General features: G+C 43.5%; 47 protein-coding genes (1 of these 47 only partly in view). 11 read left to right on the forward strand and 36 right to left on the reverse strand.

Going from position 1 to position 57,671, the window contains the following annotated elements; all coding sequences use genetic code 11:
- Nucleotides 1-43 carry the 3' end of a helix-turn-helix transcriptional regulator gene (locus tag A6049_RS00255; RefSeq protein WP_063562671.1) on the forward strand. Its footprint begins 920 nt before the window's first position, so only the last 43 of its 963 coding nucleotides appear in the window; its start codon lies off the left edge, out of view; the stop codon is at nt 41-43.
- Nucleotides 44-231: 188 nt separating this feature from the next.
- Here A6049_RS00255 and A6049_RS00260 read toward each other — a convergent pair whose 3' ends face one another.
- The gene (locus A6049_RS00260) at nt 232-1,263 is read right to left on the reverse strand and encodes a ketopantoate reductase family protein (RefSeq protein WP_063562672.1); all 1,032 of its coding nucleotides are present in this window, start codon (nt 1,261-1,263) and stop codon (nt 232-234) included.
- Nucleotides 1,264-1,307: 44 nt separating this feature from the next.
- On the reverse strand, nt 1,308-2,051 hold the full coding sequence (locus A6049_RS00265) for an acetoacetate decarboxylase (RefSeq protein WP_063562673.1): 744 nt from the start codon (nt 2,049-2,051) through the stop codon (nt 1,308-1,310).
- Nucleotides 2,052-2,212: 161 nt separating this feature from the next.
- Here A6049_RS00265 and A6049_RS00270 point away from each other — a divergent pair, with 161 nt between their 5' ends.
- Nucleotides 2,213-3,097, forward strand: a complete 885-nt coding sequence (locus A6049_RS00270) for a LysR family transcriptional regulator (RefSeq protein ID WP_063562674.1) — start codon at nt 2,213-2,215, stop codon at nt 3,095-3,097.
- Between the two features lie 57 nt (nt 3,098-3,154).
- On the opposite strand, the gene A6049_RS00275 is transcribed toward A6049_RS00270, so the two are convergent.
- Both A6049_RS00275 and A6049_RS00280 read right to left on the reverse strand, forming a co-directional pair.
- Nucleotides 3,155-3,670 carry an AAA family ATPase gene (locus A6049_RS00275; RefSeq protein WP_063562675.1) on the reverse strand — a complete coding sequence of 172 codons (516 nt, stop codon included), beginning with the start codon at nt 3,668-3,670 and terminating at the stop codon, nt 3,155-3,157.
- 81 nt (nt 3,671-3,751) lie between these two features.
- Nucleotides 3,752-4,663, reverse strand: coding sequence for a helix-turn-helix transcriptional regulator (locus A6049_RS00280; RefSeq protein WP_063562676.1), 912 nt, complete (start codon nt 4,661-4,663; stop codon nt 3,752-3,754).
- Nucleotides 4,664-4,772: 109 nt separating this feature from the next.
- Between A6049_RS00280 and A6049_RS00285 the strand changes: the two genes are divergently transcribed.
- Together A6049_RS00285 and A6049_RS00290 are read left to right on the forward strand one after the other, a co-directional pair.
- Nucleotides 4,773-5,237: a VOC family protein gene (locus A6049_RS00285; protein ID WP_063562677.1), complete on the forward strand. Its 465-nt coding sequence runs from the start codon at nt 4,773-4,775 to the stop codon at nt 5,235-5,237.
- A complete protein-coding gene (locus A6049_RS00290; RefSeq protein WP_063562678.1) occupies nt 5,227-5,808 on the forward strand; it encodes a YdeI/OmpD-associated family protein in 582 nt (193 codons plus the stop codon). The genes A6049_RS00285 and A6049_RS00290 overlap by 11 nt, the downstream gene beginning before the upstream one ends.
- Nucleotides 5,809-5,834: 26 nt before the next feature.
- Here A6049_RS00290 and A6049_RS00295 read toward each other — a convergent pair whose 3' ends face one another.
- Nucleotides 5,835-6,818, reverse strand: a complete 984-nt coding sequence (locus A6049_RS00295; protein ID WP_063562679.1) for an aldo/keto reductase — start codon at nt 6,816-6,818, stop codon at nt 5,835-5,837.
- A gap of 186 nt (nt 6,819-7,004) precedes the next feature.
- Between A6049_RS00295 and A6049_RS00300 the strand changes: the two genes are divergently transcribed.
- Nucleotides 7,005-7,886, forward strand: coding sequence for a LysR family transcriptional regulator (locus tag A6049_RS00300; protein ID WP_063562680.1), 882 nt, complete (start codon nt 7,005-7,007; stop codon nt 7,884-7,886).
- A gap of 173 nt (nt 7,887-8,059) precedes the next feature.
- Here A6049_RS00300 and A6049_RS00305 read toward each other — a convergent pair whose 3' ends face one another.
- The 5 genes from A6049_RS00305 to A6049_RS00325 form a co-directional block, all read right to left on the reverse strand.
- The gene (locus tag A6049_RS00305) at nt 8,060-9,028 is read right to left on the reverse strand and encodes a hypothetical protein (RefSeq protein ID WP_063562681.1); all 969 of its coding nucleotides are present in this window, start codon (nt 9,026-9,028) and stop codon (nt 8,060-8,062) included.
- Complete coding sequence (locus tag A6049_RS00310) at nt 9,025-9,519, reverse strand: RNA polymerase sigma factor (RefSeq protein ID WP_063562682.1); 495 nt, start codon at nt 9,517-9,519, stop codon at nt 9,025-9,027. Before A6049_RS00310 ends, A6049_RS00305 begins: the two co-directional genes overlap by 4 nt.
- 328 nt (nt 9,520-9,847) lie before the next feature.
- Complete coding sequence (locus A6049_RS00315) at nt 9,848-10,912, reverse strand: Gfo/Idh/MocA family protein (RefSeq protein ID WP_063562683.1); 1,065 nt, start codon at nt 10,910-10,912, stop codon at nt 9,848-9,850.
- A gap of 157 nt (nt 10,913-11,069) precedes the next feature.
- A complete protein-coding gene (locus A6049_RS00320) occupies nt 11,070-11,960 on the reverse strand; it encodes an AraC family transcriptional regulator (protein WP_063562684.1) in 891 nt (296 codons plus the stop codon).
- 277 nt (nt 11,961-12,237) lie between these two features.
- Nucleotides 12,238-12,918 (reverse strand): TetR/AcrR family transcriptional regulator, encoded by a 681-nt coding sequence (locus A6049_RS00325; protein WP_063562685.1) that lies wholly within the window; start codon nt 12,916-12,918, stop codon nt 12,238-12,240.
- Nucleotides 12,919-13,089: 171 nt separating this feature from the next.
- Between A6049_RS00325 and A6049_RS00330 the strand changes: the two genes are divergently transcribed.
- The gene (locus tag A6049_RS00330) at nt 13,090-14,442 is read left to right on the forward strand and encodes an MATE family efflux transporter (protein ID WP_063562686.1); all 1,353 of its coding nucleotides are present in this window, start codon (nt 13,090-13,092) and stop codon (nt 14,440-14,442) included.
- Nucleotides 14,443-14,719: 277 nt separating this feature from the next.
- On the opposite strand, the gene dnaN is transcribed toward A6049_RS00330, so the two are convergent.
- The 9 genes from dnaN to A6049_RS00375 all read right to left on the reverse strand — a co-directional run bounded on the left by dnaN (nt 14,720) and on the right by A6049_RS00375 (nt 24,699).
- The gene (gene dnaN / locus A6049_RS00335) at nt 14,720-15,853 is read right to left on the reverse strand and encodes a DNA polymerase III subunit beta (RefSeq protein ID WP_063562687.1); all 1,134 of its coding nucleotides are present in this window, start codon (nt 15,851-15,853) and stop codon (nt 14,720-14,722) included.
- 5 nt (nt 15,854-15,858) lie between these two features.
- Nucleotides 15,859-16,110, reverse strand: a complete 252-nt coding sequence (locus tag A6049_RS00340) for a ribbon-helix-helix domain-containing protein (RefSeq protein ID WP_063562688.1) — start codon at nt 16,108-16,110, stop codon at nt 15,859-15,861.
- Between the two features lie 268 nt (nt 16,111-16,378).
- A complete protein-coding gene (locus tag A6049_RS00345; protein ID WP_063562689.1) occupies nt 16,379-17,017 on the reverse strand; it encodes a sugar O-acetyltransferase in 639 nt (212 codons plus the stop codon).
- A 195-nt stretch (nt 17,018-17,212) separates the two neighbouring features.
- Nucleotides 17,213-17,434, reverse strand: a complete 222-nt coding sequence (locus tag A6049_RS00350) for a DUF896 domain-containing protein (protein WP_063562690.1) — start codon at nt 17,432-17,434, stop codon at nt 17,213-17,215.
- A gap of 66 nt (nt 17,435-17,500) precedes the next feature.
- Nucleotides 17,501-18,451 (reverse strand): LLM class oxidoreductase, encoded by a 951-nt coding sequence (locus tag A6049_RS00355; RefSeq protein ID WP_063562691.1) that lies wholly within the window; start codon nt 18,449-18,451, stop codon nt 17,501-17,503.
- Nucleotides 18,452-18,621: 170 nt separating this feature from the next.
- A complete protein-coding gene (locus A6049_RS00360) occupies nt 18,622-20,256 on the reverse strand; it encodes a type 2 periplasmic-binding domain-containing protein (protein ID WP_063562692.1) in 1,635 nt (544 codons plus the stop codon).
- Nucleotides 20,257-20,332: 76 nt separating this feature from the next.
- Nucleotides 20,333-21,229 carry a carbohydrate ABC transporter permease gene (locus A6049_RS00365; protein ID WP_063562693.1) on the reverse strand — a complete coding sequence of 299 codons (897 nt, stop codon included), beginning with the start codon at nt 21,227-21,229 and terminating at the stop codon, nt 20,333-20,335.
- 1 nt (nt 21,230) lies between these two features.
- Complete coding sequence (locus A6049_RS00370; protein ID WP_063562694.1) at nt 21,231-22,124, reverse strand: ABC transporter permease; 894 nt, start codon at nt 22,122-22,124, stop codon at nt 21,231-21,233.
- A gap of 109 nt (nt 22,125-22,233) precedes the next feature.
- Nucleotides 22,234-24,699: a beta-mannosidase gene (locus tag A6049_RS00375; protein WP_063562695.1), complete on the reverse strand. Its 2,466-nt coding sequence runs from the start codon at nt 24,697-24,699 to the stop codon at nt 22,234-22,236.
- 127 nt (nt 24,700-24,826) lie between these two features.
- Here A6049_RS00375 and A6049_RS00380 point away from each other — a divergent pair, with 127 nt between their 5' ends.
- Nucleotides 24,827-25,687, forward strand: a complete 861-nt coding sequence (locus A6049_RS00380) for an AraC family transcriptional regulator (RefSeq protein ID WP_063562696.1) — start codon at nt 24,827-24,829, stop codon at nt 25,685-25,687.
- Nucleotides 25,688-25,920: 233 nt separating this feature from the next.
- Here A6049_RS00380 and A6049_RS00385 read toward each other — a convergent pair whose 3' ends face one another.
- Together A6049_RS00385 and A6049_RS00390 are read right to left on the reverse strand one after the other, a co-directional pair.
- Nucleotides 25,921-27,384, reverse strand: coding sequence for a sensor histidine kinase (locus A6049_RS00385; RefSeq protein ID WP_063562697.1), 1,464 nt, complete (start codon nt 27,382-27,384; stop codon nt 25,921-25,923).
- Nucleotide 27,385: 1 nt separating this feature from the next.
- Nucleotides 27,386-28,102 carry a response regulator transcription factor gene (locus tag A6049_RS00390; RefSeq protein ID WP_063562698.1) on the reverse strand — a complete coding sequence of 239 codons (717 nt, stop codon included), beginning with the start codon at nt 28,100-28,102 and terminating at the stop codon, nt 27,386-27,388.
- A 161-nt stretch (nt 28,103-28,263) separates the two neighbouring features.
- Between A6049_RS00390 and A6049_RS00395 the strand changes: the two genes are divergently transcribed.
- Nucleotides 28,264-29,028 carry a hypothetical protein gene (locus tag A6049_RS00395; protein WP_063562699.1) on the forward strand — a complete coding sequence of 255 codons (765 nt, stop codon included), beginning with the start codon at nt 28,264-28,266 and terminating at the stop codon, nt 29,026-29,028.
- 202 nt (nt 29,029-29,230) lie between these two features.
- On the opposite strand, the gene A6049_RS00400 is transcribed toward A6049_RS00395, so the two are convergent.
- The 10 genes from A6049_RS00400 to A6049_RS00445 all read right to left on the reverse strand — a co-directional run bounded on the left by A6049_RS00400 (nt 29,231) and on the right by A6049_RS00445 (nt 48,673).
- Complete coding sequence (locus A6049_RS00400) at nt 29,231-31,747, reverse strand: glycoside hydrolase family 38 N-terminal domain-containing protein (protein ID WP_063562700.1); 2,517 nt, start codon at nt 31,745-31,747, stop codon at nt 29,231-29,233.
- Nucleotides 31,748-31,771: 24 nt separating this feature from the next.
- A complete protein-coding gene (locus A6049_RS00405; protein WP_063562701.1) occupies nt 31,772-32,740 on the reverse strand; it encodes an ROK family protein in 969 nt (322 codons plus the stop codon).
- On the reverse strand, nt 32,737-34,641 hold the full coding sequence (locus A6049_RS00410) for a class I mannose-6-phosphate isomerase (RefSeq protein ID WP_063562702.1): 1,905 nt from the start codon (nt 34,639-34,641) through the stop codon (nt 32,737-32,739). Before A6049_RS00410 ends, A6049_RS00405 begins: the two co-directional genes overlap by 4 nt.
- Nucleotides 34,642-34,736: 95 nt before the next feature.
- On the reverse strand, nt 34,737-35,663 hold the full coding sequence (locus tag A6049_RS00415; RefSeq protein WP_063562703.1) for an AraC family transcriptional regulator: 927 nt from the start codon (nt 35,661-35,663) through the stop codon (nt 34,737-34,739).
- A gap of 98 nt (nt 35,664-35,761) precedes the next feature.
- Nucleotides 35,762-43,009: an endo-alpha-N-acetylgalactosaminidase family protein gene (locus A6049_RS00420; RefSeq protein WP_063562704.1), complete on the reverse strand. Its 7,248-nt coding sequence runs from the start codon at nt 43,007-43,009 to the stop codon at nt 35,762-35,764.
- A gap of 35 nt (nt 43,010-43,044) precedes the next feature.
- Entirely contained in the window at nt 43,045-45,219 is a 2,175-nt protein-coding gene (gnpA, locus tag A6049_RS00425) for a 1,3-beta-galactosyl-N-acetylhexosamine phosphorylase (protein ID WP_063562705.1), read from the reverse strand.
- Nucleotides 45,220-45,233: 14 nt separating this feature from the next.
- Nucleotides 45,234-45,416, reverse strand: a complete 183-nt coding sequence (locus A6049_RS00430) for a DUF6903 family protein (protein ID WP_095205905.1) — start codon at nt 45,414-45,416, stop codon at nt 45,234-45,236.
- 6 nt (nt 45,417-45,422) lie between these two features.
- Entirely contained in the window at nt 45,423-46,316 is an 894-nt protein-coding gene (locus A6049_RS00435; protein WP_063562706.1) for a carbohydrate ABC transporter permease, read from the reverse strand.
- Nucleotides 46,317-46,327: 11 nt separating this feature from the next.
- Nucleotides 46,328-47,221: a carbohydrate ABC transporter permease gene (locus A6049_RS00440; protein ID WP_063562707.1), complete on the reverse strand. Its 894-nt coding sequence runs from the start codon at nt 47,219-47,221 to the stop codon at nt 46,328-46,330.
- A 93-nt stretch (nt 47,222-47,314) separates the two neighbouring features.
- A complete protein-coding gene (locus tag A6049_RS00445; RefSeq protein ID WP_063562708.1) occupies nt 47,315-48,673 on the reverse strand; it encodes a carbohydrate ABC transporter substrate-binding protein in 1,359 nt (452 codons plus the stop codon).
- Between the two features lie 228 nt (nt 48,674-48,901).
- Here A6049_RS00445 and A6049_RS00450 point away from each other — a divergent pair, with 228 nt between their 5' ends.
- On the forward strand, nt 48,902-49,735 hold the full coding sequence (locus A6049_RS00450) for an AraC family transcriptional regulator (protein WP_063562709.1): 834 nt from the start codon (nt 48,902-48,904) through the stop codon (nt 49,733-49,735).
- Between the two features lie 113 nt (nt 49,736-49,848).
- On the opposite strand, the gene A6049_RS00455 is transcribed toward A6049_RS00450, so the two are convergent.
- The 4 genes from A6049_RS00455 to A6049_RS00470 all read right to left on the reverse strand — a co-directional run bounded on the left by A6049_RS00455 (nt 49,849) and on the right by A6049_RS00470 (nt 53,939).
- Nucleotides 49,849-50,796, reverse strand: a complete 948-nt coding sequence (locus tag A6049_RS00455) for an ABC transporter substrate-binding protein (protein WP_063562710.1) — start codon at nt 50,794-50,796, stop codon at nt 49,849-49,851.
- Nucleotides 50,797-50,828: 32 nt separating this feature from the next.
- Nucleotides 50,829-52,136 carry an NtaA/DmoA family FMN-dependent monooxygenase gene (locus A6049_RS00460; protein WP_063562711.1) on the reverse strand — a complete coding sequence of 436 codons (1,308 nt, stop codon included), beginning with the start codon at nt 52,134-52,136 and terminating at the stop codon, nt 50,829-50,831.
- Between the two features lie 328 nt (nt 52,137-52,464).
- The gene (locus A6049_RS00465) at nt 52,465-53,436 is read right to left on the reverse strand and encodes an alpha/beta hydrolase (RefSeq protein WP_063562712.1); all 972 of its coding nucleotides are present in this window, start codon (nt 53,434-53,436) and stop codon (nt 52,465-52,467) included.
- Between the two features lie 233 nt (nt 53,437-53,669).
- The gene (locus tag A6049_RS00470; protein WP_063562713.1) at nt 53,670-53,939 is read right to left on the reverse strand and encodes a CD3324 family protein; all 270 of its coding nucleotides are present in this window, start codon (nt 53,937-53,939) and stop codon (nt 53,670-53,672) included.
- A 672-nt stretch (nt 53,940-54,611) separates the two neighbouring features.
- Here A6049_RS00470 and A6049_RS00475 point away from each other — a divergent pair.
- Nucleotides 54,612-55,724, forward strand: a complete 1,113-nt coding sequence (locus A6049_RS00475) for a helix-turn-helix domain-containing protein (protein ID WP_063562714.1) — start codon at nt 54,612-54,614, stop codon at nt 55,722-55,724.
- A gap of 15 nt (nt 55,725-55,739) precedes the next feature.
- Nucleotides 55,740-56,663: an alpha/beta hydrolase family protein gene (locus A6049_RS00480; RefSeq protein WP_063562715.1), complete on the forward strand. Its 924-nt coding sequence runs from the start codon at nt 55,740-55,742 to the stop codon at nt 56,661-56,663.
- A 17-nt stretch (nt 56,664-56,680) separates the two neighbouring features.
- Here the strand turns inward: A6049_RS00480 and A6049_RS00485 are convergent, their stop codons facing one another.
- Nucleotides 56,681-57,562: a phosphotransferase family protein gene (locus A6049_RS00485; RefSeq protein ID WP_063562716.1), complete on the reverse strand. Its 882-nt coding sequence runs from the start codon at nt 57,560-57,562 to the stop codon at nt 56,681-56,683.
- Between the last annotated feature and the right edge of the window lie 109 nt (nt 57,563-57,671).

Raw genomic sequence — 57,671 nt, forward strand, 5'->3', positions numbered from 1 at the left:
CTTAGCAGGTGTACAAAAGAGATTAAGCTTATATCGCCCGTAAGTAGTGGATAGTTAAAAACAAATAACTTTGAGCATGGCCGTGTTTTTATTATCTGCTGTTTCTACTGAGATCTACTATGGGACATTATCCCAATTGCCCTTAACTTTAAGGAAACGTTTAGCGATAAAAAAACGCATTGAGGAATTATCTCCTCAACACGTTTTCTGGCGATCTATAACTCACTCACATCATCTGTTATTGTTAAGCTCTTCAAAGAACTTAATATTAATCTCGAAATTAGGCACAGTTTGAGATTCTTCAGCTTGTTTGACTAATCTTACAACCATATCATTATAAGGTGTTGAGATTTGTTTGCCTGAAGCTGAGCGCGGAACTACTCCATTGATATAATCAATTTCGGTCTTCCGTTGCTTTTCGAGATCCTGTAGCATGCTTGCTTTTAACAGTCTGGACGACTCCATGAGAACCCGAAGTGTTTTAATTCGTTCCGGGATATCCTCTTCACTTTGTATTTCCAAAGATTCAATATCAAAGCCGCTCATCGTGGCAAATTTCACACCATTTGCGTGTCCAACTTTGATCGTTTCATTGGCAATACGGACGGCACTTACGATACTAATATCATGGTCAAGCACAACGCCATACTCCACGTTTAGTGCTGCAGATAGGCCGCTAAATGCATTGTTAATAAGCAATTTAGACCACTTCGTGCCCACCAGATTATCGGAAATATGTGTTCCACCCACAAGGTCTAGTATAGATTTGATCTGTTGAATTCTTTCGGTTGTTTCACCATTTAATTCACCAATTTGAAAAGCATACTGCTTAAAGCGGCTAAACTCTGTTGTAAGTCTTGATACTCCTGGTTCAATAAACGTAGCACCAAATTCAACAGATCCGGCAATGACCCGTTCTCGGCCAACAATGGAAGCCACCTTCTCTTCAGGGATACCGTTCTGCAAGGAAAGCACAACACTTTGGTCGTTTAAAAACGGCAACAGATCTTGAAGGACAGACTCGTTATATAGCTGTTTAGTTAAAAGCAAGATTAAATCATATGTTCCTGACATATCCTCAGGAGTAATGGCAGTCACCTTTGCCTGGAAATCCGTAGTGCCAGTAATTTGGGCCCCTGTCTGGTTTAATGCATCAACATGTGCTTGATAGACATCGATCAACTCTACATTTTGTCCGCCGGCAGCAATATATGCACCAGCGATGGTTCCTAAGGAACCTGCTCCTAAAATTGCAATTCTCATATGGAATTCCCCTACCTTTTATGTTTGATTGCTTTTAATGACGTTTATTTCTCATCAGCTAAATAATCATATATAACTTTTGGAGAAGGCAGCGAAAGCTCTGTTATGATATGGGAAGCTGAAACAACCTCAAGTACAGGCAAATCTGCCATTGGCGCAAGAGCATGAGCGAATAGCTCCAGTCTTGCAGGACCTGACCAGGCGCCCTGAATTTTAATATCCGTAATTTGGCTCCGTACCAATTCACAGATTCTTGGATATCCGTCATAATCAGGCATCTTTTTCAGCATATAATTTGGTTTAACAATCTCTTGTAGCGCCTCCGAATGATCAAGTGGAAAATGCTTATATCCCATGGTCGCGGTAGCCACTCTTAAAGAGCCATAATCCATAAGTCCAACCAATGTGTCGGAATCTACATACAAACTGGGTTTGCCCATTTTTTTAGGATAGGCACCTATTTCCCTGCCTGATGCGATTGCAGGAAAACTGTCTACGTACATTGCGTGGAGATAATCTCCTTCCTCCCCTTCAAAGTTAACAGGTATCACCTGTCCACACTCTGTATAGGAACCAAGGCCTGTTACATCCGGCATTTTCATAATCTCAAACCTTACAAGCGGAGAGGTAACTTCCAATGGCTCCGGAACGATTTTTCTTAAGCGTTCCAGATCGGTTCTATATAAAATGTTCAAGTATTCGCGATTATAGAAACGATATGGTCCCAAAGGAAATGCCCCTGCATCCAGCGGAGTTGTAAATTGCTTAACCACTTCTTCCTTTCTCATCTGAACGACACCTTCCGATCTCTAATTTCTTCATTCTGTTGTCTGATTTCTCTACCGGAATGATGATTACAAAACCCATTTTACATCTCAATTTACATTTAATCTAATACATGATAATATATAAACTCATTTATTATAATAAATATAAGAGGTGCACTATAGTGGAGCTGCTTCAGTTGAAATACTTTCAGACCGTCGCTTATACAGAACATATATCTAAGGCTGCCGAACAATTAAATATTGCTCAGCCTTCTTTAAGCCTGACGATAAAGAGACTTGAGGATGAATTGGGTACAACCTTATTTGATCGGAAAGGAAGAAATATTCAATTGAATGTATCCGGAAAAATCCTCTTGAAACATGTCAACAGGATTTTCACCGAAATTGAAAATGCAAGAATGGAAATACAAACGCAGGATAACGAAATGGCCCATACCATCAAAATATCGATTTCAAATCCCAGATTCCTATCAGGACTGATTACCAGATATATTACCCAGTGTCCGGATACCAATATACAACAGGGACTTGGAGCTAGAAATGACATCCTTGCAAGCTTAAAAAAAGGGGATATTGATTTGGGGATCGCAGGTCCACCTATAGCGGACGATGAGATTGAGAGTTGTGTCCTTATTAATGAAGATATCGTGCTGGTTTTACCTTCCACACACAAGTTTGCGACAAAATCTGAAATTTCGTTAAGCAAATTGGCCGAAGAATCTTTTATTTCCCTTGCTAATAATGAGGAATATAGCTTTTTCACAACCGAGCTTTGCAAAAAAGCAGGATTCACTCCCAAGAATATATTCGAGGTGGACTCTCATTTACTCGCGGAGATTATTAAGGTCAATCAGGGTATCTCGTTAATCCCTATCTCGGTCTGTAGAAAGTTGGATTTGAATTACGTCAGAATCGCAGATATTAATCCCACCTATCCAGTGGGGCTATCTTGGGTGAAGGATAGACATTTATCCTCCTCCACCAGAAATTTCCGGGACTTTATTATTGCATATTTTAATGATCATTATGCATTGTACAAAGTTTAAAAACTACATATTCGGAGCATTCTGTGACTTTTGCGACTTGAAATTAGTCATTGGTTTTCATCTAAAATGCAGTAAAATATCGTTCACTGATTGTTCAGCGGACTGCTCCGAACTATCCAGCCAAAATCCGATTTGAGGCGTTTCCTTCAAAAAGTCTGAATACAAATTCTCTACCGTGAAGCCAGTGTACCCCACTTTTCCTCTTGATTTTTCACGCTCTTTTACCACTTCTACCTTCGGACACAGCACAACTAACTGAACCGGGTAATCCTTTAACTGCTCCATCATATAGACTAATTCCGCGCCGTAGTAATTATCCTGCAAAACAACAGAAAAACCATTCTCATAATAGGTTTTTGCGGCATTTGCGGCTAACTGATAACGCAAATATAATTGACGGAATGCTTCTTCCGACGGTTCAGCGGACATGTCTTCGCGGCCGGATACAATCATGCGACGGAATATATCACCACGCAGATGCACGGCTTTTCCCAGCTTGGAAGCCAGCAGCTCCGACACTGTTGACTTACCAGAAGCCATTACGCCTGTAATTAAGTAGATCGCTTTTTCCATAACTAAATACCTCCTTCTTATCATAAAAAGAGACCGGCCTATACAAAGAAGAAACATTCAACAGAATTAAGATATGGGTTCTTAGACATATTTATTTATCATGGCATTTAGAAACTCTCGAAATTCTTCAACATATACTTTAGGTTCTATGATTTCCAAATCCGTTCCAAAGCTAGCTAAAAACCGGAATCCAAAGTGGTTTTGCGGCATATCTATTTCGGCTATAAGCAGTTCGGAATTGTGAGCCTCAATCCTTTTTTGACCGTATCTTTCAATAAATTGATCTTTTATTCGATGTGAGATCAATACTTTAATTGTAATTAGATTCGGTTGATAATATTGCTCTTTTTTCTGTTCAGTCATATAATCTCTAGCAATAAATGTTTTAATATCGATATTCAGATTATCCGTTCTGGACAGTTTAAACGTTCGATACTCCATTCGATCTAAACAAAACCCCTTCAAATACCAACTCATTTCACTAAAATGAAGTTGGTATGGCTCGACCCGTCTCTGTGACTTGACCCCACTTTGATCTATATAATCGAATGTAAGTAACCTTCCTTGCTCTATTGCTTCCTGACAGGTCTTTAAGATTTGGACAATTTCAGGACGACCATCCCAATTATAAAAAGACAGTTGAATTGTACCTCCCGAAATCGTTGAACCTATCATCGATTCAATCTTTTTAAGCGTTGATTCTACTTCGTCACTAAAGAGAATTTTCCCTAATCCGCCCAGTGCAGTTAGTATATTTTCTAAATCATTGCTACTTAGAAGTCGTTTGTCTATTTTGTATTCATCCATAATCCCATATCCACCGTTCACTCCATTTATAGAATAAATGGGAATGTTAGATAATCCAAGTGTTTCCATATCACGTAGAATCGTTCTTTTGGACACATTGAATAATTTTGCAAATTCGGTAGCTGATACGACATTCTTTTGCAGCAAGATCATTATGATCGATATTAATCTTTCAATTTTGTTCATGATAGTCCTCTTTAGGTAAATAAATTTCGAACATAGCTATAATAGGTGACAATCTAGCTGTCACCTATTATAGCTTACACTTCATGTATTACAAGAAGGAGGTTTTATCATGTCAGTTATTGCATATTTAAATTTTGATGGGAACACAGAACAGGTCATCGCGTTTTACTCAGAAGCTTTAAACGCAAGTAAGGTGAAAAAAGTGAAATTCAAGGATTTTTCACAAGATCCAAACTATCCATTGCCAGAAAATGAGTTGAATATGATTATGGAGTCATCGTTAGAATTCGCTGGTGGGAAAATAATGATGTCGGATGTTCTTCCTTCGATGAAGAATGTAACGGGTGAGCTGGTTAAAGGTAACAATGTAATCATTAGTATCATTATTGATGATAAACAGGCAATGAAAAACTACTTTACTAATTTGTCTGAAGGCGGCTATGTGATCATGCCATTATCAGAGATGCCTTGGTCTTCCTGCTTCGGAATGTTGGTTGATAAATTTGGTATCGTTTGGAAGTTTAATAGCGATGCTTACACATTCCTGGATAGCGTAATTTCTAATGCTACTTAATGAACTGCTTCCAGCAAAGTCAAAAAGCGAATTGAGATTTTGGTTTCAAGAACATTGCCTGACTGAAAATTCTTGCTGGGTCGTGGTGAGTATGAAATCAACACCAGGTACGTTGCTATATCTGGATGCTGTTGAAGAAGCCTTGTGTTTTGGATGGATTGATGGACAAAAAAAGAAAATTTCCGAGACTCAATTAGCTCAAAGACTATCTCCGAGAAGCAAAAAAAGTTCGTGGACTGAATTGAATAAAGAACGAGCCCGTCGCCTTGAATCGTTGGGATTAATGACAGATGAAGGTCGAAAGGCTCTCCCTGATCTCAGTTACGAATCATTTAAAATTGACCCTATTATTGAGCAGAGGTTGAAAGAGGACACGGATGTATATCAGAATTTTGCGGCATTCCCAGATCTTTATAAAAGAATTCGAATCGACACCATCCAAAGCTATAAAACTCAACCTGCGTTATTTAACAAAAGATTAGATAAGTTTATAGCAAACACCAAACAAAATAAAATGTATGGCAATTGGAATGACAATGGGCGCCTATACAACCAAAACACCTCACCTTGAATATTCAAGGTGAGGTGTTTAACCTGTTAAATGCCTGTCTTTTTCTTCTCAGATTCGGGATAGCGGTCACCCACAATTTGGATCTTGCTAATCTCATCATTAATTGTCATCAATTCTTGCTCGGTGAAGACAATATCAGATGCTGCAACATTTTCTGAGATTCTACTGACATTTGTTGTGCCTGGGATAGGTACAATAGAGGGTTTCTGAGCAAGAATCCATGCTAGTGCAATTTGCGCTGTGGTTACATTTTTCTTCTCAGCAAGCTTGTTCAGATACTGAACAACCACCTGATTTGCTTCCATCGCTTCCTTTGTAAACCGCGGAAGCTCGCCCCTGTTGTCGTTCTCCGTGAATGAAGCATTCTTGTCTAATTTCCCGGTAAGAAATCCACGACCCAAGGGACTATAGGCTACCAAACCGATCCCCAATTCATCGAGTACGGGAAAAATGTCTCTTTCCAGCTCTCGCCACCACATCGAGTATTCACTTTCCACTGCCGTCAGTGGTTCAACGTTATGCGCACGACGAATCGTTGTAGCGCTCGCCTCTGACAAACCCCAGTGGAGAATCTTACCTTCTTTTTTCAGCTTTTGCATCGTCAACGCCACATCTTCAATTGGAACCTTTGGATCAACACGGTGGATGTAGTATAAATCGATATAATCTGTTTTTAATCTTTTTAATGATCCTTCAACCGAACGAATAATGGATTCTGGACGGCTGTCCAGTTCATTTGTTGTGCTAGCAATTTTATGGCCTCCTTTCGTTGCAATCTGTACCTTATGCCGACGCCCTGTGAGCGCCTCACCAACAAGCTCCTCATTGGTGTAAGGCCCATAAACCTCCGCTGTATCAAACATCGTGATGCCAGCATGAATAGCTGAGTGTACAACGGATATCATTTCACCCCGGTCTTTTGCCGGTCCCCGATGGTAGTTCAGCCCCATACATCCAAATCCAACTTCAGAGGTTTCCAAACCGTTGACTCCCAAAATTCTTTTCTTCATCATCGTTTCCTTTCTTAACCGTATTTTTTATCAGGCTTATAAATTTGTGTAAGAGTATCTACTCCTATGGTAATTTCCAAAGTGAAAGATTTCTAATACCTATGATGAATGTTTTATCATGCCTAATATGTATCGTATAATAATCTGTAAGTTATCCATTAGTGGACTTATGGAAGGATGATTAGAATGGATATTCGTGTTTTGAAGTATTTTTTAACTGTGGCTAACGTAGGCAATATAACAAAAGCAGCAGAAATCCTTCACATTACACAACCAACACTAAGCCGACAGCTTATGGATCTTGAAGAAGAGCTGGGTACTCGTTTGTTTATACGGGGCAAGAGGCAAATTACGCTGACCGATAGCGGGCTACTTTTTCAACAACGGGTAAAAGAAATTATTTCCCTTCTAGATAAGACAGAAAGAGATCTGGCAGAACAAAAAGATTTGATTGGTGGCGTTGTTTCTATTGGATGTGTTGAGTCCACCGTTTCTAGAGCGTTGCCAGAATTATTAGAGGAATTCTCCAATCGGCACCCTAGGGTACAGTATGAATTGTACAGCGCAGATGGAGATGACATTAGAGAGAAACTTGACCGAGGTAATATCGATATCGGTATATTTTTGGAACCAATTGAAGCTGCAAAGTATGAATATATTCGATTACCTTATGAGGAAAAGTGGGGGATTCTGATGAGACGTGATGATCCTCTTGCTCAGAAAACATCTATTGGTATTGAAGATATTCTTGCTTTACCCTTAATTCCGCCCCGACGCACAATTGTACAAAATGAGATTGCAAGCTGGCTTGGTGTAGAGAATGATAGCCTGTCAATTTTTGCATCACATAATTTACTGACGAATGCTATGCTGTTGGTAGAACGGAAACTTGGATATGCCATTTGTGTGAGTGGATCTTATACGATCCGGGAAAGTAGTCGTACTTGTTTTGTTCCATTTGAACCTGAACGGACCAGTAGTCATGTACTCGCTTGGAAAAAGAATAAAATATTCAGTTCAGCTACTGCACACTTTATTCAGTTTATAAAAGATACCTATCAAACTTAATCTCCATGATTATTTAAATAACCCAAAGCCCACGTACTGCTCCAACTTGAGCAATACGTGGGCTTTTACGATCTTAATTCATCTGAACAGTTAGGTGACCTTCTCCGGTATTTTTGGATTCAGCATCAAGTCATCTCCCTAATCCTAAATGTTCATCAATCGCTAGCTTCGCCTTACTTGCCCAGGCTGTTCCAGAACGCTTGGAAGGCACCTTTCTCGATTTCGAAGAATACCGGTACATTGCCGTAACGCACCAGACCTTCCCCAAACAGAACTAATTGGACCTGCGTCTTATCTTCGAGCGTCAGGTAGATGATCTTGCGATTTTCCTGCCCGTAAAAGCGCTCCTCCAGTTCAGGGCTTGTTGCTATCGGTTTAGCCGCGTAAAGCGCTGAGATAAAGCTGTTAAGCGATTTGTCCGCTGCGAGCGGCTGCAGCTGCTGCAAGCCGTTGTTCCAGCTGGCGAAGGTCTCCCACTGCGCCGAAGTGACGTTGCCTTCGAGATGAAGCTTGCCGATAAGGTCTTCGCCGCTGCCGATAGTGATGCCGTTGCTCTGGTCAAACAGTTGGGCATATACCTGACCATCGATCTCGGTGTAAGACATGATACGGAAATTCGTGTCGTAGCCGTTGACCGCATAGATGTCCGCTTCTCCAATGTTGGAGGAAAGCTCCGTGTACTCACCCTTGTCGCTCAGCTCATGAATGCCCCCTGTTGTAGTACCGAGCTTCTCGCCTCGCAGGGCAAGCGCATCCGTACCGTCAAGCGATGTAGCAGACTGTGTATAGACGTTGCCCTGATAAACCACCAGTTGAAGCATATCGGCCTTCACGCCGTTCTTTGAATCCGGCAGCTCTGTCTTCGGAATCACCACAGGGTCGAATGATGCGCCCGGAGTGACCTGTGCCACCTGCGTCGCTGGCGCGGCCGGTCCGCTCACTTGCTGCCATATGCTTGGCGCCGCGAGTCCAACACTGGCAGCAATGACGACGCTCGCTGCAATATATAGAGGTTTTCGCTGGCGCTTTTGTTCATGGCGTTGTGTGTTCAAGGTTTGCTCTATCCGTTTTTTCATTTGGTCATTTGTTTTCATATGGTCCACCGCTTTCTTATAATTTCGTTTGAATTGTTCCTCGTTCATTGGGGTTCTTCTCCTTCCAGCTCCAGTTTTAAAAGCTGTCTTCCCCGCTTCAATCGCATCTTCACTGCAGACTCGCTGATCTGCAGAATCTCGCCGATTTCCCGGATCGGATAATCTTCGTAATAGTACAAATGAACCACCGATCTATACTTGACGGGCAGTGACAACACGAGTTCGATCAGTGCCTGATCTTCGGGGTCGTCTGTCGTAAGGGGGTTTGCTCCCTCCAACTTGACCTCCCGTTTGCGCCAGCCTCTGCCTAATAAGGATTTACAATGATTGGTGATGACCCGGATCAACCATGCTTTCTGATGTTCTGCATCGTTGAATGTAGGGGCTTTTTCCATTAACTTGATGAAGGTATCCTGAGTGGCTTCCTCCGCGTCCTCTCTCCTGCCGAGGTGCACCATGGCAATCCGGAACAGCGTATCCGCGTAAGTCTCATAGACTTTCATCATATGATCTCCCCGTTGGGGCATTGATCGCTGCATGGTTGTTCTGCCCTCCTTTATATCTCTAACACTCTCAAGGACGGCATTTGGTCACATTTTGTTGTAAATTTAATATTTAGATATTTTTCAAACGAGTGACCAGACCAACCTCTTGCTCTCAAGGATGGATATGGATTTGTAAAATAAAATAATAAAAAGCCGCTAAAATAGCGACTTTGACGATTAAAATCCAATTGGGATTCATCATATAGCGAGCCTTTTGGCCACAATTAAACTTACGGAAATTTAGACAGACAAAAAGCCGTCATTATGACGGCTTACACGATTTAACACATCTATGGTAGTTACAGCAATAACAGAAAGTGTGTTAAATACTTCTAAGGATCACACTTTTGGTCTCTGCTGCCTCAAAAATAGTCTCAATCAGTACAAGTACTCTGTGAACTTCATCATTCTTAATTGCAATTTCAGATTTCCCTTCGAGTACAGAGACGAAATTTTCATAGAAGCTTTGCTCCTCCAAATCCGGCTTTTCAATCGCAAACTTTAGTGTGGACTGTTCGGACGGCGGTGCCATCGTTTTGGTCAATCCCTGCCCCGCTTTGATAGGTTTCGGTTCTATATGAGCAACATCCGGATTTCGAGTGATAATCTCTCCACTTAAATCCCAGTCCCTAATCACTGCTGTACCTTCCGTTCCTTTGAGATACCATCTCGGTAACTTCACATAATTGGTCGTTCCCACTTCAATAAGTGCCGTAAGGCCATCTTTAAATGTTATATAACTCGTAAAGCCATCATCCACTTCGGTTCCCAAAATATAACTTAAATTAGCCGCCACACTTTCAATTTGGCTATCTGTAATCCGTAGCAGTTGGTCCAGCAAATGCACGCCCCAATCCAGCAGCATACCTCCACCGTAATCCTTCAGCTGGCGCCAGTCGCCAGGAATGCCATTGGCTCCTTGAACCCGAGATTCCAAATGGAACAGCTCGCCCAATGTCTTTTTATCGATGATGTCCTTGGCAGTCCGGAAATCTTCATCCCAGCGACGATTTTGATGAACCGTGAATACACGTTTCTCCTCGTTCGCTACCTTGACAATATCATTAAAATCCTTGCTGGTTATTGTAACCGGTTTTTCGCAAATTACATGTTTACCAGCCTGCAGAGCTTGAATTGCTATATCTTTGTGAACATCATTAGGTGTAGCAATCAAAACGATATCCACCAGCTCATCTGTCAGAACAGCATCCAGACTTGCGTATGTTTTATAGCCGGCTTCCTTTCCCAATTCCATCCGATATTCAACAGTATCGTATACCCCGATTACGGAAATCTGTGATACAGGCTCAATTAACTGGCAATGATAGCTGCCCATCCCCCCAAAGCCAACAATTGCTATATTATAAATTCGGTTATTCATCTTCATCGTCCTTTCCCTTTTTGAATATGCCTACATGTTAGATTTCTCACAGCAAACTTTATGTAAAAAAGATGAGTGGCTGCGACCTTGATTTATGCAAGATGTATAGCACCTCAACTTGTTTAATACCCTTATCATACAAGTCTCATAAAAGACTATCTTCCTATTTTCTTGCTGTTTTATTCCCGGATATTGTCATGCGATACTTTAAAGGCGATGTCCCCGTCGCTTCCTTGAAGAAGTGATGAAATGTCTTAACGCTATTGAATCCGGCTTGCTCTGCTATTTCGGTAATCGAATAGTTTTCATTCAGCAAAATCCATTTCGCTTTATTAAGTCGATATTCATTTAGAAAAGTTACAAAGGTCATTCCTGTATTTTTCTTAAAAAACTTAGTGAAATAATAAGGGCTGAACCCTATATAGTCGGCAACGTCTTTTAGTATGATTGATTCCTGGTAATGGCTTTCTACATATTCAAAAATCCGTTCCAGCTTTAATAGCATTTCTTTGGTCGGAGTCAGGATATTTTCCGAGATTTGGGGTCGATGTTTCTCACTCCCCCTTGGTACTTCTCTTAGAATAAAAGTCAACATTTCATAAAGTTTGGCCTTGATCATATATGCATAGCCCTCTTTGCGCTCGTAATCTTCTGTGCTTATGTTTTGCAGAAGAGGAAGAAGCTTGGTTGCCGTTTCATGAGGCCAGTTTCTGCTGGATTGCTCTATTTGAGTAAAAATGTCACGAAGCGACCGATCATCGTAAATTAGTGTGGATACGTCTTGGAACAGGCTCAGATCAAATTGAATAACAATTCGCTCACTATCAGGGGATGACAAAAAAAAGTGGACGTCACCGCCATTAATGAATTGGACTTCCCCCTGCTTCAGACGGATTACCTTGTCATTCAACCCCAAATCCAGGCTTCCCTGGGTAACATAAATAATTTCAATTTCCTTATGCCAGTGAGGATAACAGAGCACATCTCCTTTATGAATAAAGCTTCGAAATGGGAGTCTTTTGTCGAGTTCCGGGATTTCTAGATATAAACTCATGTACGCTAGCAGTCCTCCTTATATGTGTTGCATTCAATAATATATCTTGTAATCGTTTTCATAAAAACTTCCTGTGCAAATTCCTTCTGTTCATTCTCTGTAGATCCTAATAATAATTCAAAAGGATATGTTTATAAATGTTTTTCTCATAAGAATTGTTGCGGAGTAGCCCTGCGTCATCAAGTCGATTTTGAAGGTAACGGTGCATTATAAGATTAACAATAAGCCTTATCAAAAACCGCACATCCGATATCCTGATGTACGGTTTTTTTGCATTCTAATTTTCTTGTTCCTTTATCACCTGCTCAATTCCCGACAAAATCAGCTTCAAGCCGAACTCAAACGCTCCGTCGCTCCCCATCATCTCAAACAACCCGCCCTTGTGCATTCGCCGGAACAGTCCTGCTTCCGTCTCGCTCATGGAGTCCAGTAGCTGGATCATCTCCCCGCCCGGAAGCTCTCCCTGGTTCTTAATCATTACGGAGACCGTGCGCTGGTGCTCATAATTATCCAGAACGAAGAAGAATACATAGTTCACAAGCGTAAGAACGGCTTGCAATTTCTGCTCTTGCTCAAGTGGCGTAGATTCCATACAGAGCAGCGTACGGTTGGTGAAGCGAATCATGTCCGGCTCATGTGGCAGCGTCTGCATCATAAGCTGCGTGGAGCAGGGATACCGGCGGAGTACACTCCGTATCGATATCGCAAGGCCCTCCATTTGCACCTTCCAGTCCCCGTCGGATTGGAATTCATTCAGGATCATTTTCGATATCTGGTTGGCCAGATGCTGGTAGAGATGCTGCTTGCTCTTAAAGTACCAGTACAGAGAAGGAGCCTGAATACCCAGCCGATCGGCCAATCGCCTCATACTGAATTTCTCAATGCCTTCATCCCCAAGAAGCTCCCAAGAAGCTTCCAAAATCTTATCCTCCGAAATCTGAGGCTGTTGTTTTTTCATCCGTATCCGCCCTTTTATCTAACAGTGTAAGATTATGCTTTACAGGTTCATAAGTTCATGATAACATCTAACACTGTAAGGCACAAACTAACACTGTTAGATTGAAAATTGGAATATCGTTCGAATTTCAAATCAGTTCAAAAAATAAATGAAGAAAGTAGTGACTCACACATGGATGCAGAAAAACTCCATTATTTTGAAAAAGCACCGATCGCAAAAGCCGTAGCTCACTTCGCTGTACCGATGATGTTAGGTACGTCGATGAGTGTCATCTACTCTATCCTGAACGCCTATTTCCTTGGTACATTAGGCAATACTGCCATGTTAACCGCACTCGCCCTAACCTTGCCATTATTCGCGGTAATTATGGCGCTCGGCAACTTGATTGGTATGGGTAGCGGTACATTCATCTCCCGTTTGTTAGGAGAAAAAAGATATGACGACCTAAAACATGTTTCCTCATTCGCCTTTTACAGCAGTTTAGTTCTTGGTCTTATCGTAATAGCCATCGGCCTCCCGCTAATCGATCCAATCGTTCATAGCTTGGGAGCAACGGCTGAATCCTTCGGATTTACAAAAGACTATGTCACGATTATGCTTATCGGTTCACCATTCGTCATATTATTCTTCACGCTCGAGAACATCGTGCGCTCGGAGGGTGCAGCAATCACTTCCATGATCGGTATGATTCTTAGCGTGGTTGTAAATATTATTCTTGATGCGATTGTCATCTTCATCTTCCATTGGAGTGTAATCGGCGTTGCTTCTGCAACGGTCATTTCTAACTTGGTTGCCAGTGTTTTTTACGCATACCATATGGGATATAAAAGCCAATTCTTGACTATCTCCGTAAAATGGTTCAAGGCTTCCAAGGAAATTATGAGTAATGTTTTCAAAATCGGAGTTCCCGTCTTTATCATGAGTATCTTCTTGGGTGCAATGTCGCTCATTTTGAACCATTTTCTTGTCGAATATGGAGATCAGGCCATAGCTGGGTACGGAATTTCATCACGTTTGTTGCAATTTCCTGAGTTTATTCTGATGGGCTTATGCGAGGGAGTTGTGCCGTTGATTGCTTTCTCTTTTACAGCAAATAAATTACGCATGAAGCATACCATTGGATTTACGATCAAAACGATTGTTGCGTTAGCTGTTGTGTTCGGCGTTGTCGTCTATTTGATTTCCGACCACTTAATTGGTTTATTTACGAATGACCCGCAATTAATTGAAATGGGTAGCTACATTCTACATGTGACGTTCCTATCCTTGTTCATTACAGGAATGACCTCGTTGTTTGTGGGGATCTTCCAAGCAACAGCGCAAGGAACCGCCGCGTTTGTAATGTCAGTCATTCAAGGAATTACTCTGATTCCTGTACTCTATATCGCCAACCGATTGAATGGCTTCCATGGGGTTGTATGGTCACTCGTCATTGCGGATCTCGTCGCGTTCCTTGTTGGAGCTATCATGCTGTATATTCTGCGCAACAAATTGCAGCCAGATTTAGAGAATCTAGTTCACTAGAAAACAGTTAAAACAACACGTACGGTCAAAGTACTTTAGAACGCTATGCACAGGCTTAACCTTCCGGTATTAGTTATTTATAAATTCAAAATAAAAACGCCCAATCTTTTCTAAAAAATTGGGCGTTTTCTATATTACGAATGGGTCTAAGACCCAACTACATAATTATTTAGATTTTTTCCTCTACATACTTCAATTCATTTACTTTTAATACGTTCCAATCTAGTGCAATCTCTAGAAGACCACACGGTCTTTGCGTGATTACTTAAATAACATTTTAAAATCTATCGTATATCCTTGTCATAACAGGGTTCAACAAGAACAGCCATGTGCTATTGTCCAAAGCTGGAAGCAAAACAAGGGGACTTTTTGTACCAGCATACCGTATTCGGATGCTATCTGATTCAATACATCGTAACGTACTTAGAAGATACTTCGCATTAATCGTAATGCTAAAATTTCCTCCGTTCTTATCTTCCAAAAGAAGCTCATCTCTTACATCACCAATCTCAGACGTACTCGATATAAGCTCCAACCTCTTCTCTGAAACATGTATCGTAATTAGATGATGATCAGCCAACACAAATACGCGGTCAATTACTTGTCTAAATGATTTGATATTCAAGATAATCTCGGAGACATAAGTGGTTGGAACAAGATTTCTGGTTGATGGGTATAAACCATCGATTAACACCGATTCAATAATCTGATTTTGCGTTATAAACCTGATCTCATGATGGTTAAGTTGTATAGTTACCATTCCGTCGTCTTCATCGTCCAGCAGTTTGACTATCTCCATTAAGTTAACACCAGGAATTACTGCACTTCCCGAAAATCCCCCTCCGTTCTCAATACAGATTGACCGTGTGGCCATTCGTATAACCCCGTCTGTAGCAATCATAGTAAGCAGATTTCCTTGTACCTCCAGCGATACTCCCGTCAAAATTGGTTTCGCCTCAGATGTTGAAACTGCCCCAGCTACCTGTTTAATCATAGACTTTAATGAACTGCATGATACATCTATGCTATTACCTGTATGTTTATGATATGGTTTAGGGATAAATGGGTAGTCAATAGGCGACATTCCGCTTAGGCAAACGCGCGTATTCCCAGAAGTAATACTTATTTTAAATTGCTCATTTACCTCCAAGACCACATTTCCCTCATTCAATTTACGAATGATTTCATATAGATACTTGGCTGGGCAAACAATTCTCCCCTCCTTCACAATATGAATCTTGTTATCAGTAATACAAGTCCTATGTTGAACCGTTAGACTTGCATTACTGCCGCTAAAAACGATCTCTTTGCTTCCTGCATTTATGTACACACCCTGACTATTATTCGATAAAGCCCTAAAGACATGTTGAATAGATTTAGCTAGTAAATCTCTTGATAAGTGTACTAACAACTTATTCACCTGCCTTTTTTATTAGCGTCGTAATAGGCATCAATCAAATTCCTTAGAAATGAAGACCGAGAGATCTCTAGAACTTCACACTCACGATCAACTTCTTCCCAGATATCTTCAGTTAGAGTTAAGGAAACCTTCTTTGTCACGCCGATTCCCTTTCTTCCTGCACCCTCACGCGGCCCTCCACGGGTAAAAACGAAGCCGAGCTGACCGTCTTTCTTCGAAAGACCAATCTTAAATTGTTTGTCCTCCATCTTATATCAACTCCAATGAATTAGGTTACTTAAATCAATTGTTCATAATCACATTTTACCACATATATCTATACGCTGCCACTGAGTGAATACTCATCGAATCGGGAATCGCTACAAGGACCTTATCCTGGAATAAAACAAGAACTTACAACGTTAAAACAAAAAAGTCGCTACATTAGCGACTTTCAATGGGAAAATCTTTTATCCAAGATAGTGTGACACATCATACGAACTGCTTATTCCAACTAAAAAAAACTGTTAAGCACTTTTATTCAATTACACTGCAATCAGCCAGGACTTCTGGTTTATAACGCATGCTGTCCGATTCTGTGATGGGACGAATGACTCTGCAGGGTACACCCGCTGCAAAAGAGCCTTCAGGGATATCTTGGGTTACTACACTTCCAGCACCAATGACGCATCCGTCGCCAATGGTAACACCGCCGCATACGGTGACGTTAGCCGAGATCCAAACATCATTTCCGATGGTGACAGGTTTAGCATAACAGAGCGACTTAGGTTCCCCGTTTTGGTCCAGCATTTGTCGACGTTCTGAAGCAATGAATGGGTGAACCGGTGTAACAATGGTCACATTAGGTCCAAAGCTGACGTGATCACCAATGGTGACCTTAGCATCATCCTGGACAGTCAGATTGTAGTTCGCAAAAAAGTGGTTACCGATTTCTGTGTGAACGCCATAATGAAAGAAAATGGGGCCTTGTATAAAACAACGCTCTCCTTTTCGACCCAGAATCTGCATGAGTAATGCTTCACGTTCCTCCGTTTGATCCTCAAAAGTACGACTGTATTGACTACTTAGATTGTGAGAGCGAAGCTTAATAGCCTTAAGGTCTGGATGGCCGGGACTAAATAAGATCCCATTAAAAATTCGTTCTTCTTCAGTCATGTTATCAACTCCTGTTATAAATACTTCGATACATGAATCAACCTAACACTTTATACAATACCTTTATAATGAATATTTATAAAGTGTATAAAAAGCATCCTACGAAATCAACTACAAAACAAGTGTATTTATCCACACCATTTCTGTCAATGAATACTCGGAGGCTTTTCGTTCTTCCCAAAAAGTTTATTTTCCCTACAAACTGATTCCCTTTTCATTTCGTACTTTGTCCGGTGTTACATCATTTCCATCTGCATCAAGTATGGTAAGCACTGAAAAAGTGTTTAGAACTTGCCCACGAATTTCCCGTAAATAGTCTTCTCGTAATACTTGTTGTTCAACTCGTTCCGCATTGGTCAAACCTTCTTCACGCTCTTTTTTCGCCAATTCATTAATGCGACCTAAATGTTTAATCATCCTTTTCCTCTCCTTCTTTACAATTAATCTTACTGGTAGTCTAGCACCGAAATGCATACATTGCACCTATTTATTAGATAACGCCGGGAAATATGGAACCACTTCCTCCCCTAATTCTTGAATCACCTCGTCAACCGGACGTGTTCCATATTTCAAGTTGAATGCAAGATGATTCACACCGATTCCTTTTAAAACATTGAGGTATTCAATTAAAAATTTATATCCGCTCCTAAACCCTAAGTGAATAGGAGTGGGATCTTCATCTGGATTTTCTGATAAATCGATATATAAAGACTGATTAAAAGGCTTAAATTCATCCGTTAATGTACGCCATTGTTGAATAAGTGATGCTTGATCAATGATATTTCGTGGGTAATACAGCCAGCCATCACTGTATTTTGCTATCCATTCCGGTGTCTGCGAAGAATGGCCTGTTACTAAAATTGGAATATCCTTTAACTCCGGTTTGGGTAACAAATCGCCACCCTGAAGGTTAAGGCTTGGTGAATGAATTACCGGGAATTCCTCATTCCAGACTTCTCTCATGACATGCAAAGATTCTTGAAATAATTCACCACGTTTTTCTCGGTCCACTGAAAACGCTGAAAACTCACTAGGTCGATCCCCTGTAGCAATGCCCAGCACAAGTCGTTTTCCGGAAATTCGATCAACAGAAGCTGCTGCTTTTGCTACATGCAACGGATGGCGTAGTGTGGTGATCATACTTCCGGTACCCAATGAAATCTTTTTCGTATGAGCTGCTAAGAATCCAAGAAAAACCCATGGATCATATATTTGTCCCACATCCCCAAAGCTTGGAACATTTAAAGGAACATCTCTAACGAATAAGGAAGCAAAGCGCGCTTCTTCTGCCTTTTTCGCCAATTGCATTTGTTGCTCTAACTGCATCTCTGGGATACTACCCTTATAAGACTCTATTGGAAAATATATCCCGAGCGTAAGTTGGTCTTCTTTAAACATGTTTGTATAGCCCAGATGTGATTCAAATTTATTCATTTCCTGACCTCCGCATAAATATCCAATATTCATTTGCAAAGGCAATGATAAACCATATAACCTTCAGAAAATAGTACGCACAATTTTGTTCTATAGGATAAAATTTGTGATATTGTATACTTTTTTATACCAAACGGGAACTGTCACGTTCGACAGTCCCCTTCTCCTAATTACTGCTTGCCTTGAAGCTCCTCATGCCATTCCTGTTTGAGCTCACTCCAATGTGCTCGTTTTTCCAGTGCAGCCTGAAAATCACTCCAAGCCTGTTCAAATTGTGAGTCATCCTTAGCCATAATCAGCTTGGCTTTATACTCTTTTCGCACATTATCAAGTTCAGGCAAATATTTCTCCCATAAGCCACCCGGTTTGGCCTTCACCATATCGTAGTTTTCAGCAACCCGGGTCCCACCCATTTTGCCAATCTTTTCGGTGAATTCGATCGTTTTGAATCTCCCTTTCGGATCAGTAACCCCATAATTCCACCATGGGTACCAGTCATTACTATAGGAAGATGCCGCATAAAGCTCTGGCGTCGTGCTTGCCTTCTTCGCTTGATCTCCAGAGTCATGCAACGCTTTATATTTCTCGTCCGTGTACACCCATTTTCCTAACGGTTTATCCACCCAATCCCAGAACACTCCTGGCGGACCTTCGTTCACAACCTGCTGCTGTTCGGGCTTGGGCTGTAGTGTGTAATCGAAGAAAGCAAGAATGGAATCGAGATTTTTAGTATTTTTATTGATAAATACGTCATTGGCAGGATAAGGATTGATAATCTGATTAGCGCCAATCTCACTCACGCCATCCACTTTCGGATAGGGAATGACATCATAGTACCATGCCGGATCGGTTGGTCCATCGAGAACCTCCCATAACTGGGCGTCCATATTAAAGAACCCACCTGCATTCATGGCTACACGTCCAGATTTGTTTTTCTCTTTGTAACGCTCCTTCTTGTCTGTAATCGCTTCGTGATCCAGAAGCCCTTCCCTGAACATGTGGTTCATCCATTGGTAAGCCGCTTTATAATGTGGATTGTCATAGATAAACTGAAAGTCATTACCTTGCTTCTCTACTGGAATGACGCCACCCGCTGTGCTGACCGTAACGCCAAATGTACTTAGGATGACATTTTCATCGCTTGCGTCAGAGAGAAAACTAAGGGGAATCAACGGTTTCCCGTTTTCATCTTTCTGTTTAGCCGACAATCTCAAATACTTCTCTATACCGTCCAACGATTTCAGATCATCCATCGTCATGCCGGTTTTCTCCAGTACATCTGTACGGACAAACCAGCCGTAGGAAGCCCAACCGGGCCAAGGATCATCGGGATTTTGATCAAACCATGTCGGAATGGAATAGATATGTCCGTCCGAAGCTTTCATCTGATCCAGATAGATTTTCGGAATGGAGGCCAATCCAGGATATTTATCCGGCATATCGAAGTATTGCTCCAGCGGAAGAACGCTGCCCGAACGCGTCATCGCAGTGGTCACGACATCACTACGTGAGAACAGAGCTGCATCATCAAAACCACCAGTATTCAATTTCAGGTTCAGCTCTGTCATTACATCGCCCTGCGTAGCCTCCAGCCGAACGTCTATGCCCGGCTCCTTTTCTTTCCAATACATTTGGACCATACTTTGGTTATTAATTGTTGCATTCCATCCCAGCCATAGCTTAAAGGAATTTGCAGAACTGCTGCCACTCTCCGTACTACTGCTTGAGCATGCCGTTATCCCAAACATCAGTAGAGCCAAGGATAATAGCGCCAGCTTTCTTCCCTTTTGTTGACGTAAACTCATCACATGCGTCCCCCTTGGTTATTTTGAAATTGTATAGGATTAGAAAACCCATTCTGTTGCTTCATTTTTCATTGGGTTATCCTTTTACTGAGCCGATAAGCACACCTTTTACAAAATACTTTTGCAGGAATGGGTACACACACAAGATCGGAAGCGCGCTTACCATGACTGTCGCCATTTTGATGGACATGAGTGTAACGTTAGAGAGCATGGTGCCCCGGGCAAGCGCTTCCTGATTATTGTTGGATCCGAGGACAGTCGAGATATCCTGGGCAGACAGCAGTTGTTGCAAAAACGTTTGAACCGGAATCAGATTCTGATCTGAAACATAAAATGCGCCAGAAAACCAGTCATTCCAGTGCCCCACTGCAGTAAAAAGGCCAATGGCTGCAAGCATGGGTTTCGAAAGCGGCATAATAATAACGAAGAGAATGCGGACAGGATTGGCGCCATCAATCTCAGCCGATTCGATCAGTGCTTCCGGAATCCCCTGGATGAATTTCATCATCACAAACATATTCCACGCCGAGAATGCGGACGGAATGATATACACCCAGAATGAGTTTAATAATGACAAGTGATTAAGCTGGATATACAAAGGGATTAATCCGCCACTAAACAGCATCGTAATCAGCACGTATCCCAGGAGGGATTTCCTGAAAGGAAGCTGCCGATAGGACAAGCCATAAGCCGCCAGTAGTGTGATGAGTAAGCCGACAAAAGTGCCTACGATCGTTCGGGATATCGTAATTAAGTAGGCATGTTGAATAACCGAATTCCCAAGCACAACCTCATAATTGTACAAAGTAAACTCCCTAGGCCACAGATAGACACCGCCTTTTGCCGCATCACTGCCAACGTTTAAGGAAACGGCAAGCATATACGTGAATGGATAGATTACCGAGATACAGAGAAGTGCCAATAGAAACACAATAATTGTCTGACCCACCCGTTCCCTCATAGAAGTTCTCATATTACCAAAGCCCCTCTCCGTTGAACTTTCGCGCCATCTGATTGGTGCATAGTACCAACACCAGACTGATGACCGAAGAAAGGAGACCCACTGCAGTGGCCATTCCAAAATAACCTTGCTGCAAGCCATTGCGTAAAATATATGTGTCTAGCACATCCGCGACTGGCTGATTGGCCGGATTCATCAGAGGATAGATTTGATCCATGCCTACTGCAATCAGTCCAGGCATACTGAGAATCAACACGATGGAGATGGTCGGCATTATACCCGGCAGGGTAATGTTGCGAATTTGTGCGAGCCGTCCTGCTCCTTCCACCCTAGCTGCTTCATAGAGCTGCGGGTCAATCGTTGTAATTGCCGCCAGATACAAGATCGTATTCCAGCCTACCTCCTTCCATAGACCGCTCACTACGATCATGGGCCGGAACCACTCCGTGGATCCCAAGAAAAAGACTGAATCTCCCCCGAGCTTCTCTATCAACTGATTGACCAATCCGCCGTCCAACGTCAGCAGGGATTGCAGAATGTAAGCCACCACGATCCACGAAAAGAAATGCGGAAGATAACTTACGGATTGGACAAACCGCTTGTATTTGTTGTTTTTCACCTCATTGATGAGCAATGCCAAAATAATAGGAGCTGGAAATCCGAACACAAACTTGAGAATCGCGATGTAAATTGTATTCTTCACCACAATCCAGAACTGTTCATCTTGCAAGAATGAGAAGTTTTCCAAACCAACCCATGCACTACTCCACATCGTGCTGCCGATGTGAAAATCCTTGAATGCCACCTGGATGCCCACCATCGGAATGTAGCTGAAGAGAAGCAGTAGGATTGCACCAGGTAGAATCATTACATATTGCCAACGGTATTTTGCCAGTCGTTCAATCATTTAACCACCTCTGCCATCAGTATAGAGATCAATTGAAAGCGATAACATATAATAACGATCGGATATCTATCGATTGGATTGGCAATATCAGAAAAGGCGAAGTAACAACTTACAAATCAAATACACTGCGTACGATTAGCTGTGATTGCAGTTCTTCAAGGGATGCCGGTTTGTTGAGATCATCTTTCTTCAGAGAAATGGTCTTTCTTTCACCAGCTGACAAGTCAAAATAATTGTTACTGAAAATACCGTCTATTTCACTGAAATCCAGCTCCACAAACCGTGCAAAAGCTTTCGAATCAACCGTTATAACAAAATGATCCTCTTCTTCTGTCATCGTGGTCTCAATCGCAGGATCAATAAAACCAAAATGTTTTGGCTTCACAAATAACACTGTACCTTCGCTGACAACTTCACCATCCACCACAAAGGAAAACTGTAAATACGTATTCCGTTTCTTAGCAGTTGTATCGAGCATCTCAGTGAAATCAAGCTGTTCGAATAATGAGGTTGATAACGCTTTCAAATCAATTACTTTTGAAGAAGCTACGATTTCATTGGATTGCGAATCCATGAGACTCCATTTCAATTCTCCTTTTACAGCACTCCTACTCTCATTCGACACGTGAATTTCTCCCTTCGAACCATCTTCCCGAGCCGATACAAGAACAGGTGCGAAAAAGCGTTTGGCTGCATAATGCAGTGCTTTCCAGCGACCAAAGTAATCGATACTGGACCAGGAAGCAACAGGCCAGCAATCATTCAATTGCCAGTACAGTGCACCCATACAGCGTCCACGATGTCTGCGCCAATGCTCTACCCCACATGAGATACCTTCAGCCTGAATGAGCTGTGAAGCGTATAACAGGGAATTGAAATCTTTTGGCAAGCGATACGTCTCCCCGATGTAATACAGAATTTTCTCATTGCCCGTACCATTCTTCTGATGAGATTCCATGACCGGTGAGAAGATATTGCGGTCTTCCGGCAACGTAAACGTCTCTATGGTCTTGTGATTCGGGAAGGATTGCAATCCGAATTCGGACATGTAGCGCGGGAACAATGTGCGGAATTCGGTAAAAGGTTTCTTGCCATGCCAAACATCCCAGTAATGCATGTCTCCGTAATTTTCATCGTTTGGATTGTCGAAGCTGCCTTTGGATGAAGGTGAAGCTAACCAATAGAACGTGTTCGGATCATATTCCTTCGCAATAGCCGGAAGTAATACCTCGTATTGCTTAATATAGTCTGCTTGTAACTGTAAGGATGTTTTCTTCGCCCAGTCCCATTCGACCCAAGCCATCTCCTGCTCATTGTTTCCACACCAGATTCCTAATGAAGCATGATGACGCAAGCGTTTCATGTTATCGATGGTCTCTTTTGTAATCGATTGCTTGAATTCCTCAGTCAGTTCATATACACCGCAGGCATACATCAAGTCCTGCCATACAATCAAGCCGTATTCGTCGCACAAATCATAGAAGTAATTCTCTGGATAATGTCCGCCACCCCATACACGAATTGTATTGAAATGGGCTTGCGCACAGCTCTTGATCAATCGTTCTGTCCGATCTGGGTTACAGCGCGGCAAGATGTTATCTTCCGGAATATAGTCAGCACCCATCGAGAAAAAAGATACACCGTTCACTTCGAATTCGAAGGACTCACCCCATTGATCCTGCTCTTGCTTCACAGTTAATGTTCTCAGTCCAATGCGCTTATCATCACGATCCAACTCCACGCCTTGTTCCATAAGCGCAACGCTCAGCTGATACAGTGGCTGTTTGCCCAGACCATTCGGCCACCATAACTCGGGATGGTCCACTTCAATCCAGATATGATGATCCCCATCATTCACGACAGACGTGCATCCTTTCAATGTCTCCCCGGAAGGTGTATCTAATGTGACCATGATCTCCCGCTCTTCTTGGACCCAACTAGATGCCCTTACGCGAACATCTAAGGTTACCTTACTTTCGCTATGCATCTGTGTAATGTAGACATCTTCCAAACGGGCATGATCATAGCCTTGAATGGAGATATTCCGCCAGATTCCCAAATCAGGTAATTGTGGACCCCAATCCCAACCGAACATGGAGTGTGCTTTACGCAAATGGGAGATTCCTTCTACTGCATCACTGCAGTTAATCAACGGGCGCTCGGCTTGTTTACGCAGTACATACTCCACAGGGGAACGAAGAATAATGTGTATGGTATTTTCACCTTGTTTGATAAAGGAGGTAATATCGATTTCATAAGTACTATGCATATTACTTACATTCGCGATATTCATTCCATTCAGAAACAATTCGCCAATCGTATCCAACCCTTCACATAACAGGATGATCCGGTCATGCTTGAGATCCGCTTCGCTTACTTCAAAAGAGTGTTTGTATTCATAATCATAATTGCACAGTTCAAGTGCCACCCGCTCTTGCTCGCGGTAGTAAGGGTCTTCCATTTGTCCAGCTTGTAGCAAATCATTAAAGACCGAACCTGGGACCGTCGCCGGAAGCCATTCGGCATGATCCACTCTCTTCATTTGCCACCTGCCATTGAGATCGATAAGCAACATTTGTGATACCTCCTGATGTCTTTGTAATCTATTTCATTCTATCAAGAGGCCTCCATACTTTCTTATGTTGTGTTCACGGAATTCGTGTGCTATTTTGACATTAACAATAATTGGAGAGGTTAGAGCCATGATCAAATACACAGCGTCTACTCACATCCATCCCGACCTGCTCGTAGATCCGTTCTGGGTCGATTCCTTATCGAAAGTATCACCCGAGCATACCCATGACTTTTACGAGTTCTTCATTCTAAGTGAAGGGCAGTGCCAACATATCGTCAATGGAACAACCCAGCATTTAAGGCCGGGCTGCCTCGTCTTTATTCGACCGCACGATATTCACCGTTATGAGCCGGAAGGCACTCAGGACTGCCGTTTTCTGAATAGCCCGTGTCGATCCGCAGTAATAGATGAAGCTTTGGCCTACTTGAATGAACAGAAGTATGCGCAAGGACTCTTGCAGGCTCCCGTTCCCCAGATTGCCATGTTATCTCAGTTAGAAATGACAGAGATGGTTCGAAGCTTTGAACGGATTATGATGCTCTCCACAGTGGATAAGAAGAAGGCTCGCGTATACGCAAAAGGGCTGATTATTCAGATTTTTACGCAGCATTTCTTTGAGTTGGATACCATTGAACAACCCATTCTCCCGCTGTGGCTTGAGCATGCGATCTCCAAAATGCAGCTGAAAGAAAACATGATTCGTGGTCTTCATGCGCTCTATGAATTGTCAGGTCGAAGCGTTGGTCATGTGAACCGTGCCTTTCGTCAATATCTGAATCAGACACCAACAGAGTATATTAATCAGCTTCGGCTGAATGTAGCCAAAAACTTGCTGCTCACGACTGAGCTTCGCGTGCTTGAGATTGCACTGGAAGCGGGATTTGAGAACGTCAGCCACTTCTACCATCAGTTCAAAAAATACTATAATCAAGCTCCGCTAGATTTCCGTAAAAACGCGACAATGAATAAGGAATCGCTGCTGCCATAAGGATTCAAAGCATCCATGTAGTGGTATCTACGGCATCCCATCCCATCACATCCGTACTCAAAACTCAAAAAAAGCTCTCCCTATATGGCAGGGAGAGCAGAGTAAACACAAAGCAAATTAAGCGGAGTATTTATATTGGTGATTGGCGACACGAACCCCTTCGAGTATTTCCACTATTTCTCTCACTTCGAGGTTTGGTGCAACTAGAAGGATATAGTTGCCGTCCTTTCCTTTCAGACACGCTGGGCCGCAGGGAAGCCAAACGAGATTACAGCTCCTCCTTCCTTACGGTTGGTGGCTTGAATCAGCCCGCCGCAGCGTTCCACAATGGCCCGAGCAATCGCCAGACCCAGTCCGGACTCACCGTCTTTTCCTTTGACAAAACGGTGGAATAAGGTGGGCAGCAGCTCCTGCGGAAAGCCGGGACCGTCATCCGAAACGGATAGCGCGATCTTCCCTTTTTCCAAGTTCGCAGTGATGTGAATTTCTTCTTTGGCGTATCTTGCGGCATTCGTCACGACGTTGAGCAGTGCCTGCAGCAGTTTATCCTGATCAGCCATGATGAACAGCTCTTTATTCTCCGGACAAGCGATATGGAGTGTAAGTCCTTTCTTTACAAGCAGCGGATTGACACGTTCGGATGTTTCCGTCAACAATTCGTTCAGACTGACCTTGGAAGGTTTGAAGATATCCTCTTCACTATCCAGCTTCGCAAGCAGCGTCATTTCGGTCACAATCTTGCCTAATCTACCGCTCTCCCCCAGGATCACATCCAACCCTTTACGAACGTTCTCACCTTCAAAGATTCCATCTCGAATGCCCTCCGCATAGCCTGCAATGGACATCAGAGGGGTCTTCAGCTCATGAGAAGCATTCTGGAAAAACTGCTTCTGCACCTCATTGAACCTGTTCAGTTCGCCAGCCATCTCGTATACCGTCTGTGCCACAGCTCCAATCTCACCGCCAGCCTTGACCAGCTGCACATCCGTGAAATGACGTTGTTTGACCTTCTTAAGTTCCTGCTTCAGATTCATCAATGGCTGAATCAGCCTTTTCGTAATAAACAAACTGAGCAGGAACATAATGGCTCCAACGATACAGATCACCAGGATGAGACGCCCCAGAAGCGCCTGTTCAATTGCTTTGATCTTGCTCATGGGCGTCAACAGAGTCAGGGTTCCTTGGGGGATGGGACTGACATCCATCACATAACGCCCATCCGTTCCCTTCCACAGATCCTTGATGCTGGACGAAGTGACCGCTGTGTATTTCGACAAGTTTGCTGGTACGGCTTCAGTCAATGTGTTACTGCTCGCCATTCCGGTTGTACCACTCACAGACAAAGTCCCTGACAGCACATTTCCGTTAAAATCAGTGACAAAGGCTTCAACATCCGCAGGAATGAGTGTTGAAGGAGCACTCGTAACTTCTCCCGTTACCAACTGGACGGACTGCATACCCTTTATATTCGAATTAGACATCGTGACCGCAGCTCCAGTAGAAAGTACAGGACTCATTGTGATATCCCCTGCTTTCGTTATAGAAGCGGACATCGCTGCACTTAACGTCTTGAGATCATTCTTCTCTGTTCCAATGAAATGATCCAGCAGCACATAATGAAGTAAGACGGCCGTGACGGAGAGGATCAGAACCAGTGACAATCCGAACGCAAGGTTAATTTGATGAACAAGTTTCATATTAAACTTCACTCCGATCTGTACGCATACGATACCCGTGTCCCCACACCGACTCGACGGGAAGTTCCTCAATTTTTTTGCGAATCCGCTTAATTAAATGATCCACGGCACGGTCACTGCCAAAATAATCTTCTCCCCAGACAAAACTGAGCAGCTCGTCCCTCGTAAACGCACGATTCGGATGTTCAGCCAGTACCTTGAGCATGGTGAACTCTTTGCTGGTCAGGTCCACTTCTTCCCCTCTCCATATGGCCCGCCTCTCTTCCAACATTAATTGAAGATCACCGGTATCGATTCTTGGCGTCGCAGCTTCGCTTACAACAGCTCTTTCTTCCGCACCGGTAAGTCTAATCCAACGTTCCAGCTGCCGCTTGATGCGGGCTACCAGCTCACGGGGGCTGAAAGGCTTCACTAGATAATCGTCACTGCCTAGCTCAAGGCCAAGTATTTTGTCCACCTCATTATCCTTCGCCGAGATCATAATAATGGGTACCTCTCCTTCACTACGGATGCGTTTGCACAATTCATAGCCATCCATTCCGGGCAGCATAATATCCATCACCCACATGCTCGGCGGACTTATTCTATATAAAGACCAGGCATCCTCGGCATTAGCAAGGCCTATCGTTCGATAGTTCTCTTTGTGCAAATAAGCTTGAATCAGTGTGCGTATATTTTCGTCATCATCTACAACCGCGATGAGGTAATCGTTATTCATGAACGGGGCCTCCTGTACTTTTCTCTATAGTGAGTATACCAAAGGTATATATATGGGAAGAGCTTTTCCATTGTTTTTCCACAATTACACCAATATTGTGCCACACTCCTCCGGTAAATTGATAACTGTAAGACAAACCAAACCATAAGGAGTGTTACAAAATGAACTACAGTTTTAAATTCAGAAATGTTGCCCTGTCCGCCCTGCTGCTCACTACGATCTCCGCACCGATTGTCGCGAATGCCGACAGCGCCGCTAACGCAAATGCTGTTACAAATGGAACTGCTACCTTGAAAGAAGCTAAATCCGCCATTGCGACCTTTACATTGGCTAATCCAGTGGAGCAGGCCAAAAAGTACGCGCCAGAAACAGTAAGCGAATGGGAAAAAACGCTAGCCCGTTACAATAAACTGCTTTCACAAAACTATACATCCCGAGTAATGGCCACTTTGGTTGCTGTTGACGTAGACTCTGATGAATGGAAGAAAGTTTCCGAGAACGCCAAACCAGGTGAGATCAAAGAAATGCAGGCCTTAAAGGTTGATGAAGGCAAACTTACGTCAGTTGAGAGTGTAAAAGCCGAAAAATTGCCTAATTCCGAAAATAAGAACACCTTGTCTTTCTCCATTACCACAAGCAGTTCGGATCTGAAAGGATTAGTTGAGAATGCAGAATCTGGAGTGGCAATTGCCGTCAGCCCTCTGAATCTTGACGAAAAATCAACCGGAACAACAAGCGCGGTTATAGCAAATGCTGAAAGTCTTCAATTTAGCGGTACTACAGCTGCCAGTGCATTCTTCTTAGCACAAAGTAATTTGAATAATGCTGTAACAGCTAAGGACGAAGCGGCAATCAAGACTTCCCTTGCCGACCTTCTGAAGCAATACAAAGCGCAAATTACTGAGCTAGAGGCAGCTCAAGAGTAGGTTTAAATACATTTCAGCTTTAACTACATCATTAAGCAAAAACGCCAAATCTTACACAAACTAAAAGATCGAACGCCAACAACCAGCAAGCCTCCACATGGAAGCCTGCTGGTTGTTGTTTTGTTGGCTATAAGCTATATCTGCTACGTGTTATCTGATGCCTGCCCTGATCTTAAATGAGTCAGGGCTTTTGCTCTTCGGTTTATTTTTCGTTAACCCGGGTAACTACAAATGGCTCGTTCAACGCCTGCAGAGCTGCGGCCATATCTTCAGCTGAAAGTCTGCTGCCAGCCGAAATATGATATTGAAACTCATAGAAACCGCCCAATGTCGCTTTGAAATTCGTTTCCCAATAATTCGTCATCAGCCAGGCATAGGCTTCCGGTTGAGCGTCAGGTGCTTGCTGGGTGTGGACCCTTCTGGTCCCGTAATCCAGCGTTCCCCATTGCACGAGAGGTGTGTCCGGGACAGCAAGCAGCAGACTGCGGTCATGATCCTGCCAGGCTATGCCCGACTGTACAGCGGAATAATCCAGGCAAGTTCCCGGAATCTGATCCTTCCAGGGGCGAACGAGGCCTCCTGGCTTGTCGGCAAACAGGGTAACCGGCCCAGTGCCTCCCGGGTTGAACGGCAGGGCCAGATAAACGTTCTCCGGATTCCAGATGCTCTCTTTATGGAACCGCGCCGAAATATCCATCCGGTTTTGACGGGTATAGATCCGCAAGTGTAGTGAAAAATAGGTGATACCCTTGAGCTGATAACCAAGCTCAACGGTAGCATACAGCGGTCCATTATCCACCGCTCGCACGGAGATAAGCTGACCAACCGAACGCTCCACGTTCAAGCCTTTACGGTTGCGTCCCATTTTGGAACGGACGCTCCATACCTGAGATGCATCCGCAGGGTTCGCCGGATTTGTCACCTCATAGATGGGTGTAAATGCCCCATACAGATCATCCGCTTTCAGCAGTTCGCGTCCTGTCTCCTTATCGATCCACGACACAATGCCGCGCTCTTTCGACCAAGTCAAGCGTACAAAAGGGGACTCCAGCCCAGTTTGGCAAACGGAGATCGGCGCTTGCTGTCCGCCTGTCGTTAAGGAATACATATCCTCCATATCATACACCTGGTCAGCACCGATCAGCTTCGAATTGGAGGTTGACGTTAAGGAAGAAAGACTCTTCTGCGCTGCCAGGAGTGGGCGCAGAATCAGTATGCAACTCTCCATGCCTTGGAGTTTAAGCTCCGCAATAATCGTCTGCGGGTGGCTTGACTGCTGGATCAGCACCTGTCCCGTGTCCTCCCGGATTACTTCTACTCCGTTCAATAGCTCATCCGGTTCCCATCCTTCAAGCTTCAACTGAACCAACTCGGTTACCTCCCGCTCCGAGAGATTCGTTACCTTGAAGCGATAAGGACGCCCCGGGTACAAGGTGGCGGCATTATCGGCAAGCAGCACCTGATCTAGCGCGCGGTAAGCAAGCTTGCTTGCCTCTGCAGCGTTAGCTGTCTTGCGAACCTCAAGCATCTGCACATTTTTGTGCCACGGTTCATAAACAGAGGAGTGATACCCCCAAGTGTGTTCGGCATAAAGAGTAAGCGCCTGCTCTACAGCCTCGATTTCCTGGAGACTAACACTTTTCTGTTCAGGGTCGAGCTTTTCCACCTTGCGAAGTGTCCGCTGTGCGTCACGGTAAATCTGAGTGTGCATCGGTGTGGAGCTTACACCGTCCGACCACCAGTCAGGCCAATCCCCTTTATGCACAGGCAGACCATCCGTCCCTTCCTCCTTCAAGCGGGCAAAAAAGCCACTCAACGTACTCATCTCCACGGAAATCCCCTCGCCGTTTTGACGGTTCCATGCATCGATCCATTCCATGATTGCGCTATTGGGCGATCCGTTGTCTGTGGGCAATCCGGACAGCATCATCGGCACGAAATCGTATGGATACTGCTCCGCCTCAAGCTGGGCCAAGTACCGGTGGATGCGAATATTGGCGATTTGATTATGAATGTTCGCTGTTTCCACAAGTCTGTGGCCGAATTCATCACGAATCATGTATTTGCCAAGCGCACCAGGACAGAAACCAAGCTCGTTGCCAAGCATGTAGTGGTCTCCATTCCAGACCAGCAGGCGTTCCCCACTTGGAGCTTCCCACCAGAAAGGGGACTGCTTGCGGCCCAGCGCATACATGCCGTGATGAGTATGTATACAGCTGAATAAATGTCTGATTCCGTTATTTAGCAGGCTATCGGCATATCCCCAGCTGTAGCCATTGATATCCGCCGTCATCGCACTGTCTATTGGGTGACCGATAGATTTGGCATATGTCTGAGCTTTGCTGTGTATTTTGTTCAACAACTGTAGGTCAGGCAGCTCGGTCATATTCAAATACGTGCCGGAGAGCTCGATATCGCCGCGCCGCACGGCATCAGCAAATGCAACTTTTTCCTCGTCTCGAGCCTGCTTCAGGAATTGCTCCACAGCCCAGAAGGTCTCACAGGTCCAACGGAACCCTTTCCACTCGGGGTTTACACCGTTATGGGCATCATTAACAATACGCAGCGCCTGACGGATAAAATCGATATGATATTGTTCAATCTTCTCCTGCCGGTCAGTATAACCAATGTCAGTATGGGAATGGTGAATGACATATATTTTCCATTTCCGTTTAAGCGTCGGGATGGCGGCCTGTTTGATTTGTTGTTCGAGTGTCATCTTTTTTTCTCCTTTATTGGTGGATTAGGTACCTTTTACGAGTTGGAAAATCCCGTGGAACACATGCTCTTGCATTTGTTTCTCATTATGCTGAGAAATCTTCTCGGGCAAGAGCGCTTCCGAAAGCGCGCCGCCAAATAGATCATGGGTTTCGGCAATTTGTCCCCCCAGGATCAGACGAGCGGGGCGAAACTCTGCCACGTACGGACGCAACATTTCCCCAAGCCGCTGGCCGTAAAGCTGCCATACACGGATGGCGGAGGAATTCCCCTGTCTGGCCGCTATGGCCAGATGGTACACGTCCTCTCCCTGCCTTCGAGAATCATGGCTATCTGCCAAGTCCAAAATCCCTCGGCTTCCGAACAGATCATCCACGGTTCCTCCGTTGTATTGCTCGGCATACAACATGCCAGAGTCGGGAATTCCCCATTTCCCGCTGACAATGGACTGGTTCTCAACAAAAGCGGAGCCGAGGCCCGTTCCCAATGTAAGGCAAAGCAATCTGTCCTGTGGAAAAAGCCTGCTGACCCCCAGAGCGAACAGGGCAGCATCATTGCCAAAACGAATATCTGCGGCGGCAAGCTGGGTCATCCATGTAGCAGCAGTGGGCTCCGCTGCAAGCGCCGTTAATTCACACCGCAGCAGTGTTTTTAGATTGAATTCATAAAGCTGCTCGTATTTATTCAATCCCTGGATACGGGAAACGCCTGTGTCGTATTCAAAAGGTCCGGGGAAAGCAAAACCGATGTGAAAATTGGCAAAAGTGCCCCGGGTCCCTTTATCGGTACTTAGCCTCTCCATGTAGGCGACGTATGCAGCGGCAAGCTCCTGGATCACGCCAGCCAGATTGGAGGCGATTTCATACGCGCTACTGTCGGAGTGCGATGACCTTTTGACATAAAGTTGTGGCAGAAGATTCCCGTCACTCAGTACGACGGCACCCTTCAAAAAGGTCCCCCCGGCATCAATGGCAATCGTGACGTCAGGGTTCATAAAGGTTCACCAGATTTCCAGTGATGCGGAAGCAGAGGCGTGTTCCAGTCTGGGGAAACCTGTGCCCGGATCAGAGTGCACGATCGGTCACCCAGAGACTCCAGACGGAAACCTCCGACGGAGGCAGGAACGATATACGCTTCGGCGTACCCCCACTCCACAGCCGCTGTCTTATCATCCAGCGGAGTCAGCCGCACACGGTCACCTTCTACGAGGTTAAACATAACAAACTCGCCAGCCGTATCGTCGATCCACTCTCCGTCCAGTTTTAATCTTTTGATCTGAAAAAGCAGATCCTCCCGTTCGCCTAGCAGCTCTTCCCTGCTGTCTCCCTGTACTCGGCTTTCCTTTGGAACCGCTATCAAATGCTTCTGAACGTAATCCGTGTCAAACTGTTCCTGCATGTTGGCACTGGCATGATCGCCGTTGATCGGACGCGGCCGCCCGTCTCTGTCCAGCCGCAAATGGTCGTATATTTTGAAGGTAAACCACCAGGTTGTCGAAGAGATCTCCAGCACCAGATTGTTTTTGCCCGAAAAATGTACGGCGCCCGGCGGGATCAGAAACAGGTCACCCTTATTCGCATCCCAAATGTTCACATATTCTGGGATCTTCAGCGGTTGTCCCAAGGTGTGGGCCGATTCAACCGCCTGAAGCAGCTCCTCCCCGGTTGTACCCTCCGTGAAACCCAGTCCCACAAAAGGTTTGGCGCCTTCCTTCTGTTCCATAATGTAATAGGATTCCTGCTGCGTCATCGTTTCGTTGAAGGTGTGCTCGATGTATGCCTGCTGGGGGTGGACCTGCAAAGACAGATGATCCCCGTCGATCGTATCGAGATAATCAAACCGGATCGGTAAATAGTCGCCAAACAGTTGCACATTGCGCTCGCCCATAATTGCTTCTGGATGAGCAGACAGTAATAGCGGGAAAGGAAGCTCCACTATAAAATCCCGATAACCGATTAATATCGTGTTTTCCGGTGCGATAGGTTCAAACCCCCATGCGCAGTTATTCCAATCCTTAGGTAGGTCGCATAGTTCTTTTAAATACTGTCCGCCCCAAATCCCCGGTGCAAAAAACGGCTTTACTCGAAAAGGCTGCTGGGCTGTTGAAGCCAAAAGTCGGCGCAGCATAGGAACGGTGACCAAAATGGGTCGTTCCCGGTTGTTCGTATCCACGTAGTAGTCAAAGTCATACAAGTGGCGTTTGCGATATTCCTCCCAGACGGGCCACTCCAGAAACAAGGCCTGTTTATAGGTTTCGACCGTATCCAGGCAAGGACCTAACCCCAGAGACCCCATCCCCTGCTGATGCAGTTTCTGCTGTGCTTCTCTCGATAAGTCGCAAAATAGAGAAACGTTCGTTAAACCTGATGCTGTAGAAAGGAAACCAGAACCAGGCCCAAAGGTCACAATGATGGGGGCTAACTGATCTACGTTTGGCGACTGGGCCTCTGCATGTTCAGCGGAATGATAAAGCCGAAGTTGATCGTCTACATCACTGAGCCAGACCGACTGTGCACGTGGTCGGAAATAATCCTTAACGCTGACGTCCGAGGCTACAACGCCAAAAGCACGGTTATCCGTCAGATAAGGGTGAAACTGCTGAAGCAAATCTGCAGAAGACTTTAAATAATCAGCGCTGTCTATTTCAATTAAAACCCTGCTCTCTAGGTGGCAGCGCGACCGAAGTATTTCCAGATATTCGCTGAATGCGGCACCATGCGTACCATCAATGACCATATAAAAAGGAAGCAAATCATTCTGTACACATTCGGGCCAAATTAGATCAATCCATTCTTCATACGCATTCCAGATCCCCGGTTCTGCCTCTTGGTCGGGCTGAAGCTGAATGAAATTAATTGGGTTGGTTTGAAAGGCCAAAGGGGCTATTCGGGGCATGTTTAAAACCTCCAACTCTATATCGATTTATGTTCATCATTGTATAGGGAGTTGGAGGTGCTGTCTTTAAACGATCAAGCTGTGTTTTTGTACAATCAGGACATTCGGGGTGGGTAATGCATTTTGCCAGAGCGGCCTTCGGCAAACTGATTGCGTCGGAATTTGGCCGGGGAAACACCAAGCTCGCGGGTGAATATCCGGGTAAAATAATGCACGGATTGGAACCCGCACTGGATGGCGATATCTTTAATTGGTGTCTGTTCATTTAACAACAGCCCAGCGGCTTGCCGCACGCGCCGTTCCTGAATGTAATGAACGAAGGACTGCCCTAGATTTTCCTGAAACAATCGGGTCAGGTGACGGGATGAAATGTGGAGGTGCCTTGACACCGTCATAAGCGTAAGCTCATTGATCAGATTATCATCAATGTACCGTTTGGCCTGTCGGAACAACGTATTTGGTTCCACGGGCTGCTCTCCCGTGTCAGCCGAGTCTGTTCGAGTCGGAACGTGCAAATCTGCTATCGATAACAACAGAGAAGCGGAAATTTGCTTTACAGCAAGAGGAAGAGTTGCCCCAGGCTGGTCGAAAGAAGTAATGAGCGCTTGCCATAAATGGCCAGTTGGCGTAAGGTCCGCTTGCTGGGCTACGCTTTGTCCAAGCTCGGCAAGGCGACGGAAGGATTCAGTATAATAAGCATCTGTGTGGGTCTCATCCAGTTCGAAAGCCACATAAGAAAGCGTCAATCCGGTCTGGCTGCGGATTTGATGCCATACGCCCGGAAGAGATAGAAATGCTGTTCCTTTATTTAAAGCATAATGCTGGTTTTGTTCTATGTAGCTTCCTTCACCGTCTACCACATAACAAGCCTCAAAAAAGGAATGACGGTGGAAGGCATTGTCGAAATGATCGGGCATGAATCCCCAATACAAAATGGACAATGAAAGCCCTGTTTGCTCCACTTTTGTAATATAACGATTGCATATTTGATTGGCCCGGCGGAAGCTGGCTTCGATGGTCATGGCGTTCCTCTCCCTTCAAGCTCTCATTATACGTTTGCATGGCAAAAAGGCAAACCGGAAGTCGGTCTGCCTCTTTGAATATTTTTCAACTAGGTAAATCAGATGATGCCCTTTTCACAATACGTTAATAATCTGCTAAATAAAACTGCTGCCTCAGCCCGGGTCAGATTACGTTTCGGATTAAGCTTGTGATCTGGTGTTCCTTGAATGAGATCAAGCTCAATGCAAATCGCTAATGCTTCCCTGGACCAGATTCCAGCCTTATCCGCATCTTTGTATTTAGACAGTACCATTTGCGTTGTATCGGAGACTTCTGGCAACCTCCCTTTCATCTCAAGGGTTCTTACTATAATAACGGCCATCTCTTCACGGCTTAAGAGTTTCATAGGTTCAAATAAATTACCCGCATACCCCTTAAACAAACCTGCATCCGCCACAGCACGAACATCATCCTTATACCACTTATCTTCGGTTACATCTTTAAATGATGATGACCCTTCAGCCTTAAGACCAAATGCTCGGGTTAACATCGCTGCAATTTCAGAACGGTTTATCGTCAGATCTGGAGCAAATTTCTGATTATTCATGCCCTTGATAATCCCTTTGCTCACAAGAGCTTCAATCTCCTTGCTTGCCCAGTGTCCAACCGTATCGAGAAATGCTTTGGGTTTGGTGTTACCCGTATCCGGCTTAGCTCCAGTTTGGTTATCCTGATCAGACCCATTATTTGTTCCTGTACCAGGATTAGGCTTGGTATCGGGTTTCGTACCAGTGCTTGGATTTGATCCAGTGTCTGGGTTTGATCCTGTTCCTGGATTTGTACCCGGATTGCTGTTGTCTTTCGCCTTTACTTTGACAGTCGCAATCGCTTTAATGTCCGTCCCATTGACCGCGCCTTTCACCTGAAAAGTACCTGCCTGTGCATAAAGGGAAGGATCAATCGCTTCCCATACAACGGTGGCCTTCTGAGTCGTATCATTACTCAATGTCACAGTCACTTGCGAAGGCAGTATCGGTATAGAGCCAGCTTCCGTTTCAACCTGTACATTCTCAATGGATACGATGTTAACTGCTAATTTTTCTTTAATGTAGAAATCATCCAGAATGAAGGCGTAATCAGAAGTAGGGCCTCCAGCGCCTTTGGATACCATTTTGAAAATAACTTGGTAATCATTTTGATCACCTGTCGTGAATTTTTTCTGGAAGCGAATATAACCCCCATCTTCACCCGCTTTATTACCCGGATTAGGTAGTGTGCTCAGTGTTTCCTTCAGCACAATTTCCCCTGTAGAACGTGATTGTACAGAAACCTCATAACCAGCATACTTTTCTAAGGTATAAATAAAGCCTAAGTCATATTCTGTGTTTGGTTCCATTTTCACGCTGGATTCATTCGTTTTTATTAATTTACCAACATCGGTTTCATTCACTTTCAACGAATTCTCACCATCCAGAACCCAGGTCATTACAGGACCAACCTTGTTCTCAGATGCGGATACAACGGGATTGTTATCCTGTTTATTACTTTGATCGGTTGCAATATGAATTTGCCTATCCCCACCACCGTACTCAAAAGGACCCCAGCCTTCGTACACATTTTCAAAATCCTCATATACAACATAGCTCTTATTCGTAGGGTCTTTCTCTACAGTTGTATGTTTCCAAATTCGCACATCATCAAATTGAACAGTACCCGCTCCCGGATCAGCTACAAGCTTAACTGTCGCGGAATTAATGCCTGCTGGAACCTTGAATTCAACATTCATTCTTTGCCATTTGGTGTCCACGTACTTGAAGGATGATTTATGGATGCCATCCTGACCTGTCACATGATTGGAATAGGTTTGACCATTAATCGTGACCTGAAGCGAGGATTCCCTCCCCTTTTCAGTCTGTGTCCACACTCCGACGGTGTAATCCTGACCAGGCTGCAATCCGGTAATCTCCTGTGAGATTACACCTGAATTACTACCGACCTCTGCGTATCTGTTCCAATTCGATTTGTTCATTTCTTTAGTGATATCGTATTCTGTATCCCCTTGAACAGTCTTGATTGTAATGTTTGCTGGATCATCGACTGTCCATGAACCTGGAACATTGAACTTCTCTGAATTGAAGGCAAAATCCTTGATCAAACTGCCTTCTCCCCAATTCCCTGCATTAGGCACCAAAGTCAGGGCATCAGCAGTTGCTGGATACAATACATAAGGCGTATTTTTCTTTGCCTTCGTAATCGTAAGAGATTCATTCCGAGCGACCAGCGTATCCACCAGAACTTTACCTTGTTGGGTCAATTCGTACATATTAAACTGTTTCACATCTTTAAATTCATCCGTCAACTGCCAAGTGGTAGAGTTACCTGTTGTGTTCCAATGGTACAGCTTCGCACCATCGTTAACACCCAAGATTTGATTAGCTTTGATATCCCAAACCCATGGAATTAACGAGTTAGCCTCACCTGTATGGCGCACTGATTCATCGGTAGTCGTTCCGGTATCTTTCCAAGAAGAGATCAGCTTGCCATTCTTGGTAAGCTCAATCATACCAGTGGATTTATTTCTCTTAGAGACGACATTATTATCAAAAGTTACTTGGTCCTCTTCATATTTCAGTACACCGAAATGCTGTATATACTTCGTCGGCAATACTTCATTGAAGAATACTGTTACACCCTGCTGTACGTCTGGCTTAGAATCGCCCCAAGTGGTCACACCAGGGATTTTTTGTCCTTTAAATAAAGCATTCCCTACAAAAATATCGAGATTGTTCTTCACCATTCTAGAAAGGATACTCTTGTTCCCTTTATTGGGATATCCTAAATCCGGACCCCAGTGAACGAAATCCACACCTGGTTCAATCGGACCTGAGAATTCTGTTCCTACTTTGACTCCAAGACCATTGGCATATTGCAACAATTTATAGGCATTGTAGTCATTGCCGGTATACACGTCTACATAATAGAAATCTAACGCAGGATCATTAGGGTCGTTGGCGTCCTTCGTGAGATTATATAGATTGGTTAACCGTGATTTCAGTTCACCACTCAGGACATCCTTCGTTTGATCTACATAATAAGCCGTATCGATCCAATCCCAACCTTTGGAGAGCTTATCTGTCTTCGGTCCATTAGCTGTAGCCCCAGTTAAATTGGAGTAATCCAGTTCGTTGGCATCGAGATGATATTCGGTTGCATTCAAATGTACGCCGACGTGAAGGTTGTACTTATCCCCCTCATCGATCAAATAATTGAAATCATCCAATCCACCTTGTCGTACACCAATATTAGAGTAGGAAGGAATATCATCATCATGCCCTTCCGCCTGATACCCCTTATGCAGAATCATCTGTCCAAAACCGTCTGTAAAATTGTACAGAACTTTCCCCGTATCCAAACTGTTCAAGAACGGATCATTGGCTTGACTCGCAAAGTTGAAAGCAATGTACATCATATTGTTCTTCATATCCTGTGCGCCAAATGGCTCATTGTAAATTTCCGTTCGGTAAGCAACAGCCGCATCTTGCCAATCTGTCTTTTCGTCGTTATTGCGTTCCCCAGTGACGACCACTTCATACCATGGCAACTCTTCAGTCTCACTACTTTGAAGATGTCGATACGTCCAACTGCCTGGCTTCACCGTTATTTTATTGACAAGTGGTTTTTTCTCTGTGGTGATTATCAATTTATTGCCACCGCTCATGACGTTGTCCTCTGCCGATGCTGCCAGGCCATCTCCACTCACCATAGCCATCGTTACACCGGTCGTACCGCTTTGCTTCATAAGAGACATATCGTCAACCAGTTCCTCTGAGACTCCGTGCCACTCCCCGTTTGACTTACTCCATGCATACGATGCGTCTTTCATTGAACTATTGACATGGATCAGAGCGTTGTTCATTTGAATTGAACGCACTAAGAAATCCGGGCCGTCGGAAATTTTATCAATTTCAAATCGAACTACATTGTTCGCCTTTGCCTCGAGATGCCCATCAATCACAACGCCGATCTCATCAAACATCATCGTGTACTGATATGTGCTAGCACTCTCTTTCTTCGACACTGTACGTGGTACATAATCCTTATTATTAATCTTCACACTATTCGTTTGCTCCACGTCAGCCTGCAGCTTGTGATGATCCACTTGATACTCTACAATGCCTGGAAAATCTTTATATACACTAACGGTCATACCATCATTCTCAATCGTATCTGTCTCTTGCGCCAGCTTCAGCTTAGGTAGCGACTCAAGTTCGACCATTTTGAGGTTACTCACCGTCATTTGTTTGGTTCCATACCATGAACGAAGACCAAACCAACCCGGCACAACAGCCATCGATTCTTCAATTATCGAACCCATATCTGTAGCTACGCCATCAGGACCCGTAATGTTGAGACTAACCGTTGTTCCCACCAAACGAAGCTCAATATGATAATTTGTATTGGCCTGCATCTGATACGTATTGGGAAAGGATATCTCATTCCCGTTACTTGTTGTGACCTTCCATTTCCCATTAATATCATGAACGACACCTACATATTTGTCAGCTGCCGAACCTCTCACGATAAAACCATAACGGCCACCATCTGATCCTGCGGAAACATTCGTGTTAAAATCAAAAGTGAGTAGCTGATCAGCGAATTTTGGGCTATCCTTATCCACGGCTAATGAAACCCCTGGCATGTTCAATCGGATTTGGCTATTTCCATTCGCAAGAACCTCTGGTTTACTGTTATCAAGAGGACCCCAGTTCTGCGCATTATAATCTGGTGCATACACCCGAACCTCTTCTGCAGTGATCGCGTCTATCTTGCCTTGAATCGCATGGGTCGCAGAATTGTAGATGCCAAATGAACCTGGTGTATATCCAGTTACATTCACACTGCCAGCCCTAATTCCATTCACGTAAAGGCCTAGCTCGTTCTCGATCATTTCTACACGTAGCGTGTAATCTTTGCCAGAAGCAAGTGCAGTAGTAGCACCAATCTCAAAGGCATCATTACTGCCTTCCAGCTTGTATTTCCAATTCCCCGGACTTTCTTCGTAAATCACGATATTTCCAAGTGTAATCCCCGCAGCTCCATCCGCCTGCATTTTCACTTGATATATGCCGTTGGCTACTGGTGTTACATCCTTATTGATAGCAGCCGTTCCAGCATCCAACATCCCTTGCAAATATCCACTAGAAACTTGCGGCGTATCCTTGAAGCCTTCCCAATTTACGATTGAATCACCTTCATAGTACTCTTCATATCTCAGCTTGCCAACATGGGATGAAGACGTATTCATATCAAGGAATTCTTCAGTAAAAACAACATTATCAATATAAATGTAATTCTGAGCAACTACCCCAAAAGGCCCTTCCCCGAATTGCTGCCCTGTCGGTAAGTTTGCTTGCAATGTAGCACCATTAATACTTAAGATCACAGAATGATCGGCGTATTGAAGTCCAACTTTGTTCCAAGCATAAGGTAAAGGACTGAAATCCATAACATCAGAAACAACAAAATCGTTGCTGGTTCCGTCCTTATTTAATAACACCCATTTCGTGCCTTCATATTTCACAATAGCACCATCGCCTATAACAAATCCGATATCCGTTGTTGCTGGCTTCACATCCAACATATATGTAGCGCTTTGCAAGGACGGTGCATCCAGGTTCATTACGTTGTCTATGATATTAGAAATTTTTAACACCCGATTACTGCCTTCTGTAATAATAGTAGAATCAGCACCAGTCCAAGTACCTTTAATTCCATCCTCGAAATCATTACTGTATTGTGCAATTTGTTTGGGTTCAATGATCTCATTCGTATATTGTACATTGTCGATTTGTAGCTCTACAGTGCTTCTAATGCGAAGTCCGAAACGCCCAGCTGCTTCAGAATACTGTTCAAACGTAATGTCGCCAATCCGCTTTTTATTCAAAAAAACCGTTATTTTCTTACCATTAAAATTAAACATGAGATTGTTCCAACGCCCTTGAATCGGATAAGGAATCTCTTGCTTATCTCCCCAGCCCGTATTGGACTCCGGTATCCAACTGCTCGGATCAACCCCGAGTTCATTGAAAATACTTGCTGAATCATTCATTCTGAAACCAAAAGCAAATCCTTGTCCGCTAACCAATTTGTCCGGATTTACCAGTTTGAAATCTAATGAAAGAGTTCCTTGTTGAATTCGTGGCGAATCCAGATCCACACCTCGTTCGCTAGATCCTTTTTTAAGGGAGAGAACTTTATTGCCCGTAATATCCGTCACGACCGTTGCTTTCAGCCCCGACCAATGGGGTGTATAATTGGGGTCTTCATAATCTTGAACATAATTAACAATGTTTGAAGGCTTCTCCCTCGTGCCCACACCTTCAATTCTCACACTCTTGATGGCAATCTCTCCTGTAGCATAGCGCTTATACAGCCCGACTTGACCTAATCCAGACAACGAACTCAATAAATCAGTATTCTTATTGTAATAAGTCACGTCGTCTACAATGATCAGAAGCTTCATACCATTAAAGCCGATCTGAATGTGATAATCTGTGTCCATTTTTAGTTCTGGTCCGTCAAATGTTTCCCACTTACTTGTACCATCCGGACTCTGAATAACCCAGGTTGTGCCGGCATCATAACGAATAGCTATGCCTTGGTTACTATCATTAGATCCTAGAACAAATCCAATATTGCTTTGATTTGTGCTGGTATACCGCATCGTTGTATCTATGACTCCTCCGGAGAGCCAAGGAGCCTTATCCCATGTTGCTATAGCTCCACTGCCACCCAGATTGTTAATCGTTACTGTCAATCCATTGTTTACTGAAGTATTTCCATTTCCTTTGACGAAAGTCATGGCTTCCGGTTCCATAGACTGATAGTTATTCATATAAGAAACAACCTCTTGATTACTTGGAACATTATTTTTTAATTCTGCCAAGAATGTATCTATATCTACATTTCCTGTTGTTTCCTTACTCTTTTCAAACACCGTGATTGCAACTTCAGCTTTAATACTCGTTCCCTCTACAGATCCCTTTACGGTAAATGTCCCTACCTGCGCATAGTCAGAAGATTCAATTGGATCCCAGCTCACCATGACTTCTGCGGTAGTGCTGTCACTGTATACTGCCTGTATTACCGATGGAATTGATGGCTGCTCATCAACGTATGTTTCAACCTTAATCGGGGGGATGCTCTCGATCGTTTTTTCCTGTGGCTCAATTGGCAATTCACCAAATTCTCCTGAAATAGCATAAGCAGTATTGCTAGGGAGTACCATCAACTGACTTGAAGCAACCAATAAAACCATCATCCAAATCCATAATTTGAATATCATTTTATTATTTTTTTTCCGCATCAAATCATTCCTCCTACAATAGAATGCTGGATTTTTTATATTTCGTACCACTTGATTTCATTTGCATCCAGCTTCAGTGAGAAGCTGGAGCCATCACCGCGATAAACGACGGTTTCCTGTGGCTCATACGTATTATTCACCACGCAGAATTTGCCCTTTTCCACATAAGCATGAACCTCAACATTATAGTTCTCACTGAACCAGCTGTTCAGCTCCTGATCGCTGTGGGCGCTCCAAAGAATCGCACGATACAGCAAGCGGCTGTTCTCGAAGCTGTATGGTAAACCGCTTATATATACGCTTCGCCCGTCGCCGAATTCGTTCACCGCGAGTTGAACTTCCTTGTCCGTTTGACGAAGAATCGTAGTTCCTTCTAGGGCAAAAATATTTTTCTTTCCTTCGCCAAAGTTGATTTCCTTGCTTCCATCCGGATTGGTTTTACAATCTGCCGTAATGAAATGTTCATGCTCATCCCAGTTATATTTATCATAACCCAGCGTAAAGCCACGTTCTTCCTCTACACCGAGGATGTTGGCCAGTTGGAAAAAGCGCCCATTCGCCTGATGCGCTGTGGGTTCGCCAACACCGATAAATCCACCGCCTTCATAAACAAACCTTTTTATGGCCGTAACGATATCCGTATCCAGCCACCATTCTCCGCCCGTATAGGCTGTATCTGCATCCCCAACGTTTAATATGACGTCAATATCATCTAAAACGGAAGGATTTTCTTTGATATCGTCGAAGCTGATGAAGCTCACTTCGAAAGGTGCACCAGAGAGAGCTTCAATAATACCGGCATAACTGTAATTTTGCTTGTAATAAAGTGCATGATGGACCATATGGTTCCCCCAGGCCCGCATTTTGCCCCAACAGTTGAGCACGGCTACTGACTTGACGCAATACGGCGAGGTTCCCTGTACATTGTCATAGAGCGTACGGAACTCATCCGTAACGCTTTCTACATAATCAATAAACTCGGGAAAATCAAGGGCTAGCTTAAGATATCCGCCGTAGCCGATCCGATCAATCGGTTTGCGGAGAATCGCACGTCGCGCGGTGACCCAATTTACTTTGGCTTCCTTTACGGGGTCCCCGCCTGTATGAAAGGTATCCGGGAAAAAGTAAGGTAAGAAACGGCCTTCCGTATATTGCACGCCCGGGATATCGCTGATCAGCCTTAGTGTTGAACCGTTTCCTACACTGCCAACTACGGCATCCAGACCGATTGATGCAAATTCCTCCATGAAAGGCTCTGTGCCGATCCAATGATCACCCAGGAACATCATGGCCTCCTTACCACATTCGTGGGTAATATCGACCATTTCTTTGGCAAGGCTCGCCACTTCCCGACGCTGGAATGCTTGAAAATCACGGAACTCTTTCGTAGGTATTCGATAGGTGTTATTGTAGTATCCTTGGTCGATAATAAATTCAGGTCTGAACCTGTACCCGATCTCTTCCTCAAACTGTTCGAGGATATAAGGGCTAACTGAGGCTGAATAGCCGTACCAGTCCACATATTTTTCACGAGCGAGCTCATCAAAAACCAAGGTGAATTGGTGGAAGAAGGTTGTATAGCGAATCACATTGACATAAGGATGATCTTCGATAAACTTGCGAATTCGCTCCATCGTATACTTACGAGTCTTCGGTTGACGAACATCAAAGGTAATTTGATGCTCGACATCTTTCCATTCATTGGTGACCGCATTGTACATATGAACCGGATCCCACATAATATAAGCCAAAAAACTAACGGTATAGTCATGGAACGGCTGGGTTGTGATGGTGACATCGCCGATTTTGTCGTCATAGCTCCATTGTTCGGTCGGAACGACCTCTCCGGTTGTACGATCGATGACTTCCCACCAGCGCTGAATATCGTCGCGACAATTCACTTTGAGCATGTCGGGATAAATCCCCTTCATAAGGGAAATGGAAATGCTTTCGCCTTCAGCCGTATGAATGGGAGTCATCAAATACATTTGTTGAATCTCTTCAGGGTTGGCATTAGCCCATACGTTATCCTTACGGGTTGTATAATAAGTGGAATAGACCTTGGCATCGATATCCCGCAGTTCGGCGGGAAAGTCAGTTCCATCACAATCACGTACAGCGTCGGCTCCCCAGCGTTTCATGATCTCCAGGGTTTGCGGAATAACATCTAAATCAGTAGGGATCGTTACACGTCCTCTTTTTGTACTCATGGTTGAAAACTCCTCTATCTATATTTTCGGTTATATAGCCATAGCAGACCGATCAGCATAGCGAGACCAAGCAACATCAGACCCAGTTCAGGGGCTCCAATGTTCTTTTGGCCGACAATGACCAATCCGATACCGACGATAAAAACAATCAGCATCAACAAATTACGCAAATAATTCTTTGTAAAGTCTTCCATCATCGCACCTTATCCTTTCAGCCCGCCCATCGTCATACCTTGGGTTAGCTTTTTTTGTACCAGAATATATATAATCAAGGTTGGAAGCATGACCAGCACCAGACCTGCATACATCTGACCATACTGAACTGCGGATTTTTGCGCTGCCATCAGGTTCATTAAGCCGACAGGTAATGTCTTCAGGGTCGGTTTGGTTAGGAGCGTCATAGAGATAATATATTCGTTCCAGTAGGACAGGAAATTGAACAGAATAACCGTTACGATACTGGGTTTGGCCATAGGCATAATGACTTGCACCATAGTACGAAAATAGCCAGCACCGTCCACCGAGGCCGCTTCCTCAAATTCTTTGGGCAGCGATTTAAAATATCCCGACATGAGATAGATCGTGAAGGGCAGTGCCATCGCAGCATAAACCACCGCGAGAACAAACAGGTTGTTCAGCAAAAAAGGGTGTCCCAGCATGCCGCGGAGCATCTTGTCGCCGTTATTAAGCATCAGAAAGATAGGAACAATGATATAGTTTACATTAATAAACAAACCCGCCATAAACATCATATTCCAGAATCCGTTCCCTCTAAATTTAAAACGAGAAAGTACATAGGACGCAGGCAATGCCACCATAAGCAGAAGCACCAGTGCGATTACCGTCACCAATACGGAATTGAGCATAAAAGAACCCATTTTTGCCTTGAGCCATGCATCAGCAAAGTTCTGTAAATGCATCCCGGCGGGTAGTGCCCAGGGACTGCCGTAAAACTCACTGTCTTGTTTGATGGAGGCCATGAATGCCCATAGAACAGGGATGAGGATGAGAATAGCTAAAGCGATCAGTATAACGTAAATGAAGCCTTTATATAATTTGTCGCTAACACCTCTCCGTGAGCGGTTGTTTGTATTCATCTTATTCCCTCCTAAAATTCCAAATGCTCTCGTCTGGTAACTGCGTTTAGTATCCCAGCAAGCGCAAACGAGAACAGGAACACAATTACACCGATGGCCATCCCATAGCCATAAGAGGAATTAGTATAAGCTTCTTTATACATATAACTGAGGAACACTTCGGTGGCACCGTCTGGACCGCCGCTTGTCATCGTCATCACGAACAAGAAACTCATGTTAATCGTACTGATGATGAAAAAGGTGAGCGTCGTCCGTATGTTCGTCCAGATTAAAGGAATGGTTATCTGGAAAAACTGAGCCATTCGCCCTGCTCCTTCAAGCCCTGCGGATTCATATAAGCTCTCTGGAATGTTGGCCATACTAGCCATGTACATTACCATGTAATAGCCGATCGCCTGCCAGATCATCGCGCCTGCAAGACTGAAAATAACCACTTTCTGATCCCCTAGCCATAGAATGGGCTCTGCTTGTAATCCGCGAAACAGCTTTAGCAATGAGTTCATAAGCCCGCTATTCGGATCGTAAATCGCTGAGAAGATCGCACTGATGACAACCACAGACAGAATGTTAGGAATATAGAAGATTACGCGTAAAACATTTTGCCCTTTGAGTTTTTCACGTGTGAGCATCGATGCAAACAGAAGTGCCAGAGCAAAGGTCACGATTGTAACCAGAACAATGAGCAGAACACTATTTTGAAAGGTCTGATAAAACTTATCGCTATGAAACAGCTTATTGAAATTCTGCAAACCTACGAAGGTTTTGTTATCGGTATAGCCGCCCCACTTGTACAATGACATCCGAAAGACATCGATCGTAGGAATAATTAAGAAAATTGCAAAAAGGAGGACGGCGGGTGCTAGACAGAAGAAGATAAAACGTCCTCTTCCTTTTTTCATATCCATGGCTTTCTCTCTCCTCCCAAAGGTCAGATCATGGTGGTCAGCTCAGGTCGCCCACCATGATCCTGTTACATTCTCAAGGCCCAGGCCTCTTTATTATTTCAATGCTCCCCGCAAGGCGTCGCTTGCTTTAATGATTCCCTCAACCCACTGTTGCTGTGTTTTAGCACCTGTTACAAGGGAGTCAATGGACGCAAACACTGCATCCGATATATTCACCCCTTCAACTGGGTCAGTTGTTGCAAATGCACCCATAGCAGCCTTTGCCCCATTGTCATAGATGCTGTAGAAAAGCTTGTTGTCTCCATCCAATTTGTCGGACATACCTTTGATCGGTTGAATCGCGCCAACCTTTGCAAAAATAGCTGCTGCCTCATCGGAATAAAGATAAGCAATAAATTGTTTTGCCAGATCTGCGTTTTCCGCTTTGGCAGGAATCCAAATTTGTTCGAAGAAAGTATACGAATAACGGTCGCCACCGTCTTTTATTGCCGGAAGAGCTGTGAAGCCCCATTTGAAGCCTTCTGCTCGCGGAGCTTTGCTCATTTCGCCAACGACCCAAGTACCGTTAGGCATGAAGAGTGCTTTATTGTCCAGAATCAGTTGTTGGTTTTTGGTAAAGTTATCTTTGTTGGCATTTGCGGGAACCGTTTTTTCGGTGTAAGTAGCCAGTTTACCCATCAGTTCAACCGTTTGTTGAGCTTCTGGGGTTTGCCAAATGCCTTCGTTGTAATGCGTCACTTTAGTGAAGAAATCCGCGCTGCCCACCTCGTTGAGCAAAGCATAGAAGAAAGAGTCAAAGTAACCTGACGTCGGATAAGCAAATAGTGAAATACCCTCGGCTTTAGCTTGATCACCTAGAGCCCACATTTCTTCCCAAGTCGTAGGAACTTTCCAACCTTTTTGTTCAAACAAACCCTCGTTATAAAACAAACCGGTAGGGCTGTAGAACATAGGCATCAGATAGGTCTTTCCATCGTTATACGGATTCGTGATCGTTGTATCAGTGAAACCTGGAATCAGCTTATCCTTGACGGTTACACTTTCGCCGGGTATGGTCATGGACAGCACATCTGAAAGGTCAGTTAGGTTATTATCCTTTACAAAGGTTTCAGTCAAGCCCTTCGGCTGACCCGTTGCCAAATGGATAACATCAGGAAACTCACCAGATTTCATACCGGGTCCAATGACATCTTCAATATTTTTGTCAATCGTCGTTTCGACTTTCACGCCAGGATTGGCGCTTTCGAAGGCAGCCGTAATTTCTTTCCATACATCAGCCCCGTAAGCGGTCTCCAAAGCAGCTAGCTTAAGAGTACGTTGTTCCGTAGATGTTGCCGAGTTCGTGTTGGATGAATCCTTTGTTGAATTAGAGCCATTTTCAGAAGAGCTGCCGCAGGCTGCCAAGCTAAGAGTCAATGCTGCCGTGATCGCAAGGCTAAGAATTTTTTTCATAAATCCATTCCCCCTATATTTAGTGATCATACGTAACCGCTTACATTATTTCTCGCCCTTTTAATTTATCTTAACGGCCTCTTTATATCTACATACATGTTGTCGTTGATTTTATATATCTTGCTAATATAATAAATTTATAAATTAACAATTTTTTCACAACATAAAACGTTGAAATTGGTTTAACTGTAGTTCACTAAATGAGATTGAGGAAAGGACGGACTGCAGATGGGAAATGTACGCTATTGGCTTCCCGGAAAGGGACGTGGAGAGATTCCCGCAAAGTTAATCTATGTTAGCTCTTCCATTTATGAAGGAGATTGGTTCAGCATTCGTCATTCACATAACTTCGCGGAGCTGTTTTATGTCCGAAGTGGACGAGGGAATTTCATCGTAGAGGATGAGATTTTTTCGGTGCAGCAGGACGATCTTGTCATCGTGAACCCGAACGTAGAGCATACCGAAGTATCCATTGGGAGTGACCCTTTGGAGTATGTAGTGCTTGGGGTTGAGGGGATGAGTTTTGATTTTGGAAAGCAAAGTGGAACCCGTAATCATGAAATTATCAATTATTCAAAACAGAGGAATGAACTCTTGTTGTATTTCAACGCTATGCTCTCGGAAACCGAAAACAAGAATGAGAACTATGAGGACGTCTGTCAAAACTTACTTGAGATTGTAATCATTAGTTTAATGCGAAGATCTGGTCATCCCTTCTCTGTTGTAACCACGCAAAGGGCTGACAAGATATGCAGTCGGATTAAGCGACATATTGACTCGAACTATGCGGAGGAAATCTCGCTCCACTCTCTGGCAGAAAAGGCGCATATCAGCAAATATTATCTGGCACATACTTTTGCTAAATATTACGGTATGTCACCTATTAATTATCTCAATGAGGTCAGGATTCGTGCGAGCAAGGAGCTACTAGAAACCACAGATCTTTCCATTGCTCAAGTTGCGGAATCCACTGGTTTTTCCTCTCAAAGCTACTTCTCACAAAATTTCCGCCGGTGCTGTGGCCTAACTCCAAGCGGTTATCGTCTTCAGACAAAAAAATGAGCTCAAATTAATCGCCAACTAGGTAACTTCTAATGCAACTATATGCTTGTCTCCCTAGAGCAAAAAAGTCCGATTGCGCTCAGTATCAGCAATCGGACTTCTTGTATTATGAATTATTGTTCAGCTAATTTCAGGAAATACTCTGAAGCCAAACGAACAGCCAGAATACTCGCACTATTGAGGGAATTATCAAAGATAACTACATGGTTATTTTTTACTGCCTCCAGAGAGTTCCATACCTTCGAAGATTCCTTTTCCTTCACGGCTGCCTTTGCAACGTCAATATCATGCTGGATAATAATATAATCGGGATTCATGTCGTATAGTCCCTCCAGCGTAAGCGCCTCGCCACCCTCAGGATAACCTTTCGGTGCCAACAAACCAAAACCTGCAGTTTGATTGTAGTACATTGTATTTTTAGATCCATGAGCATTAAAATTGGCTTTTCCATCAACCCGCAACAAGGCAAAGGTCTTATCCTCAAGAGTACCTAACTGTTCTTTCGTTTGTGCTATCATTTCTTGGGTTTCCTTAATCAATTGTTCTGCATGCTCTTCTTTTCCAACAACCTCAGCGAGAAGCATCGTTGTTTTTTCCCAGGTATCGGTGTAGTCGATTAAGATGACTGGAGCAATCTTGTTCAACTCATCATAGATGGTATCCACAGACCCCTTAAAGGTTACAATCACATCAGGCTGGGCCTCAATAATCTTTTCCAAATTCGCTGAGTCGCTACCCAAATCAATAATATCAGTAGACCCGGCGTAAGGCTGTAAAGTTGCAAACTTCTCCATCGCTTCCGAAGCGCTTATTGATGCGATTGGAGGTGTATCCAGAGCAAAAAAGTAATCTAAGTATAATGGATGCAGCACCGCTATACGCTCTGGTCGTTTCTCAAGCATCACCCCATTATCGCTGGCATCCTCAATGGTTCTTGGCCATCCTTCACCCTCGATCTTGCTGACCTCAGGAGTAACTGCCACGGGCGTTTCGGAGCATCCAGCCAGTATCCCTCCTGCAAGTATAATTACAGTTAAAATCAATCCAGTTAGTCTTTTCATATGTTCTCCCCAATTCCTGTGTATACAGTGTTTTATGAATTTCCTAAATGATCTCGCAACGTTTCCCCGGTATATTCACTTCTGAACAGACCTCTTTCAACTAACTTTGGAATCAGCTTTTCAAAAAATATTTCCATCGATTTTTCTGAACCGCCTGGCAGGGCGATGAATCCATCAATAGCACCAGCCTCAACCCGCTCAATAATATCATTCATTACGGTCTCGACTGTTCCCACAGATACCCAATGAGCAGATCCGACAACCTCAGGCCGATTCAGGATATCTTTTACTGTAGGCTGATATTTTGTAATATAACGGCGCAACAGCTCAGCATGTGTGCGACTGCGAACAGCCTGATCAGGATCAGGCAGCATATCCTCGGTTACGCGTTGATCTAAGGGGAAACTGCTTAAATCAAGACCCATCAACGATTTCAGAGATGCGTGTCTGCGCTCAAGACTTAAATGGGCATGAGCAGCCTTATGTAATTCAAGCGCTTCTTCGTGCGTATCGGCCAGGAAAAAATATAACCCCGGCAAAACTTTAATCGTGTTCGGATCGCGCCCATGTTCTACAGCTCGTTTTCTCAAATCACTTCGCAATTCCACGCCCGATTCAAGATCCGGCATTGCCGCAAAAATAGCATCCGCTACGGAAGAAGCAAAATTCCGTCCAATATCCGAAGCACCAGCTTGAAACAGAGGAATGGTTCCCGATGGATGAGAAGGTAAAGTGAGTGGCCCTTTTACATTGAAAAATTCACCGGAATGATGAATAGCAGTCACTTTTTCCTTATCAGAAAACATGCCTGACTCACGGTCAATAACAATAGCCTCATTCGGAAAACTATCCCAAAGCTTGCATACCACATCCGTAAATTCGATTGCCTTCGCATACCGTTCTTCCGGTAATGGCATTGGTGAATTGCCGAAATTATCGGCGCCTTCAATAGAAGTGACAATATTCCAGCCGGCACGCCCATTACTTAGCCAGTTCAAGGACTGAAGCTGCCGGGCAACAACATAAGGCGGATTAAACGTGGTAGAAATGGTCGTAACGAGTCCGATGCGGTTGGTTTCACGAGCTATTGCTGCAAAAAACAAAGTAGGATCTGGGCTGCCGAAATTAGAAGAATCGCCTAACATCTGCGGGCTAATATACAGATAATCAGCTCTGAAAAGAAAATCAAGCTTAGAGTTCTCCGCCATTTTTGCCCAATGAATATAATAGTCAATGGTTCCTGTCTGCTCTACTCCGCTATCCGGGTGCCGCCAACCGTCACCTTTATTCCATGTTGCATTTAAGGACAATCCAATACATAGTTGTCTGTTTGAAGTCATTTCTACCAACCTTTCTTAGTTCTTATCATTGTTTTGCTCCAGAAAGCCCTCCGGTCAAATTTAGCCACCATCTAATAATAATGATTCTCATTATCAAAACAAAGTTTAGCAAGGATTCAAGCAAATTTAAATACACAACTTACAAATTCGATATGCACAATTATCTAAACTATGGTTGGACGGCAAAAGGTCTGGTTCTTGCCCCACGACAAAACAAAAAAAGCCGCATTAATGCGACTTTTATCTTTCAACACTCTAACTTGTGTCATTTGTACTGCTTCCACCCTATTGTCTCGGTTCCGATTCGACCTCTAAATTAGTCTTATAATCAAAGTAACTCCAGAGCTTTCAACAAGGCATACTCACTAGAGGTGGCACCTATTTGAGAAAAATGTGCATTCGGAAACATTGGCGCCAAATGATGATATCCAGGAAGTACTTGCAATTCGATCAAAACACCGTCAAAGGCAAGTTGTTTGGCAAATAATAAGGTTTCATCTATGAACAAATCAATGCTGCCTATGCTCATATAAGTGGGTGGTAAACCGGCAAGAGATTTTGCACGCGCTGGCACGTAATATTCACTTGTTTCCTCTTGTCCGGGTTCGTGACCTAAGACAGATTTCCAGCCGAAATAATTGCTTTTTTTGGTCCAAACAAACTCGCCGGCATAAGGATGGTCTGGCAAAATACTTGTACGGTCATCGAGCATTGGGCTGCGCAGTCTTAGATGATGGATGTCGAATTCCTTCTGGTCGCGAATGTACAGGGCTAACCCCGCTGCTAATCCACTACCGGCGCTGCTGCCTGCAAGAGCGACTTTTTCGGTATCTATCCCTAATTCCTCGGCATGCTCGATGCACCATTTCAGGCCGGAATAACAATCCTGTAATTGACTTGGCTGAATATGTTCTGGCGCTAGCCGATAGTAAACAGATACACAGCAAAAACCATGTTGCACAGCCAGTGCCGCATTGCTTTGGCGTTCACCGACCGGACTGCCCATAACCATTCCCCCACCATGAATCGAATAATATAACGGCATCTTACTGTTCTTTGGTTGGAGGGGTTTAATAATTTCGATACGAATATCAGGACCACCAAAATAACTTGGAACCGCCCTTTCTTCGAATGTGACTGGAAACAGCTGCGTTACATCGATTTGCTGCATCATTTTTGTTTGACTTTTCCGTGCTTCCATTAGTGTGGCAGCGGAAAGATCGGTGGCTGGTATTAAATCAATTGCACTTATTATCTCCTGATCGATCAGATGTCTGCTTCTGCTTTTTGGTTCATTCATATTTACTGTTTCCTCGCTCTCTTAATTATGTCCAATGAAGTACTGCTCTCTCCAATGGTCCAGTATTCCCGATTTGAATCCAGATCAAAAGTTACATTTTCTCTCACTGTATCGACTCCTCTTCTGCCTAATCCTATTGTAAAGAGTGCAATAAGCTATTTAAATGAAAACAATAAGTTAGAATCGTTTTTGACATAAAAAACACTGATGAATTTCTTCATCAGTGCCGTGTACTACTTATTTTTGGAATAAACAATTTTCTTAATGGTTTCGATAGAGAGAAAGTAGTCCTTAGCAAGCTGCTCAACGCTGCTATTATTCTTAAAGGCTTGTCTAATAGTGGCATTTCGGTGATCTAACCATTGTCTTCCGCCACTCAAACTTCCCCAATGATTATATTCCTTTTCCTGTTTCGGAATGTAAATCGTCTCTCCCTGGACATACTCTTGAATCATTATTATTAACTTTTCGGGCAATATTTTTTTAGCGTTTGTATATTTCACTCTGCTTCACTCCTTATTTTTGAAAATAAGGTGCAAAGCCAAAATATTAGAAAAGCTTATTTAGCGTTAGAAAAGATTTAACCCCATGCAAAGTAACGCTTCTCCAATACTGGCTTTGCACAAGTGAAGCAAGTCACAGACAATCTTAACAGATTCTCCATCAGTAAAGCACCTCCCTTTTACGTTGCCAGTATAGCATATTTCTAAATACTTCGGACCATGTCATGAACAATAGTTAGTCGCTCCTATGGATATATTTGATTAACTTAACCTTACGTGTATCGATGTCGAATGTAATAAACTCCTTCGCATTTGGAGGATTGTGTGGACTAAACCATAACTTGGTTGCGGCTTCTGAATTTTTTGATAATACTGAGTAATCGCCATTTGTATGGATGGATTAAGTAACGTCAAAGATAAAGGTTTAAACTCCTCCTCATTCACTGTGTTAGGCTCTGCATTGACTAAAGCGCTTAGATTTAGCGTTAGAATACAAATAACAGTACAACTAACAAAGATGTTCAATACTTTCCTCATTTGTTCTGCTCCTTAGCGAGATTTTACCCTTACCTATCAAGTTTCCCAATGGTTGATTTTTTTAACACAAGTCAACGACAAGTCGCTTGGGAGTTTATTTTATAAACCGTATAATCATAAGCAGAGGTGACGTTGATGAACGAAATTAATTTAGCATCGATCCTTGTAGCAAAACGCAGAGAAAAAGGATTAACACAGGATGCGGTTGCTGCATTTATCGGTGTTTCCAAAGCGTCTGTTTCCAAGTGGGAAACGGGACAAAGCTATCCTGACATCACATTTCTGCCACGGCTTGCGGCCTATTTTAACATTAGCATTGATGAATTGATGGGTTATTCCCCGCAAATGGAGCAGTCGGACATCGCAAAGCTTTACACCCGACTGGCAAATGATTTTGCTGCCCTTCCTTTTGATGAGGTAATCGCTGAATGTACGGCGATCATCAAAAAATATTACGCCTGCTTTCCGCTTTTATTGCAAATGGTTAAGCTGTACACAAATCACTTCACGCTGGCAAGAACACAAGAGCAAAAAGAGACTCTTCTTAACGAAAGCGTGACCCTGTGTGAACGGATTCAGGGCGAAAGTGGCGATATGCACCTTTCCAACGATGCGATTTTGTATCAGTCGGTTTGTCATCTTGCGTTAAGGAGCCCTCAGCCTGTCTTAGATTTACTTGGGGAGACTGTCCGGCCCGTGATGCCAAAGGGCGTGTTAATTTCACAGGCATATCAGCTTATGGGCAACATCGGCAAAGCCAAAGAAACCTTGCAGGCTGAACTGTATCAACACGTAATGGCAGTCTTTCAAGGGCTACTGAACGTCCTACAACTAAATATTAATAATATCGAAAAAGCCGAAGCAGCTTTTATGAGAGCGTCCGATTTTGCACGGATTTTTGATATGAAACGGCTAAATCCCAACAATGTCATTCTGCTTTACGCACTAGGCGCTCATCTATATTGCGTGAACAAATCACCCGAAAAATCGATTGAACTACTTGAAAAATATGTGGAAACCTGCATGGAAGGATTCTTTCCTTTTGAGCTTCATGGAGATTCCTTTTTTGATCTGATTGATCCGTGGCTGAAAGATTTCGACGTCGCCGCTCCCCGCAGCGAGCAGGTTATAAAGAATAGCATGATGAGGGATGTGCTGATGAATCCAGCATTCGATTCTTTATGTGAAGTTCCCGAATATCAACGACTAGTTCAGAAAATGAATCATTTTTTAGAAGAAACATGTTAATTGGAGGTTATGGGAATGAACGAAAAACTAATCATTGGCAAAGAAACGAATTATCCTCTAAATGGAATTTTGTCACTGCCGGAGGATTGCTCATCAAAAGTTCCGGCAGTGGTACTAGTACATGGCTCTGGCCCTGCAGATATGGATGAAAAGGTGGGGAATAACTTCCCTTTTAAAGACCTCGCCGAAGGGTTGTCAGACAAAGGAATCGCCGTGCTGCGATATGACAAAAGAACATTCGTCTATGGAAAAGAAATGAAAAACGATACCGGCTTATCCGTTAAAGAAGAAACGATTGAAGATGCTATCCTCGCAGCAGATTTATTGCGCAAAGACCCACGTATTGATACCAACCAAATATTCATTATAGGTCATAGTTTAGGCGGGATGTTAGCTCCACGAATTGATGCAGAAGGTGGACATTTTGCTGGGATCATTATTATGGGTGGGTCTCCACGCAAGTTAGAAGAGATTCTAATGGATCAAAACAACGATGTTTTAGACTCATTAAATAAGTTTTTGAAAATGATTGCGAAGAAACAAATAGCAGCACTATCAGCTAAGTTTGATAAAATTTATAAATTAAGTGATGAAGAAGCGAAATCAACTGTGGTTTTGGGGAAATATTCTAGAGCCTTCTACTTCAAAGAGATGGGAGAACATCCCTCCATTAATTACCTTAACGTATTAGATAAACCCGTACTCATTTTGCAAGGAGATCAAGATTTCCATGTATCCGTAGACAAAGATTTTAAGGTTTACAAAGACCTATTGGGTGAAAAACCAAACGTAACGTTTAAACTTTATCCCAACTTAAATCATTTATTTATGCCAGCTGTTTATGGAGAAATATTAAAAATGAAAAAAGAGTACAAAGTTGCACAGCACGTAGATAAGAACGTGATCAATGACATTTCCGAATGGATTCATTCAATTTAGGAAAAAGCCATCAATAATCAGTAACTGACTGATTTCTTCAATACTTCTATACTTTCCTGAAGGAACGATTGATTTCTTTCAACTCCTCTGTTTTTACACCAAACAACGGCACTGAAAGCATCATAGAAATTATAAAACGGCAATACGATTTCGAGATTTAACATGTTCCGAATGGTTTGATAACCTTCGAAGTACTGGGACTTCGTTCTCGGGTTTACTTCCCAAATATATCTATTGATTTTAGTAAAGTCTATTTCAGAGGAGCCACCCCGAGCACTCTCAAAATCAATAATGCCAGTAACCTTGTTACCATTCACCAATATATTTCCAGGTCGAAAATCCATATGTACAAAACAGGGTCCGTCAGGATCAGGTAAAGCAGAGAACACGCCATCAAAATGAAGAATACATCGTTCATACAATGCTGGTTCGAGGAGCTCTTTGCAGGGCTCTTTCCACTTTTCAAAATTATTTTTGATATGTAGTCTCCAATTATTTTGGTCAAGAATATTAAATCCATCTGTCGAATGGTATCCATATCCTGGAGTTTTTACCTCATGAAGCATTGCATGATATACACCCATTTGAAAAGATAGCTTTTCATCCATATTTTCTGTACAAGGCACCCCTTGAATTGCAGAGAGAAGCAATGCTCCAGTATTACTTTCATCCCCATACCAAATGTCCAATACCTTAGGAACAGGTATGACGTCCTTCAATATTTCAAGCATCTGAAATTCGCGAAATAGCTTATCCTTGTTATATGGAATCTTAACATATACGTCTTCTCCACTAAGAAGAGTAAGTTTATATACATCAGAACTAAATGATTCCGGAACATTTTCAATATTCAAGACATTCAATTTCAGCTTTTCTATAACGTTTAGAATGGAACTCATGTAGCGCCTCCTTTATTTGCGTTCAAATATAAATCAGCGAGCCCTTTTGATGTGGCTCGCTGATTTTATGGGATCTTATATTAACATATTTATCCTGGAGTTGGCTAAA

The organism is Paenibacillus sp. O199 (assembly GCF_001636635.1).
Classification (GTDB): domain Bacteria; phylum Bacillota; class Bacilli; order Paenibacillales; family Paenibacillaceae; genus Paenibacillus; species Paenibacillus marchantiae.

Coding starts and splice junctions, on each gene's coding strand:
- A6049_RS00280 (WP_063562676.1), bottom strand. CDS start 4,663: ATGAACAAAATTGAAAGATTAATATCGATCATAATGATCTTGCTGCAA.
- A6049_RS00320 (WP_063562684.1), bottom strand. CDS start 11,960: ATGAGTTTATATCTAGAAATCCCGGAACTCGACAAAAGACTCCCATTT.
- A6049_RS00465 (WP_063562712.1), bottom strand. CDS start 53,436: ATGAATGAACCAAAAAGCAGAAGCAGACATCTGATCGATCAGGAGATA.
- A6049_RS00440 (WP_063562707.1), bottom strand. CDS start 47,221: ATGGATATGAAAAAAGGAAGAGGACGTTTTATCTTCTTCTGTCTAGCA.
- A6049_RS00370 (WP_063562694.1), bottom strand. CDS start 22,124: ATGATTGAACGACTGGCAAAATACCGTTGGCAATATGTAATGATTCTA.
- gnpA (WP_063562705.1), bottom strand. CDS start 45,219: ATGAGTACAAAAAGAGGACGTGTAACGATCCCTACTGATTTAGATGTT.
- A6049_RS00460 (WP_063562711.1), bottom strand. CDS start 52,136: ATGACTTCAAACAGACAACTATGTATTGGATTGTCCTTAAATGCAACA.
- A6049_RS00435 (WP_063562706.1), bottom strand. CDS start 46,316: ATGAATACAAACAACCGCTCACGGAGAGGTGTTAGCGACAAATTATAT.
- A6049_RS00325 (WP_063562685.1), bottom strand. CDS start 12,918: ATGAAAAAACAACAGCCTCAGATTTCGGAGGATAAGATTTTGGAAGCT.
- A6049_RS00290 (WP_063562678.1), top strand. CDS start 5,227: ATGCTACTTAATGAACTGCTTCCAGCAAAGTCAAAAAGCGAATTGAGA.
- A6049_RS00420 (WP_063562704.1), bottom strand. CDS start 43,009: ATGCGGAAAAAAAATAATAAAATGATATTCAAATTATGGATTTGGATG.
- A6049_RS00305 (WP_063562681.1), bottom strand. CDS start 9,028: ATGAACGAGGAACAATTCAAACGAAATTATAAGAAAGCGGTGGACCAT.
- A6049_RS00330 (WP_063562686.1), top strand. CDS start 13,090: ATGGATGCAGAAAAACTCCATTATTTTGAAAAAGCACCGATCGCAAAA.
- A6049_RS00300 (WP_063562680.1), top strand. CDS start 7,005: ATGGATATTCGTGTTTTGAAGTATTTTTTAACTGTGGCTAACGTAGGC.
- A6049_RS00350 (WP_063562690.1), bottom strand. CDS start 17,434: ATGATTAAACATTTAGGTCGCATTAATGAATTGGCGAAAAAAGAGCGT.
- A6049_RS00430 (WP_095205905.1), bottom strand. CDS start 45,416: ATGATGGAAGACTTTACAAAGAATTATTTGCGTAATTTGTTGATGCTG.
- A6049_RS00275 (WP_063562675.1), bottom strand. CDS start 3,670: ATGGAAAAAGCGATCTACTTAATTACAGGCGTAATGGCTTCTGGTAAG.
- A6049_RS00390 (WP_063562698.1), bottom strand. CDS start 28,102: ATGAATAACGATTACCTCATCGCGGTTGTAGATGATGACGAAAATATA.
- A6049_RS00295 (WP_063562679.1), bottom strand. CDS start 6,818: ATGAAGAAAAGAATTTTGGGAGTCAACGGTTTGGAAACCTCTGAAGTT.
- A6049_RS00480 (WP_063562715.1), top strand. CDS start 55,740: ATGAACGAAAAACTAATCATTGGCAAAGAAACGAATTATCCTCTAAAT.
- A6049_RS00400 (WP_063562700.1), bottom strand. CDS start 31,747: ATGACACTCGAACAACAAATCAAACAGGCCGCCATCCCGACGCTTAAA.
- A6049_RS00380 (WP_063562696.1), top strand. CDS start 24,827: ATGATCAAATACACAGCGTCTACTCACATCCATCCCGACCTGCTCGTA.
- A6049_RS00260 (WP_063562672.1), bottom strand. CDS start 1,263: ATGAGAATTGCAATTTTAGGAGCAGGTTCCTTAGGAACCATCGCTGGT.
- A6049_RS00285 (WP_063562677.1), top strand. CDS start 4,773: ATGTCAGTTATTGCATATTTAAATTTTGATGGGAACACAGAACAGGTC.
- A6049_RS00475 (WP_063562714.1), top strand. CDS start 54,612: ATGAACGAAATTAATTTAGCATCGATCCTTGTAGCAAAACGCAGAGAA.
- A6049_RS00315 (WP_063562683.1), bottom strand. CDS start 10,912: ATGAAGATGAATAACCGAATTTATAATATAGCAATTGTTGGCTTTGGG.
- A6049_RS00360 (WP_063562692.1), bottom strand. CDS start 20,256: ATGAGTTTACGTCAACAAAAGGGAAGAAAGCTGGCGCTATTATCCTTG.
- A6049_RS00410 (WP_063562702.1), bottom strand. CDS start 34,641: ATGCCCCGAATAGCCCCTTTGGCCTTTCAAACCAACCCAATTAATTTC.
- A6049_RS00265 (WP_063562673.1), bottom strand. CDS start 2,051: ATGAGAAAGGAAGAAGTGGTTAAGCAATTTACAACTCCGCTGGATGCA.
- A6049_RS00415 (WP_063562703.1), bottom strand. CDS start 35,663: ATGACCATCGAAGCCAGCTTCCGCCGGGCCAATCAAATATGCAATCGT.
- A6049_RS00375 (WP_063562695.1), bottom strand. CDS start 24,699: ATGTTGCTTATCGATCTCAATGGCAGGTGGCAAATGAAGAGAGTGGAT.
- A6049_RS00455 (WP_063562710.1), bottom strand. CDS start 50,796: ATGAAAAGACTAACTGGATTGATTTTAACTGTAATTATACTTGCAGGA.
- A6049_RS00345 (WP_063562689.1), bottom strand. CDS start 17,017: ATGACTGAAGAAGAACGAATTTTTAATGGGATCTTATTTAGTCCCGGC.
- A6049_RS00310 (WP_063562682.1), bottom strand. CDS start 9,519: ATGCAGCGATCAATGCCCCAACGGGGAGATCATATGATGAAAGTCTAT.
- A6049_RS00340 (WP_063562688.1), bottom strand. CDS start 16,110: ATGGAGGACAAACAATTTAAGATTGGTCTTTCGAAGAAAGACGGTCAG.
- A6049_RS00405 (WP_063562701.1), bottom strand. CDS start 32,740: ATGAACCCTGACGTCACGATTGCCATTGATGCCGGGGGGACCTTTTTG.
- A6049_RS00450 (WP_063562709.1), top strand. CDS start 48,902: ATGGGAAATGTACGCTATTGGCTTCCCGGAAAGGGACGTGGAGAGATT.
- A6049_RS00395 (WP_063562699.1), top strand. CDS start 28,264: ATGAACTACAGTTTTAAATTCAGAAATGTTGCCCTGTCCGCCCTGCTG.
- A6049_RS00445 (WP_063562708.1), bottom strand. CDS start 48,673: ATGAAAAAAATTCTTAGCCTTGCGATCACGGCAGCATTGACTCTTAGC.
- A6049_RS00365 (WP_063562693.1), bottom strand. CDS start 21,229: ATGAGAACTTCTATGAGGGAACGGGTGGGTCAGACAATTATTGTGTTT.
- A6049_RS00485 (WP_063562716.1), bottom strand. CDS start 57,562: ATGAGTTCCATTCTAAACGTTATAGAAAAGCTGAAATTGAATGTCTTG.
- A6049_RS00355 (WP_063562691.1), bottom strand. CDS start 18,451: ATGAATAAATTTGAATCACATCTGGGCTATACAAACATGTTTAAAGAA.
- A6049_RS00385 (WP_063562697.1), bottom strand. CDS start 27,384: ATGAAACTTGTTCATCAAATTAACCTTGCGTTCGGATTGTCACTGGTT.